The sequence below is a fragment of the Pseudoalteromonas sp. SIMBA_162 genome (genome assembly GCF_046535955.1).
GTDB lineage: Bacteria > Pseudomonadota > Gammaproteobacteria > Enterobacterales > Alteromonadaceae > Pseudoalteromonas > Pseudoalteromonas marina.
Genome location: NZ_JAWJBQ010000002.1, coordinates 115343 through 173013 on the forward strand (window position 1 = coordinate 115343; position 57671 = coordinate 173013).

The window sequence follows — 57671 nt, forward strand, 5'->3', positions numbered from 1 at the left end:
TTACCGAGCAAGGGTTAACTACTTATAATTATTCAGGTATTAGCTGGAAATTAAAAAGTGAGGAAGCAATTACTGCAGGCACTCGCGTATACGTTATGAAAAAAGATGTTGGTGTAATGTGGGTCAAACCGGTTTCACAGTAATTTGTAAGCTAATTATAAAATAACGGGTGGCTCGAGTTGCCCGTTTTTTATCCCGCTAATTTTAAGTGTCGTCCCTTGTATATTTTGTAAGTCCTTATTAGAGTCGCATAATGCTGAAGTCACAAATAGCAGCTCACCTTGTTTGCCGCCAAATGCTGTACATGTAGGATTGAGGTTATTTACTTTTATTGTATGAATTACTTCTGCATCAGGCGATAAACACATAATACAGCCCATTCCCCATACCGCTAACCACAAGTTACCAATACTGTCGATTACGCAACCATCGGGATCTACATCGGTGTTATTAAATTGATAGAATACCTTCGCTGTGCCAGCAACTTCACCTGTATTAACATCAAGGTCAAGAACGTAAAGACAGCTTGTAAAAGAGTCACAATAGTATCCACGAGAGCGAGCTTTATCAAAACACAAACCATTAGGAATGGTTAAATCAGTCACAATGCAATCTAGCTTTTTATTGTAATAGCGGTATATCTTGCCCTGCCCTTTTTCGGCAGTCTTATCCATTGTACTTAACCAAAAACCACCCCAGGGATCGGCACGCCCATCGTTTGAGCGCCTATTCGAGTCACCACTTTCAAGTTCCTTAATTAACTGAGGTATTTTACGCTTTATATGATAACGGTAAATTCCAGATTCAGTTCCTAAAATTAAATGCTCTTTATCTTGCCAAGCTATAGCTGTCACTATAAAAGGCATTTCAACCGAGTAAGCATTTGCTGGTTCATCGAGTGAGCAACAAAATAACAGTTTTTCATTGATATCAACCCAAAAGAGTGTTGCCAACATTGGGTGCCATAGCGGACTTTCGCCAAGCTGATTTTGCGTATTATTAAATAAGGTGATTTTAAAATCGCTCATTTTAGAGTTTATTTACCTTGTAGGAGCAAACTATGACCTTAGTACAATTAATCGCAGCACAAGGTTCTTAAATAACGGGCTCGATAGCGACAACGGCTAAATCATACTGACTTACATTCGCGATATAATAACTATAAACTTGTCAATTTATGCAAAAATATTGACGCGTATTATCCATCTTAATGTTGCAGTATCAGTAACCCGTTTAAGGTTTATTATTAACATAAGCTTAAAGCCTAACATTAACAAAAAATATAACTCAGTGCGATGTAATTACAGCCATAAAATTTCTAAAAATAGTATGCCGATTAATTAATATATTAACTACCAACATATTTATTAAATTAAATGTCTGATTTATTGCTTTTTTAATATTGAATTAACTTTTAATAGGAATGCAACTTATTGATAGTATGTGTTTTATAAGTCGCCCTCACTCGCCATAGTTGGTAACATAAAGTCAGATTAAAAGGAGTTACAATTATGGCTAAAAATATAAAACATGCACTTGTAGTCGAAGGTGGCGCAATGCGCGGTATATTTGCTGCAGGTGTCCTTGATGAATTTTTATCACAAAATCATCAGCCCTTTGATTGTTACTTTGGCGTTTCTGCAGGAGCAACAAATGTAGCTGCATTCTTATGTAAGCAACCCATGCGAAACTACAAAGTGATAACAGATTATTCATGTAGGCCGGAGTTTATTAATCTGGCTCGGTTTTTAAAAGGTGGTCACTTATTTGACCTTGATTGGTTATGGGAAGAAACTATTCGTGAAATTCGTCTACAAACCGAAATATTTGAGCAAAACCCACAACCGTTTTATATTGTTACTACCGCTATAGATTCAGGTAAAGCCTATTATTTAGAAGCAACAAACGACAATATGGTTGAGCAATTAAAAGCATCCTGCGCAATTCCTATTGCATATCGTGATTACCCGATTATAAATAACACACCTATGACGGATGGTGGAGTTGCAGACTCTATTCCTGTTATCAAGGCGTATGAAATGGGGGCGCGCGAAATAACGGTTATCTTGTCACGTTCACGAGGGTACAAAAAAAAAGCGACAAAAACGTCTTGGCTCACTAAACAAATTTATAAGGGCTATCCTGCACTCATAAATGCAGCATTAAATAGAGCTGACGTTTATAATAAAAGTATCGATTTTATAGAAAACCCACCCAGCGATTGTATAGTTAATATTATTGCACCACCAAAGCACTTTAAAGTGGGCAGAACCACTAAATCGTTTAATATTTTAAATAAAGGATACCAAATGGGCATAACTGAAGCGCGTGCTCACTTGCAAGCACCCTAAAATAAACAATTAAAGAAAATACTTTAACCGCCGATATTAATTTAGTCAGGAGAAAAATATGAGTGAAAAAATAAATGACGATGCACTTCATGCTCTTAAAATAGCGTTTACATATATGCCAAAAGCTATTGAAGTGACTAAATATGAATATGGTGAGCGTTATCAAACGGTCCTTGATCATATAGAAGCCGTAAGAGAAACACTGCTGATAAACGATGTTGATCCAGAAGAAGTTGATGGAGATATCAACCCAGAGTACACACCTAACTCAACATACTAGATTAAATAACGTGCACACAGATACGCTAAATCTATATTTTAATCAAATCGTGTTTTTATGTATTTAGTTGCCGAGATAGTAATAGCTTTTTATCACTTTTTAACGTTATTCTAAGCTTGCTAAATAAAGTTTTAAAAAATTAATACCATAGGGTTTTTCTATTGAATTTTCTTAGGCAATTTCACGACATAGTCTCTGATCAAAGTTTATCATTTGACAACAAAACGCAAAAGCTATTAACGTTTGGGCTTAACGTTTTTAATCTTGATTTAGCTATTATCAGTAAGGTTGAAGACCAGTGTTACACTGTTTTATATGCGGTTACCCCTAACAACGATCTTGCTATAGGTACACAATTTGACCTAGAAGGTACTTACTGCACACACACCCTCAAAGCAGGCTCAGCCCTCGCATTTCACAATGTATCTCAGAGCGAAATTGCAGACCACCCTTGCTTTGCTAATTTCCAACTGGAATCCTACATTGGTGCTCCTATTAAAATAGGTAATGAAGTGTTTGGAACCGTTAACTTTTCTTCTGCTGATTCATCGCCTGTTTTTACAGACCAAGCCTATGATTATATAGAATTATTTGCACAATGGTTAGGTGCGGAATTTGCCAGAAACCAAACAAAAGATCGCCTAATAAAAAATAGTAATAGCCTTGTTAAGCTTGAAAGCGTTGCGAATATAGGAACTTGGGAAGTTGATATTGCCCACAATAAAATTTATTGGAGCAAACAAACTAAGCTTATTCATGAAGTTGATGAAAACTATCAACCTCTTATGGAAACAGCAATTAACTTCTATAAAGAGGGATCTAGCAGAGAAAATATTACCAAAGCAGTAGAGTTAGCCGTTAGCAAAGGCGAAAAGTGGAATTTAGACCTTGAAATTGTTACTGCAAAAAATAACAACATTTGGGTATCGACCTTTGGAGAAGCTGAATTTGAAGGCGACACCTGCGTAAGGTTATTTGGCACGTTTCAAGATGTAACAGAGTCGATGACTCTTCGTGAAGAACTTAAAAGCAAAAAAGCAGAGGCTGAACGCTTACTTTTTGATAGAAGCATGCTTTTTGCAAAAATTAGCCATGAACTCAGAACGCCACTCAATGGTATTACAGGCATGCTCACCAACTTGATAGATGAGCATGATGAACAAAAAAGAACAGAAAAAATTAAAGTTGCGCTACGCAGCTCAGACATATTATTGAATATTATTAATGAGGTTCTTGATTTCTCAAAAATTAATCATGGCGAGCTTAAGCTTGAACCAAACAATGTTTTATTAAAAACTGTTTTCACTGACCTTGTTTCACTTTATACCCCTTTATTTACTGAAAAGCGTGTCGCACTTGAAGTGAAAAATGAAATTAATGACGATTGCTGGGCCTTTTTCGACAACACGCGCCTAAGCCAAATTACCTCCAATTTACTCAGTAATGCATTAAAGTTTACAGAAAAAGGTAGTGTAAAGCTGGACACGTTTTTAACCAATATTGACGACGCTTTGTCACTCACTATTACCGTGACTGACTCAGGCAGAGGGATGACTCCTGAATTTCTTAAATCGCTATTTTCACCATTTACGCAAGAAGTCGATGCTAAAAATACAAAAGGCGGTACAGGTCTAGGCTTAGCAATTGTAAAAGAACTTGTTCAGTACATGGGCGGTAAAATTGAAGTCAGTAGCGAAATTAATAAAGGCTCTACATTTTCAGTTTATATCCCTATAACCCGAGGTGAAGAGCAAGCACTTGAAAATAAACCGCTCGCTAACATTGATTTAAACACAAGCGAGTTATCTGTGCTTGTTGTTGATGACAACGACATCAATAGATTAGTGCTTAACGCATCCCTAAATAAGCTTAATATACACCCCGACTTTGCGGTTGATGGTCAAGACGCTGTTTTAAAATGTAAGCAAAAGCCGTATGACCTTATTTTCATGGACTGTATTATGCCTATTTTAGACGGTTTTGAAGCAACTAAGCAGTTAAGAGAACAAAAAATTTGCCCTACTAATAAAACGTATATTGTTGCATTAACTGCTAATACATCGTCTCAAGACAAACTTGCCTGTAAACAAGCTGGCATGGATATGTTTATATCAAAACCTTTTAAAATGTACTCACTTGAGCTCGCTATCGCATCAGCAATAAAAACCGTTAAGCCAAAATTACATTAAATGTACCTGACAGTAAGTAAAAGGAAATAACAATGAAATTAATAGCTCGGACCATTTTGATTACTATTTTAGCTTTGTCACTTTATGTCGGTTATTCGTCACAGGATTGGCAGTCAATCATGGTAATTTTAATTATTAGTGGCTTTTTACTACTACTTACCTTTGTCACTACAAACTCAAAACAAGGTGCAACCACATATAATACTAGTACAAGTTACTCTGATAATAATTGCAGCGGTTCAGATTCTGGCTGTGGTGGCGGTGGCGGTGGCGATTAACCTATTTATATATGATTAATTACGCCATAAAAAAGCCGCCTTTGGAGAGGGCGGCTTGGGTTAACAAACAGCGATGGGTGTACCTTGCTGTTATATCAAGAGAAGTTTTGCACGTTAAGCAGCTGTTTTGTCTTGCTCGCTTTCTTCGCTGTTGCGAATTAAGTAATCAAAAGCACCTAAACTTGCTGTTGCACCACTGCCCATGGCAATAATAATTTGCTTAAATGGGGTATTTGTTGCATCACCTGCGCCATAAACACCCGGTAATGAAGTAGCACCTTTTGCATCAATTAATATTTCACCAAATTTACTTAGCGCTAAGTCACTAATTTTTAACCACTCAGTGTTAGGAATTAAGCCTATTTGTACAAAAATACCCGCTAGAGTAAGTGCCTTGCTATCACCTGATACTCGGTCTGTGTACGTGAGTCCTGTTACCTTTTTACCATCGCCAAGTACTTCTGTAGTTTGGGCGTTTTTGATAATAGTAATATTATTTAAGCTTTTCGCTTTGCGAATAAGTACTTCATCGGCGCGAAGTGTATCTGCAAACTCAAGTACCGTTACGTGCTCAACAATGTTTGCTAAATCGATTGCCGCTTCAATACCTGAGTTACCACCACCAATCACTGCTACAGGCTTACCTTTAAACAAAGGGCCATCACAATGCGGGCAGTATGCTACACCATGTCCGCGGTACTCTTGCTCACCGGGTACGTTCATTTCACGCCAGCGTGCACCGGTTGCTAAAACAAGTGATTTAGCTTTTAAAGTAGCCCCGTTCTCAAGCGTAATTTCGTATTTGTTATTAACGCGTTCAAGTCCTGCAGCACGTTGGTTATGCATTACATCAACATCGTACTCTTTAACATGCTCTTCAAGCTGTGCAACAAGTTTTGGCCCTTCAGTGGCTTTAACAGATATAAAGTTTTCAATAGCTAATGTGTCAGCAACTTGCCCACCAAAACGTTCAGCTACAACACCTGTATTTAAGCCTTTACGTGCAGAGTAAATAGCAGCTGAGGCACCCGCAGGCCCACCACCAACTACTAGTACGTCAAATTCATCTTTTTCACTCAGTGCCGCTGCTTGGCGTGCTGCACCTTTACTATCTACCTTGTTTAAAATGTCAGTTAGGCTTAATGCACCTTGGCTAAATGGTTCGCCATTTAAATAAACAGCCGGTACGGCTAAAATGTTGCGCTCTTCTACTTCCTCTTGAAATAGTGCGCCATCAATCATTGTTGCTTTAATTTTGCTATTAGTCGCGGCCATTGTATTTAGCGCCTGTACTACTTGAGGGCACGTTTGGCAGCTCAAGCTAATGTAAATTTCAAAATTAAGTTCTTGATCAAGTGATTGTATCTGTTCAATGTCTTCGCTTTTTGCTTTACTTGCATGCCCGCCAGTATGTAAAAGCGCCAACACTAAACTTGTAAATTCGTGTCCCATCGGTACGCCTGCAAACGTAATATGGGTATTTTTAACTGGTGAATGTACAACCATAGACGGGCGGCGTGCGCTGGTATCTGGGTTGTTAACTACCGTAAACTTATCGCTTAATGATGCTAAATCATTTGCTAAGCTTTCTACTTCTGTTGATTTTTTGCTGTCATCCAAGGCAATAAGCAGCTCAACAGGTTGAGTAAGCGATTCGAAATGGCTTTTTAATTGATTTTTAATGTTGTTATCTAACATGGCTTAACCCTTTTTAGGAAAATTTAAACAGCAAGCCTCTCATGCCAATAAATGCATGTGCTTAATTACAATATTGAGATAGGAGGCACCAATAAACGAATATTTATTGGTTTAAGGGCAGTTACCTGCCCTTACAGTTGAGGTAATCTATACTTAGATTTTACCAACTAGGTCTAGTGAAGGAGCAAGTGTGTCCTCACCTGGCTGCCAAGATGCTGGACAAACTTCACCGTCGTGAGTTGCAATGTATTGTGCAGCTTGTACTTTACGCACTAGCTCTTTAGCGCTACGGCCAATGCCTAAATCGTGAGTTTCAATTACTTTAATTTCACCTTCAGGGTTCATTACAAACGTACCACGAAGTGCTAGGCCATCATCTTCAATCATAACGCCAAAGCTGCGAGTAATACGGCCTGTTGGGTCGCCAATCATCGGGAATTTAATTTTACCGATTGTGTCTGACGTATCGTGCCATGCTTTATGAGTAAAATGAGTATCAGTTGATACTGAGTAAACTTCTACACCCATTTCTTGTAGTTGCTCGTAGTAATCAGCAACATCGCCAAGTTCAGTAGGACATACAAATGTGAAATCTGCTGGGTAAAAGAAGAAGATTGACCACTTACCAAGTACATCTTTTTCAGATACTTCTACAAAATCACCATTGTGGTATGCAGTTGCGTTAAAAGGTTGAATTTTTGTGTTGATTAATGAAGTGCTCATAGTATTCCTCATTTATATTTAATTTATTAATTTAAGTTACCAAGCAAAGCGAGATTTGTTGGCTAACCTTGCTGGCTTGATTAATACAATAAGCCCATCGATAAATTAAATAAAATTGATTGTTTAGATTAAAACAATCGATTTTTAGGATGAAACTAAATAATAACTAGATTCGTAGTTAATTTATTGCAATTTATCGGTTTGCGCGCGTAAGGCTGATACAATTGCCTCGCTTACTATTAAAAATACTCAGGGCACACTGTTATGAACAAGTTTATCAATCACATCCAATTAGGCTATCTTGGCCTAATACCATTTCTAGCCTGTTTAGCGTGGCCGCTGATGCTCGGTAGTAACAGTGTTAACTTAGAGTTTTTTACGTTTTATAGCATTGCTATTCTTGCTTTTATGGCAGGTAATCTTTGGCATGCCGGCCAGCAAAGCTATGCTGATGCAATAAAAGCGGTACTACCTGTTATTCCGGTACCATTTTTAGCATTTTTACCTGTTGAATGGGTTTTAGGGTGGTTATCGCTGAGTTTTTGGCTTGTTCTACTTTTTGAAAAATCAACATCACAGTGGCAAACCTACGACAAAGACTATCAAAAAATGCGCTTTGTGCTGACGTCGGTCGTGTTTGTATGCCACATATTTATTATTGGTATGAGTATTTACCCAAAATAGTAGCTATTACCTTAAATATTGCGCGGTAATAATGTACCATCCGCGCACAGCTATTTGAGGACTCACCATGATTGACCAATTACGCCAGCAGCTTGACGAGCTTGGCGAAAACTATGTAGAAAAAAACGCCGCTTTCAAAATCAAGGTCATTCCATTTTTTTGCGCTATTAGCATTAAAAAAGATCACAAAAATGAAAACCGCCTCAACTTTTATTCAAATCAACTTATTGAGATATTTCTAGTTGTTTTGCTCATATTATTTGGCGTAACGTTATATAAAGCGGACGGTGGGTTTACAGATGGCCCACTGCATTTTGCATTTGCAATTGTAATCACTTTTAACTTAATTATTAAGCAAATAGCCATCGAAGGCCTAAAAACAAGGCTTGCTTTTGAGCGTTTAAATACGGCGAATAAGCAACTTCAAAACGTTAATAAGCAAAACACATAGCAAAGTATGTACTTAAATCCTAATTGGCGAATACTTACTGTTGGCGATGGCGACTTATCGTTTTCTCATGCGATTTTTGAGCACGTAAAACCAAATAAGTTAGTCGCCTCAACTTACGATAGCGCACAAACCATAGAACAAAAATACCCTGATAACGCTTTAAAAAAATTGCGTGAATGCAGTGTTAACGTTCTTAATAATTTTGATGTGACGAGCAAAGCGTGTTGGCAAACATTAAAAAGTAACAACCAATACTTTGATGTAGTCATTTTTCAGTTCCCACTTATTCCTGCATTTGTAGGTAAAGAGGCGTTTGAAGCTAGCACTCGTCAATCAAGTATGAACGTTTTAAACAGAGCCCTATTACATCAATTTATTAAATATGCCACTGAGTTTGCGTTAAACCCAAATGGCCCAATGCTTTGCTTTATAACCTCTAAAGATGTAAAACCTTATCTTGAATGGAACATAGAAGGCAGTTTAAACGAACGCTTAAGCAGCAAATATTGTGGCCAAATGCCATTTGATATAACACGTTTTTCGGGATATAAAATTCGTAATGTTGACCGTGACAAACACGTCAAAGACACCAGCGGGATCACGTATGTATTTAGCCCAAAAAGTAGCACCTTAGAACCCCAACTAGCCAAACAATTAACCAAACCCAGCTACTTAACATCAAACCATTGCGCGCTTTGCCGAGTTGGACCGTTCATCGCAGAAGAAGACCAAGCAAAACATCTTAAAGCTAAAAAGCACTTGCAAATGTTACGCCTAGAATCTGATTGGCAACACTGGCTAAACACCTTTTATAGCTAACTATTGGCTGCCTTAATTAAGTCAGCCGCTTTTTCTGCAATCGCTATAACAGGGGCATTAGTGTTACCTGTGACAATTGTGGGCATTATCGACGCGTCAACAACACGTAAATTATTAACGCCATGCACTTTTAACTTGCTGTCAACAACCGACATCTCGTCCTTACCCATTTTACATGTCCCAACGGGATGATATTCAGTGTCAGCTGTTTCACGAATAAACTCTATTAACTGCTGATCATTATTTATATCGAGTGGATAAACCATATCTGCACGTATTTCATCAAAGGCTGGGCTATTCATTATTGCGAGTGTTTTTTTCAAACCCAACAACATTATGTTTAAGTCATCTTGATGGCTTAAATAATTAGGATCAATCAGCGGTGCTGTATGGGGGTCATTGTTTGCAAGCTTGATAGTCCCTCTACTTTTAGGTCGCATAATACTGCTATGAATACTGTACCCATGCCCATAATGCAACTTGCGACTATGATCGTCTACTAGCCCAATTACAAATTCGAGTTGAACATCAGGTGCCGGCGAATCTTTAAATAATTTAATAAACGCATGAGACTCCGCAAAGTTACTTGTTAAACATCCGTTTCGTTTACTAAACCAATCTGCAACCCCTTTGGTAACTTGAAGCGCACCTTTTGGGCTTATACCAAACGTACCGGCACTATTATTGGCTTTAAAAAGTGGAACCACTGTAAGGTGGTCTTGTAAATTTTCACCAACTCCTTCTAACACAACCTTCACATCAATATTATGTAATTTTAATTGCTCTTTTGGTCCAATCCCCGACAACATTAAAATTTGCGGCGAATTAATAGCCCCCGCACTCAAAATCACCTCTTTATTAGCCGTTAACTCTATTTGCTGTTTGTTACGTGTTATTTGCACTCCTTGCGCAGTTTTATTTTTTATATTTATTTTTTTAACGTGGCAATGTGTGAATACGGTTAGGTTATCCCTATTTAAATTAGGTGTTAAATACGCTTTCGCTGCACTACAACGTTCTCCTTTATGCTGTGTAACCTGCGACAAACGTGCACCACTTTGTTCTTTACCGTTAATATCATCATTTAGCGGTACCCCTTGTTCAGCGCAAGCATTTAAAAAATACTGATTAACAGAACTTGGCGTATTTAGCTCTTGTACATAAAGCGGTCCATCGACTCCATGCAAAGAGTTATTTATAAATGCACTGTTGTTTTCAGCTTTTATAAAATAGGGCAACATGCTTTTATAATCCCAGCCCATGTTCCCCTGCTTTTCCCACTCATCATAATCGTGTTTATTACCTCGAATATAAACCATTGCATTGACTGAGCTTGAACCACCGAGCACTTTACCCCTTGGCATAAAACCGCACCGATTGTTAAGTGCTTTTTGGGGTACTGTATTATAGTGCCAACTGTTAATACCATAAGGCACGCTGGCAGCAACTGCAGCTGGCATTTGAACAAGAGCGCTTTTATCGCCCCCGCCGGCTTCAATTAAACATACACTCACATTTTTATCTTCAGATAAACGCGAAGCAATAACACACCCAGCACTACCTGCCCCTATAACAATGTAATCAAATGTTGTGCTCTGCATGTGAGCCCTTATGAAAAATTAATACCTTATTAATACTGCATAGAAAAACACATCAAAACTTGATATTTTTAGACACCAAGTTGCTGGAGTAATGCATGAAAAATTTTATTAAGGCCACATCACTACAAGGGATAGACTCGCTTGTTAAGAGCTTAGGCGCTGACATATCACAAATAATGACACAGCTTGGCCTTAACATTTGCTTTAATAACTTAGAGCAACAATACTTGCCCTATAGTACTTACGCCGAACTCCTTGAGCATTGTGCACATACGCTCAACTGCCCAAGCTTTGGGCTGCAACTAGCCAATAAGCAGAGCTTTGATATACTTGGCCCTATTGCTATAGCAGCAAAAAGTAGCACTAATTTAGGTGACGCCCTCAACTGGGTTATTAAATATTTGCACCTACACACTCCCGCTTTAAGCTTAACTATTCATCCGTTAGAGGCTGATAAAACACTCTTTTTATCATTTCAAATAAACTTAACCCCATTACCTAAAACAACCCAGGTTTTAGAACTAACTATCGGCCTCGCCATGGGAGTAATAAAAAAATTAAGTAATAACACCTGTAAACCACAATCGGTATTCTTACCTCAAAAGCAACTTGCTAATACCCGCGCATATAACACTTACTTTGGCTGCAAAGTCACGCACAATAGAAATAGTGCCGGTATTGTTATTTTAAAAACAGATTTAGCATTATCAATTGCACAACCCCAGTACGATAAAGTACCTGCCGCGCTGCAGTTTTTAGCTCAAAGCGAACAGCAAAATCAATCCCTGCCAACTCAAGTAAGCGCGTTAATTAGGCCCATGTTGCCAATATATCAATGCACAAACGAAACCATAGCAGCAGCGCTGGGTATGCACCCAAGAACATTGCACAGAGAGTTAAATAAACACAACACAAGCTTTGTAAAACTAAAAGACTCAACCCGGCGCTCATTAGCTGCGCACTATTTGGCGCAAAACCATTACAGTATTTCAACCATCTCAGAGCTATTAGGTTATCAAGAACAAGCAACTCTTAGCGCCAGTGTAAAACGTTGGTTTGGTTATTCTCCGCGAGCATACAGAGCTAAAAAAATGATAAACTTAAATAAACATAATTCTAAGGAATGAGTATGAACTTTGTAATTGTAGGTACTAATTTTATCAGCGACACATTACTTGACGCTGCTAATACCCTCGCTGATTTTAATTTATACGGGGTTTGCTCTCGCGCGCTTTCAAGCGGCGAAGCATTTTTAGCAAAGCACCCGCAAAATACACATGCAAAAATGTTTACCAGTATTGAACAAGTTTGCCAAGACGAATGCGTTGACGCAGTTTATATAGCCGCGCCCAACAGCTTGCACAAACAGTATGCGGTTAGGTGTTTAAACGCAGGTAAACATGTACTCGGTGAAAAGCCGTCCGCAGCCAATAGCCAAGAACTAAAAGAAATCATAGCCACCGCTAAGCAAAACCAGTGCTTATACATGGAAGCAATGATGACCACCCATTTACCTAACTTCACATTGTTAAAGCAAGCACTTAGCAGAATAGGCACTCCTCGAAAGTACATAGGTCAATACAGTCAATATTCATCTCGTTACGATAAGTACAAAAATGGGGAGCGCCCTAACACCTTTTTACCTGAATTTGCCAACGGTGCTTTGGTCGATTTAGGTATATACCCTCTTTACTTGTTAATTGCACTTTGGGGCGCGCCGCAAAGTGTAAATGCAAGTGGCGTATTACTAGATACCGGTGTTGATGGCGCAGGCGATGTACTGCTTAATTATTCAAATAAGCAAGCTGTGATTAGCTACTCAAAAATATCGCAAGGCGACAACATAACAGAAATACAAGGTGAACTAGGCAGAATGCGTATTGAAGCCGTATCGCAACTCAAAAAAGTAGAGTTTATTGCTAACAATGGCGAATCAGAAATTATATCTGAACAATTTGATGAGCATTTTATGAAGTTTGAAGTTGCTCACTTTATGCAACTCATAGAAAAAAAACAGTGGGAATCTGATGTAAACACCTTCGCGTTGTCATTAGATGTTATGAATGCACTTGACGAAGCTCGTAAACAATTAGGTGTGATTTATCCAAACGATAAAACACATTAATTTAGCCCTTGACTGGGGTAAGTTGTATATGGGCGTTAAACAACGACAGTTAACGCCCATGGGGAAATGCAAATCACTATACCAACTACACACTTTTACTTACGGACATTACAACAACGATCCCCATCCGTGGGCAATCAATTTGATATAACGACCTAAAGTATTTACCAATTACTGACTGACAATAGAGCTATTACTCAATCTTAATCAGAAAACAGCCATTACTCATTTTATCGGTGTAAATCCAAACTAACACACAAAAACATAACCAATCAAGCTAGCCAATTATTTAATTTTAAACTAAATTGGTATTACACAAACCAAAGCAACTAACAATATTGTTTTATAACCAAATCATAACACTAGAATTTTGACATATTAGTGGGGTTTGGGGTAACCTTGTCGGTTAATAAATGATATAAATTTTTAGACCTAAATGGTCAATATTCCTTAGGGTATGAAGGTACAATATGGGTAATCGTCGCTTATTTTGGCGCATTGTTGATAAAATAGAGTCCTTAATAAATCAAGGTGAGTTTACTGCTGGGAGTCGTTTACCTCCTGAGCGTGAACTTGCAGAAATGTTTGACGTAAGTCGCCCAACAATTCGAGAAGCAATTATTGCATTAGAAGTACGTGGACGGGTTGAAGTTAAAACCGGTTCGGGTGTTTATGTTGTTGAACAAAAAAATGCCTCTATAAAATCAAAAGAGATCAGCGCATTTGAATTAACTCAGGCCCGCGCACTCATCGAAGGCGAAATTGCAGCACTTGCCGCTCAAAGCATTACAGAAGAAGAACTTGAGCAGCTAAATCAAACGCTAATAGTAATGGAAAAAGGGCTTTATGTAGAGCAAGCAGACCGAGAATTCCATGAAATAATTGCCAGAGCAACACGCAATAAAGCGCTTGAATTTGCTGTTTCTAACTTGTGGGATTTACGATTAAAAAACCCACAAATTGTTGCTGATTACAGTAGTGTTTGTACTAATAACAACGAATGTGTGATGGATGAGCACACCGCCATTTACACGGCACTAAAAGCACATGACGCTAGTGCAGCCCGTACGGCCATGCATAAACACTTCAACCGGTTGATAAATGCATTGTTTGACGCTGTAGAAGCGCGTGCTCTTGAAGAAATAAAACGTAAAAATGACGAAAAACGCGGTCTTTACTCTTTGGACGGTCTTGTTAATAAAAGCGCTCACTAAGTTTAAACATACTAGCAAACACCTGTTTGCTAGTTTGTTGCCCTTCATTAGAGCTTCCTCTAAACAGCCACACCTGTTTTTTAATCGCAAACACTTACCAATCGTACTAAAAGCAGATATTATCCCGCCACAAAATATAGCCATTGCATCTTAAATAGTGGAAATTTATTAACACCTATTAGCAGTGCTTTAAATTAGGGACAACAATGCAATCAAGTACCAAAGATTTCATATTAGCAACTGTTTGCTTATTAATTGCCATGATGACCATTCAATCGGGTGCGTCGTTTGCAAAGCAACTATTCCCTATTGTTGGCCCCGAAGGGACGACCGCGCTTAGGCTTGGTTTTTCTGCACTTATATTATGTTTAGTATTTAAACCATGGAAACATATACCTGCCAGAGGAAACCGCTTAGCTATTGTGGTTTATGGTTTAAGCTTAGGTGGAATGAACATTCTGTTTTACTACGCTATTGAGCGCATACCCTTGGGTATTGGTGTCGCACTGGAGTTTACTGGCCCCCTTGCCGTTGCTTTATTTAGCTCTCGCCGTAAACGCGATTTATTTTGGGTTGCCTGCGCCATTGCCGGTATATTACTTTTATTGCCCGATATGAGCGGTGAAGAGAGCTTAGATCCTGTTGGTGTTATTTTAGCTTTAGCAGCAGGTGCATGTTGGGCTGGCTATATATTGTTTGGTAAAAAAACCGGAATGCAAAGCTCAGGTGGTGCAACGGTTGCCCTAGGTATGACCGTTGCGGCCATTGTGCTTGTGCCCTACGGAGGCATTATGCAAGCAAGCGCATTCACATGGGAAGTTATTCCTCTGGGGATTGGTATTGCAGTTTTATCAAGTGCGTTACCTTATACGCTTGAAATGGTGGCACTGCGTAATATGCCTTCTCAAGGCTTTAGCATAATGATGAGCCTTGAACCTGCCATTGCATCACTTGCTGCCTTTGTTATTTTAGGCGAGCTACTCACACTCTGGCAGTGGTTAGCCATCTTATTAGTAATTATAGCCTCGGCAGGAAGCTCCTTCTCTGGCGAATCAAAAAAGTAGCCTAAACCAAAAGCCATCAACCACGATGGCTTTTTTGTTAAGCTGTATGTGCTTTTTGTTTTTCTTTTTTAGCAGAATAAACAAACCCTATTAACGCAATAAGCGGCATTGCAGCCGCAACTAAAGCTATACTTTCCCACCCCCCAAACTCATATAATGAACTAGCAATTAATGACCCAACAGCACCGCCCAAAAATATACTGGTCATGTAAATGGCGTTAAGCCGAGCACGACTTTGTGGCTCTAGCGAATAGATTACTCGCTGACCAAGTACCATATTGGCTTGCACTGCAAAATCAATTAAAACACCAGTTAGCGCCAATATGATAATGCCGTTTGGTAAATCAAATAAGCTGGGTAAAAAACACAATAATGCAATCACTTTGGCTAATAACGACATTTCGTAGGTATAGCCTTTGTCAGCTAAACGCCCAACAATTGGCGCTGCAACAGCACCGGCTGCGCCCACTAAAGCAAACAATGCTATTTGAGTTTGCGAAAAACCATATTCTCTGGCAAGCACAACAGGCACTGTAGTCCAAAACAAGCTAAATGACGCAAACATTAGCCCCTGGTAAAAAGCACGTTGACGAAGCACAGGTTGACCTATTACCAGCGACTTTAACGATCGTAATAAAGCAAAGTAACGTGTTTTATGCGTTGGCAACCTTGTGGGTATAGCAAAGTGAATAACTAAAGCAATAAATACCATGCATCCCGCGGCAAAAAAGAACACGGCACGCCAGCCAAAATGATCAGCAATTATGCTGGCTACAGGTCTTGCTAACAAAATACCCAACAACAGCCCCGCCATAATATTACCTAAAACTTGCCCCCGCTTTTCGTCTGACGATAAATGCGCCGCCAACGGAATAAGTACCTGCACCGATACCGAGCTTGCCCCCACTAGCAAACACAAAAACAGCATTGTATTTGGAGTTTGAACAACCCCCAGTCCAATTAAGCTAAAAAATGTAATACACAGAGTAATTAACATTAACCGTTTATTTTCAACTAAGTCGGCTAACGGCACTAAAAAAAATAAACCAATGGCATAGCCAATTTGAGTTAAAGACACAATAAAGCTGGCACTGTGTGCACTTAAGCCCACATCTGGGGCTAACAATTCTATAATAGGTTGCGCATAGTAAATGTTGGCAACAATTAAGCCGCAACATAGTGCAATAACGCTTACAAGAGTACGGCTGATCTGCACAGGGTCTGCGCTTAAATTAGACATGGCATTCTCAAAATTAATTAAATAAAACCTCAAAAAAATGAGGTTTTTTATTAGGTCACTTTATGGGCGAAGGCTTTCCGTGCGGGCTTGAACGTAAATATTGCTTAGGTGCGTTAACTGTTGCACCCAATTCAGCTGCTGCATGCCATGGCCAATGTGGGTTATATAAAATACCTCTAGCTAAAGCCACTGCATCCGCTTTGTGCTCGCTTAAAATATTTTCTGCTTGTTGCGCTTCGGTAATTAAACCTACCGCAATAACCGGCATATTAACGGCCTGTTTTATTGCAGTAGCAAAAGGCACCTGAAAGCAAGGCTCAACAGGTATTTGCTGTAAAGGGCTTAAACCCGCTGTACTTACATGAATAAAATCACAGCCAAGCTCATCAAGCGCTTTAGCAAGCACTATTGATTGCTCTAAATCCCAACCACCTTCAACCCAGTCAGTCGCTGAGATTCGAATACCAACTGGTTTATTAACATTAAACTCAGCGCGCACCGCTTTAAAAACCTCCATTACAATGCGCATACGGTTTTGTAAACTGCCTCCATATTCATCATCGCGCTTATTACTCAAAGGTGATAAAAACTGATGCAACAAATATCCATGAGCACCATGTAATTCGATCAGATCAAGGCCTAGCTCGTCGGCGCGTTTAGCAGCGCTTGCAAAGTCCGCAATTAATTGCGCTATATCTGCTTTACTCATTGCAACAGGTTCAAACGAATGCTCATCGTAAGCCTGTGCTGATGGCGCAATAGTTTGCCAACCATTTTTATCGCTAGGTGAAATAGCACCTACGTCGTCCCACGGTTTACCGGTTGACGCTTTACGCCCTGCATGCGCTAGCTGAATACCTATAGGCATGTCACTATATTGCCTAACCGCGTTTAAAGTTTTACCTAATGCTTGTTGGGTTTCATTATTCCACAGACCTAAATCACCATAGCTTATTCGCCCCTCAGGGCTTACCGCCGTCGCTTCCATAATAAGTAAACCTGCTCCACTTAAACTCAGTTGACCTAAATGAATAGTATGCCAATCAGTTGCCTCACCATTAATAGCTGAATATTGGCACATAGGTGCAATAATAATGCGGTTAGGTAAACTGAGCTTACCCAAAGATAACGGCGAAAAAAGCTGGCTCATAACAGATCCTTGATGCATACGAATAAAAAATTAAATTGAATGTACGAACCAGTAAACACATTCGCCCATTTAGTAATATAAAAACCTTTATTTAAAAGTAGGTTATGGGGAGGTAAAACTTTTTTTAAACCGCTACAACTTACTAAAAAATAAATGGCTCCCTGTCCAGACAAATAAAATTACAAAAAATTAACACCACTAAAATCCAAGCATACAAAAAAGGATGAATAGTCATTCAAATATTCACAAAAATTAAAACCGTACATTAATTGTACCTTACACGGGTAAAGCTAATAATAGATGGGTGATAAATTTAACAAACCCAACAAACCACACCCACCCAACCCTTTTTTATTCTAAAAAAGTGAATTTTAATTCAATTTACACATTCCCTGATTCGATTGTGACTGATATCATATTCACTGTACTTTACTTATGTTAAATCTTTGAACTAGGGATCATTTTTATGTTTAAACCAAGCTTGTTAACCTTGGCTATGTCGGGCGCCCTATCTAGCGCTTTTTTACTTCCAAATACTGCGTTTGCCCAAGAGCAAGAAGCCGCAAAAGACAAATCACTTGAAGTTATTGAAGTAACAGCAACACGACGTAGCGGCTCAGTGCAAAACGCACCGCTTAACATTACAGCGCTTGATGCCGACATAATGAAAGACCAGAACATCAGCGAGCTCGCCGATGTAGCACGTTGGGTACCTGGTTTAACAATTACCGATCAAGGTGGTCGTTCTGGTTCACCTATTATTGTACGTGGTTTAAACACAAACTCTTCAGGTCCATCATCAGACGGTGGCACCGTTGCAACTTACATTAACGAGATCCCAGTCGCCATTGATATGCGCCTAGTCGACGTAGAGCGCGTAGAGGTTCTTATTGGGCCACAAGGTACGCTGTACGGTGCAGGTACATTAGGTGGTGCTATTCGTTACATGCTTAAAGAGCCTGAGCTTGATTTCACATCACTTGAAGTATTCGGCAATGTATCGCAAACACAAGAAAGCGACTCTATTGGCGGTGAAGGTGGATTCATATTTAACTTACCATTAATTGAAGACACACTTGCCGTTCGTGCTAGTTTAAACATTTACGAAGACCCAGGTTTTATTGATTATGGTTACGTAGTGCGTGAGCCGGGCGTATCGTTACCTGATCCAGATTGGACCGACAGCGCAGCAGTTAACAACAACCTTAAAAAGGTAGAAGACGCCAACGGTGAATCAACCACTACAGGGCGTATTTCTGTTCGCTTTAAACCGAGCGAAACATTTGAAGGTACACTTAACTACTTTTACCAAAATCAAGACAGCGAAGGTCGTTCAATTGTTCATTACAATACATTGAGCGCCGATAACGGTCTTAGTGATTTAATTGGTGAATACGAGTCAGGTTACCGCTACGAAGAACCGCGTGAAAAAGAAAACCAACTACTAAGCTTAGAGTTAAAAGCAGACCTAGGTTTTGCTGAATTAGTATCGGCAACAGGTATTTCGAATTTTGATGCCGACGGCCAACGTGACCAAACCGATTTACTTATTCGCCTTGATTACGGCTACGAAGAATTTCCTGCGTTTTCATCGTTCACACGTGAAATTGAAGAGCAAGATACGTTCACACAAGAAATTCGTTTAGTATCACAAAACGACAGTGACATTAACTGGATTGTGGGTGGCTTTTACAACAAAACAGAAACCGAAGCATCAAGTAGAGAGTTTACGCCTGGGTTTGACCAATTCGCTATCGATAACTTTGGTGGCGCTCAGCTAAGACCTGACTCATTAGAATACTTAGAGCTTACAAAAAGTAAAGTCACTGAGTCTGCGCTATTCGGCGAAGTTGGCTACCAAGTTACCGAAAAATTAGATATTACCATTGGTGCACGTTTTTACGAATACGATGTAGAGGCGCAAGCAGCATTTGACTTCCCGCTTGCAAATACACTTTATGGCGATGCAGACCCTGATGCAATCACCGTTGCTTACGAAAAAGACGAAGCAGGCGATAACGGTAACTTATTCAAATTTAATGCTAAATACCAGTTTACTAATTCAGTAATGGGTTATGTAACAGTAAGTGAAGGCTTTAGAATTGGCGGTTCCAACCTTCTAGCTGTTTGCCCTGATCCTATCCCTGAAAACCAGCAAACAGGATGTGGTAACGCTGACGAAAGGCTTTTTGATGCAGATACAACAACTAACTACGAGCTTGGGTTTAAAAGCACATGGTTAAGAAGCCGTTTACACTTTAACGCTGCATTATTTAATATAGATTGGGACGACGCACAAGTTGCCGGTGCAACTGAGGTAGGCCAACTACCGTACTTGTCTAATGCCGGTTCAGCCAATGCGAAAGGTATTGAAATATCGTCGCGTGCAATTTTATCTGACTCATTCTCTGTGTATTCTACATATGCATACACAAAAGCAGAGTTAACATCAGACGCACCATTCTTATTTAATTCAGATGGAACAGATGGTGCAGAAGATGGCGACCGTTTACCAGGCTCGTCTGAGCACCAGTTTTCAATGGGTGTAAACTATCAAACCGATGTGTTTAACGACAAAACGCTTGATATTAACTACGGTATTACCGCACAAAGCGATGTAATTTCTCGTGTTGGTTTACGCGATAACGGTGAAACATTGCCAGGTTATAGCTTAAGCAATATTTCGGCTAAACTAACCGCCGATGAGTGGTCTGCGACCGTTTACGTAGACAACGTATTTAATAAATACGCCGTTACGTCTGTTCGCCGTTCAGATGCCGATATTACCTCAGCAAATAGAACTGATATACAACGTAACTATGGTTACTTTATCAACCGTCCATTAACGGTAGGCATTAAATTTAATTATAAGTTTGAAATATAATTAACCGTTAAGTTTAAGTACAATCAAAAGGCTCAAATTTATTTGAGCCTTTTTTCTTTATTAACGCGTAACCAAACAATACAAATTAAAAAATGCAGCCAAATTTAAAGCAACTCCATCAAAGCGCCATTAAATATTTAAACGAAGGCAAAGTACAACTTGCCCACAAAAACTTAGTTGAACTGGTTTCGCATAAACCTGACTTTGCCGACGGCTATTTTTTACTGGCAATGGTTAACTTGCAAGTAGGGCAAATTTTTAAAGCCATCAAGCTAATCGAAAAAGCCTTAACGCTTGGCTCTAGCATTGAATATACTGCACAACTGGCAAAATGTTATGCGCTTACCGGTGACTTAAAAAAAGCAAAGAATGTAGCGCTGTCGGTGCCTATTGCACAAATAAAAAAAGCGCTCGACGCCGATACCCTAGGCGTTGCACTTACACAAGCGGGACTACACGAACACGCTTTACATTATTTTGAATGTGCACTCACATTAGCCAATGCCAAACAACAACCTCAACCCCAGTTTTATTACAACTTTGCAGTAAGCGCCAAGTTTTTGGGCCTATTTGACAAAGCACACACCGCGTTTGATCATGCCATTGCACTTAACCCGCTTCATCATCAAAGCCACTTTGCACTCAGTGATTTAACTAAAGTAACAAAGCAAAAAAATAATATTACACGGTTAAAGCAAGTGTTTGAGCAGGTTTCACACCCTGATGCCAAATTACACATAGGCCACGCACTAGCAAAAGAATACCAAGATATTGGCGCATTTTCTGACGCTTTTACCGCGTTACAACAAGGTAAAGCAGCAAAGTATGCGCTTACACCGTTTGATAACGCATCGTCGAATGCATTGTTTGAACATATAAAACAACTCAGTGCCGAACACAAAAACCAACAAGTAAACGGTAACCCCACTGCTGAGCCTATTTTTGTATTAGGTATGCCCCGCTCTGGCACCACATTAGTTGAGAGAATATTATCGAGCCATAGCGACGTGCAATCGGCTGGTGAACTACAAGACTTCGGCCTAAGTGTAAAAAGGTTAAGCAACACACCCACACCAAACGTGCTCGACATACAAACACTCACTAAAGCGTATGAGCTTGATTTTAATCAGCTTGGCTCAACATATTTAAACGCCACCCGCGTCACTACCGGTAGCCATAAACATTTTATAGATAAACTCCCGTTTAACTTTTTTTATATCGACTTAATCACTAAAGCACTGCCAAACGCTAAAATTATTTGTATGCTGCGCGACCCAATGGACACCTGTATTGGTAACTACCGCCAGCTATTTACTATTAACAACCCTTACTACGCGTATTCGCTAGACCTACTCGACACTGCTAAATTTTATAGCCGCTTTTACTCACTCATGCAGCACTTCAGCACCGTGCACAGCAATATAAAAATTGTGAAATACGAAGAATTAGTCGCACAGCCCGAGCAGCAAATAAAAGAGTTAGTCAGCTTTTGTGATTTAGAGTGGCAAGCACAATGTATAGACTTTCACTTAAACACCGCACCGGTATCTACTGCCAGTAAAGTGCAAGTACGCCAACCGCTAAACAACAAAGCCATTGGGCGTTGGAAGGCATTTAAACCCCATACTGACGAGGCTCGAAATTACCTGTTAGAGCAAGGAATTACGTTGCAATAGCCATTAATTATGCATTGCTTTAGTAAAAGTGAATTTATAAGCCAAAGTTAAAGCTTAGGTTTATAAATTCATAACACAATAAACTTCCCAGCTTTAACTAGAGAGTTTTTATATATTGCAATAGAAAGCATTTAACTTGGCTTTTTAGATTGAACTTTTCTTATTTGAGAAATAGCTTCCATTAAAAAAGCCGTATTAAGCCCTACAATTATTAACCCATTAACAGCCGTTAAACTGCCAAGCAGCCGCCATTGAGTGCCCAACACAACATCGCCATAACCAAGTGTTGTAAAGGTAACAACCGAAAAATAAAGTGCGGGCTCTAATTCGCTAAAAACATCAAAAATTAAAAATATAGCAGCCCATAACCACGCACTCGCCGTTAAGCCTCCTACCAACCAAATTACCATTGCGGTGACGACTAAAATCATCTTTAGAGTTCTTGAGCCATTTAGTAACCAATCGTTAATATTAGCCAGCGCTTTAGACAAAACACCAATAAACATTGCTTGTATTAGCACCGTGCCACAAATAACAAATGTTCCAATAATAAGCTGTATTAGCATTTTGATCCCACTGCTTAAATCCTTATATTTTAAGTAACATTATACATAAAATTCACAACAGGGTAGGAACCTGCAATCACTATAATAAAGTATTTTTACTACCGTTATTTAACCGTTTATTACTGCTATTACCGTGCTAAAACTCAGCCAAAACCTAAGTAAGACAATATTTAGGTAAATAAAAACAGAAATAAACACTTAAAACCAAAAGGAAATGCAGTAACCGTAAACATCACTAAACCGCTAAGTAATCACCGGGAAAGCAATAACAAAAATGTTTGGCGTAAATCATCAATTTAATAAAACTATAGATAGTTATACCTATACTTGCCTTAACTCACCTGACTCATATTTCGTTAAATTTTCATTTAACTCGATAGATTAGGTTTAATCTGCAAAGTGCCATGAGCAGACATCGAAGGCTTTAATGTCTGAAGTCAAAATTTGACCCCGCTTACTTCCTAAAATGACTAGAAGCATAAGTAAGACTCTAAACAGGAGAGTAAACTTTCTGTTACTCATGGCACATAACGCAAAACTAAGCGGCTGGCGATAGCCTGTCCTTACTTGAGCATATTGTATGGATAATACACCCATCTTAATTACTATTTAAACCCCATTTCGGGTAATGTGAGACCCAGGCTTAAGCAGCAACTTAAGCTTTCCTTGTCGTAGTTCGATTGAGCAAAGGCTCCTCTGTTGAGAGACCGATAACAAGAACGAACGCGACAAAGGACTCCAAGCACCACACTCGAATAGTCTACTGGGTCTCGAACCCGCATTATGCAAGTAAGAGTTAGCTTATTATGAATACAAAAACAAAGCAAAACATAAACGTAGGTGTTGATACCGGAAAGTACCAACTCGATATTTATATCCGTCCATTGGACATTTACTTCACTGTTCCAAATGATGATAAAGGCATTAAAGAAGCCGTCAAAACGATTAAGAAATACAAGCCTGAGCGCATCGTAATTGAAGCCACTGGTAGGCTTGAAATGCCCTTTATTTTGGCTTGCGCTAATGCCAATTTACCTTTCACAATCGCTAACCCTATTCATGTTAAACGGTTTGCGGGAGCAATAGGCCAACGAGCCAAAACCGATAAGCTTGATGCGCAATTAATTGCGCATTATAGTGAAGCGATTAAACCTAAATTATCACAGCTTAAGCCAGATACCATGCAGGCAATGAGTGATTTAGTGACTCGACGTAACCAGTTGCTTACGATGCAAACAATGGAGAAAAATCGCTTACAAATAGTGCCCAAAGCACTGGCGATGACAATCAAACCAGTACTAACTTTATTTAATAATCAGATAAAAAAGATTGAAGAAAAAATCGTTAAACTCATTGAAAGCTGCCCTGAATACCAAGCTAAAAATACGATATTACAGAGTATGACTGGTATTGGAAAAATAGCTGCTGCATCAATCATCAGTAACCTACCTGAGCTGGGTTACATCAACAGCAAACAAGCAAGTAGCCTGATTGGTGTTGCCCCAATGAACCGAGAAAGTGGTCGATATAAAGGCCATCGAAAAATTCAGGGTGGTCGACCTCAAGTGAGAACGGTTTTATACATGGCGATGATGTCAGCGATGCAATCAAACCCAGTTTTCAAAGTAACATATCAACGTTTATTGGCAGCAGGGAAACCAAAAAAAGTAGCCATCATCGCCTGTATTAGAAAGATGATTGTGATATTAAATTCGATGCTAAGAGACGGTGTAATGTGGGAAGCGCCAAAAGTTAATAATTAACTATTGACGCCATAGTCTCTTGTTATGACCGTAATTATCACTCACGTAATCACTTTTAAAACTACCATCAATAGTTAAAGATTTGCTAAAAGTACTTTTCGCAGCCTCGCTATCTCCTTTCGATAAATAGGCGAATGCCAAACTGTCGTAGGCCTGCGGTGCATTGGGAAACAATGAAACTAAATATTCGAACATATCAAATGCTTCGGTCCATGATTTTGTACTAAGTAGTTCCATTCCTACTTCATTAATTGTTCTGCCGATGAATCGACTGTAACCATTGTCTTTATAAACCTGTTTGAAGTGTTTATAGAATTGTTGTTTTCCTTTTGATTGATAGTACTTAAAGGCAAAGTTTTTTTCCAATTGTCTAATTGGTTGATACTCACCATTTTTGATGTAAGAGTGTATTCGACCAGAAATGCGTTCGGCAACTAAGTGATCAGTGTTTGCCAGAACAACTATTTCATAGCTAGTGTCCAAATCTACTTCCGCGGCTGCACTGACGCCCTGACCACCTCCATATGCGCCCCAATGGGAGCCGTCCATTGCAAATAAATGGCGATTAATCGCGTCTGAGTTTTTTAATAACTTGTTGCTATAGAATAAGGCTCGATAAAATCGTTGCACATCCACAACAGTCGATTCAATGCCGCCATCGGGACTAGGGTGTTCATTAATTCCGACCTTTCTCAAATTGCCATTGTACTGGAATGTATATCGGACTGACTGATATTCATGAGAATTAACCGGCCTGAAGGTCGTTGAAGACATCTCAACCCGATTGAAGATATTGTTTTTGAGTAGTTCTTCGAAAGGCTTTCCAGTTACTTTCTCAAGAATCACTCCTAATACCACATACCCATAATTTGAATATTTTCGATCAGTTCCAGGTGTATATAAAAGGGGGTTATTTATCAATAACTTTATTTTCTTGTTTAGAGTGTCAAATGCAAGTTGATTCTGACGATATTCGGCCACAAAGATATCAGCAAAGCCTGCACTATGATTTAGTAGGTGCTCAATCGTGATTTTATCAGCATCAGGTTGTTTGAACCCCAACTCGAAGCTAACTAGTTTATCACTTAATTTTAATTTGCCAGCCTCAACCTGTTGCAAGATCAAGACCTTGGTAAAGTCTTTCATGATTGAGCCAAGATTAAAGCGACTTTGAATGCTGTTCTTTATTTTTTCTTCGACATTCTGAAAGCCATAAGATGACGCAAACTCCACCTCATTATCTTTAGTTATCAGTAATACGCCGGAAAACCAGCCCATCTGCTGGTATTGCATGGCGATGCTGTCTGCAATCGTTGCGAGACTAACAGATTTATCTTGCTTTATATCCTCACTGTCCAAAGCCAGTGAATAACTGGCAAAGAATAAAAGAAAGATTAAAACTAAATTTTGAACCATTTGGCGGAATCCTTTCTGTCGTAACGCCCAAATAACAGGCTAAAAATAGTGGGCTAAAATGGAGCGAAGCGAACAGCCCGCTGTTTTTAGTCCTTGTTGATTTGCTTGTTAGGGCTTAATGCTCGAATAGATTTTAAGAACTCTTTACTAAAATCGAGGTTAGCCCAAATTAATTGAGTACCACCACAATAACCCGTTATCCAATTAGAGTCGTCTGTAAAAGCAACATACTCTTTCCCCAATGAAAAAGACATTCCGTGACATGCATTAACGTCCATTACGGAATATATGACTTTTGTGTAATTGCCCTTAAGCATACTTTTATTGTCTAAAGTGATTTTTTGATAAGGTCTATTCTCTTTATCAAATAAAATCTCCAACTTCATAATACGCCCATTTAGCACATTACTAGCGTTACCGAAATGCACAGAAGGTGGTTGTTCTGCACAACTGCAAGCAAGGGTGTTAGCACTAAACAGTATAAAAGAAATAAAAAACGCTAAACGATACACCAAATTCTCCCTTGAGCCCTAACGCCCCATTAAGGGGAAATTTATAGTTGGCTAAAATTACGAGCGAAGCGAGAAAAGCCAACTGTAAATTTTGATCTTCACCCGATAAAGTGGACACCGTCCACCTTTCAATTAACTGCCAATTCAAACTCGGCAGGTGATTTATATCCTAAACTCGAATGCAATCTCTGTCTATTGTAAAAATAATTTAGGTAAACCTTTAATTTTGATAATAGTTTACCGCTACTCTCAAATTTATTTCCTCGAATTAAGTCTGCTTTAAGCGAATGAAAGAACGACTCGACTTCTGCGTTGTCAGTACAACACCCAGGCCTATTCATACTGGCTTTGATGTTTTTGCTAGCCAAATATTTTTGTACAACGTGTGCACGGTATTCTGCGCCTCGGTCTGTGTGAAATAATACACTTTCTGTTGGCTGTCGTTTTTTTATCGCAAGCCTTAGCGCCTTTAACGTAAGCTCTGTTGTTTTGTTTTTACCAAACGCCCAGCCGATTACTCGTCGTGAATATAAGTCGATAACCACTGCAAGGTAATGCCAACGAGCCCCGACTTTTAAATACGTAATATCGCCAGACCACTGTTGGTTGATTGCTGTGGCCTTTTCACTATCTTTGCGTTTATTTTCTATCTCTTTATAAAAGAACTTAACCTTCGCCGGTTTACTGTAAGTCTTAAGCGCCCTAGCTCTTAAACCGTTTTCTCGCATTAAGCGGGCAACACGTTTTTGGCTTGTGTTTACACCTTCTTTTTTTAGCGCATGAAATACGCGTGGGCTACCATAGGTTTGATGATTGACATTGAAGACGTGTTTTATCTTAAGCAACAAATTAGCATCTGACAGCGCTCTAGCTGACACTGTACGCTTACGCCAAGCATAGAACCCACTACGCGACACATTAAGCCAAGAACACAAGTATTTGACGCCTAAGGCTTGTCCGAACTTTTGGATGAATCCAAATCGTTCTGATGTACTTCCGCCAGATACCGTTGCCACTTTTTTAGCAGGTCATTCTCCTGCTTGAGACGCTCATTTTCTTTCTTAAGCTTTTGAATGTTATCCAGCTCTTTTTTTGTTAGGAGTTTACTCATTGTTTTGTTGTTGCTTTGATAGCGCGGCGTGTTTTTAAACTTACCTTCTCTATACTCTTTTCGCCAACGACTAAGCATTAACGGATGAATATCCAGCGCCTCGGCAACGTCCTTTGACATGACATCGTCTCGTAAGCTTAGTTCGACTGCTTTGATTTTGAAATTAACGGGGTAAAACCATGTCTTTCTAGGTTGGGTATATCTAGGCATGTTAGCCTCCTCAAAGTGATGAGGAGGTGTCCACTAAAACGGGTGAGGAGCATTTTCCCGCTTGAATGGCTTGTTATGTGGATTCACTCAATTCTATGAGTATTTCACTTATATCTTGCCTTAATGATAAATCTGATAATTTATTAGCCGATTCTTGTGCCAAATTAGCATATTCCCATGCTTTATCAAAGTTGCGCAATTCTTTATATTGCTCCGAAATTGCTAGGTTAATTGAAGCAATATAATCGTTGAAACCTTTAAGAACGGCTAAGTTGAGCGCTTTAAAATAAATGGGGAGAGCTTTTTCTGGATCACGTGTGTAATCACCTAACGTTTCCCATTGGAAAGGATGATCTAAATCTGAATTTTCATGAGTTTGGCAAATTAAATTTAGTTGATTATACGCTTGCCACTCTACAGTTTTATCTTCTGCATTTACGATCTCTAATGCTAAATCTAAAACTTTTTCATAATGCGGTGGTTGATTCATCCTGTATCCACATAACAACTTTATCAGAGGACACTTTCCTCTTTTTATGAGCAATGTATGTCCTCTTATTTATTTTTAATATTAATAACAAATCCTGTAACACATTGCGAGTATTAAACTTTAAGTCGGGCTGTTAATTAACAACAGGCAGAAAAGGGGAAAGTGTCCTCACTTTCTGACTTAGGAGGAAAAACGCCATCGCTTTAGCAAATGCAGTAATTAAAAATTTAAAATGAAAACCAAAAGCTTTTTTAAACCATTTTACCACCTCTAAAAAATAGCAACGATAATATAAGTAACTACTTTAAATACAATTGTTTGTGTAAGGCTATTAAAAAGGTAGATTTTTTACCGGTGGTAGCTGTAAAAAGAAGGTGATGGAAAGTCGAGGGTCGAAAGTCGAGGGTCAAATCTTGACTTCAGACATTAAGATTTTTGACTAACTATTTCTCGCTCATCACTGCCCTTAATAACCATTCAAACATGATCAAAGTTTAAAGCTTTGCTTTAAACTAGGCACGTAACCTATCGCTCATTCAAAACACTTAATTTAGTTAGCTTGGGCGCCCCACCACAACGCTTATTTACTTTTGTGTCGGTTCAACTGCCAATAATGTCGATTCAGATAAACATTAATGAAGCAGGTTATAAAACTCGCTAAATTTCTTATCAACAAAACGCCAAATACCTAATTTTTGATAAGGAATACAGTCATGAACATTATTACAAAAACAGTTATAGCACTGAGTTTAGCAAGCCACTTTAGTGCTCACGCCATTGACCTGCGAGTCGACAACATTCGTTTATACCAAAGTAGTTCGCAAAGCTTTTCTGCACCAAGTTCGCTATATATTGATGAGGGAAAAATTGTAAGCATTACTAAAGCGACTGACCCACTACAAAACGCAGATAAAACAATTAACGCCAACAACCAGTATGCAATACCCGGTTTAATTGATTTACATGTACATTTAGGCTCATCGGGCAGTAACTTTACTGAGTTTCAGTATTTGCCGGTTAAAGCGCACTTTAATTCTAATTTGTATTTAGGCGTAACTAACATTGTTGATTTGTTTTCGTTCGAACAAACCCTAAACGAAGCTGCGCAATTAAAAGCAGCCCAACTAACCCCTAACCTTTTTTATGCAGGTACATTGTTTACTAACCCTGGCGGGCATGGCACGCAGTTTGGTGGCCAAGCATACGAAATTGCAAAAGATGAAGACATAGCAGCGCTGTGGCAAAAACATATAAGCACTAATCCACATGTAACTAAAGCGGTTATTGAAACCTTTGGCGGTGTAGGTAAATCGATAACTGATAGCCAACTGGCTGAGCTAGGTAAGCGCTCTAAAGCCGCTAATTTACCGTATTTTGTGCATGTTTCTACACTAAATGATGGTAAACGTGCTATTAAGGCCGGTGCAACGGCTTTAGCGCACGGTATTAATAGCGAAGCGATTGACGATGAATTTATTACGCTAATGAAACAGCATAATGTAACCTACATTCCTACCCTTGCGGTGTACCACAATCATAGCGATGAAAAGTATAACCATACTATTAGCTCACAAAGCGAGTTACTAAAAACCATTCCTGAAAAGCTTCAAGGGTGTTTGTTTGAAAAGGTGCCTGCACCTTCAAAGTGGAAAGAGCACGCATGGGATGAGCGTAAAACCGCTTATGCAAATATACAAAAGCTTCATAAAGCTAATATTACTATTGGCACAGGCTCTGATGCCGGAAACCCTTACACGCTGCACGGTACAGGGTTACACAACGAGTTAGATGCGCTTAAAAAAGCAGGCCTAACTAATGGTGAAATAATTAACGCAGCAACGGTTAACGGCGCAAAAGCGATTAATAAAGCCGGGAGCATTGGCAAACTTACTAAAGGTTTTGAGGCAAGTTTTGTACTGCTTAAACAAAACCCACTTAGTGATATAAATCATATTCACACTATCTCAGAGGTGTATAAAACAGGTTTAAAAGTAGACCGCTCAGCGCTTATTGCTCAAAACAAGGCCATTACACCACAGGGCCCTACCTGCAATGAAGAAGTTAAAAGCAGCCAAGCACAGCATACTATTGATGATTTTACCGGTGATACACCATGGCAAGCTATGAGCGATTCGGTAATGGGTGGGCAGTCTGTTGCAACGCTTACCACGCATAAAAATAGCTTAACTATTGATACAACCATTACAAAGCCTACCAGCTTTGGTGCATGGGCGGGCGCTGAAATTAAGTTTTCGTCACCGGCTGATGCCTCAACATTTAAAGGTATTCGCTTAACCTATAAAGGCTCAACTACACCTTTTGCTATGTCTGTTTATCATAGTGATGTAAAAGATTGGGATCACTTTAGTGTACTTTTAAAACCACGCGATGAGTGGACCACGCTTGATATACCTTTCACTACATTTAAACAGTTTGGGTTTGGTAGCCCCGTTACGTGGTCGGCAACAGAATTAACAGGGGTTAATTTAATGTGGCGTAAAATGCCAGGCGCAAGCAACGAGCCGTTAAAAAACACATTACAAATCAAAGAGCTAACTTACTTTTAAATAAGTAACAGTCAAAACACAAACTCTTTGGGTTTTGACTGTTTTTTGTTATGGTTTAATCACTTACAAAAAGAAGCACCTATTATGCTCAAACATCCTTTTTACAAATACAGCTTTTTTATTCTACTAATTGTTGATATTGCTTACGCCCTTGGACTCATAATTGCTAACTCTGCGCCCTTAACAGGCGGCAGTGCACTCGCCGCAACCGTATGGTTTATTACTTTTTATTGGGTTCCGGTATGGAGTGCGGCAGCGGTTATTTTTTACCTGCGCAATAAGCACATTAATAAAACAGCACTTGAATGGTTAATTGCCGTTGTATTTATGGCCCTCGGTAATGTGCTTACCGATGTATTACTGACACTGCTTTTTGATGGGCATAAATCAATGGGGATATTTGTTGTATTTAACGGCTTACTTTGGGGCTCGTGTATTTACCTTACCAGTATTTTTATTGAAAGCAAAAAACGCGTAACTGCCGAAAAACATGCGCTTAAACAAGCCCAACTTGCTACATTGCGATACCAGCTAAACCCTCATTTTATGTTTAATAGCTTAAATACAATTTCCGCTTACATACACACAAAACCCGATTTAGCAGATGAAGTACTGCATGAACTCGCTGATATTTTAAGGTACTCGCTTGATACCGCAGAGCAACAGCAAATACCTTTACAGCAAGAGCTTACCATAATAGAAAAGTACCTAAATATTGAAAAAGCACGCTTTGGCGATAAGCTTAAGGTTAATTACCACATTCCTAATACCCTTAAAAACAAAACGCTACCACCTCTACTTATTCAACCTATTATTGAAAATGCAATTAAGCACAATGCTAAACAAACCTCACTTACACTTAATATTACCCTGAGTGAAATGTCTAACGGGGTTAAAATTGTGATAAGCGACAACGGAAAAGGCTTTACTGACGATGTATTAAAATGTGGCTACGGAAAAGGTATAGGGATGAAAAACATTATGCTACGCGTTAATCAACTTGGACAAAGTAAAGTATTGCTCAGTAATGATAATGGTGCTGTTGTTACGCTGGAGCTAGCGTTATGAACAATATAAACCTGCCAAATAAAACGACTAAAATGCGCATAATGTTTGCCGATGACGAGCTTCCTGCTCGCGAAAAATTAAGCCATCAATTAAGCTTAATGGAGCATGTTGACGTGGTAGGCATAGCCACAAATGGCAAAAAGGCCATTGCATTAATTAATGAGCTGACTCCTGATGTGGTATTGCTTGATATTCAAATGCCTGAAATTAATGGCCTTGAACTTATTGATTTACTTAACTACCAACCCATTATTATTTACACCACCGCGTACGACCAATTTGCGATTGAAGCATTTGAGCACGCCTCAACTGACTATTTACTCAAACCTTTTCCAATTGCACGATTAAAAAAAGCGTTAGCCAAAGCGCAGCAGCAATTAGAGCAACAACGAGCGCATACTCATGTAACTAGCTGCGCAGGTGAACCCGCTTTTACACTCACCGAAAGTTCATTAAACAAGCTAGTTAGTAAAAGTGGCGAGCGCATATTTTTGCTTTCCCCAAGCGACATTAAATTTATTAAATCAGAGCAAGGAAATAGCTTAGCGTGGAATGGAGAAACGTTTAATCATTTGAGCGACACGCTCGATCAGCTTGAACACGCCCTAGCCACGCACAATTTTGTGCGTATTCATCGCAGTTATTTGGTTAATATTGACCATATAAAAGAAATACAGCGCTGGTTTAACGGCAAGCTAATGGTGATTGTAAATGATGATGTAAAATCGGAGCTTAGCACCAGCAGAGCCGGTGCCGATAAGCTAAAACAATTACTGCATATTTAGGCTTATTTTAAAGTTAGCTACTGATCATTACTTGAGTAAACACTTAAAATAGGAAATTTATATTCAGCAAACGAGACAGTTACCGACTGCGTTTCGTTACCCTTAAAACTTAATTTAAAAGGTTGAGGAGGTAGTCGCGTTCCATCAGCGAACAAAGCCAGTAAATGGTCTTCGTTAAGCTCACGATTACCCGTCGATAAATTAGTGAGTGTTATTACTGCCCAACGCTCACCCTCGTTATTGCTCATCAATATGTAATTTAACACCTCAAATTCGCCTTTTTTGGGTGTGATATTAGCATCGTTTGGAAATGCTAAATGCAAGCTACTAGGTATAGCTCTGTCTACGTTTATTACGTTCTCAGTATTTGCCAATACCGAAGACGACAGTATAACCAACATTAAAATCCATGCTTTAATCATATCAATAACCTCCTTCAAGCGTACTTAATGACGTTTGTATAGTCTACATAGTTAAGCATACTCTCAGCATTTACCTATTATGTAAACATACACAACAAATTCAATAATGCTCACTAAGCGCTCATTCAGTGTTGCTTGTGTAACCTCAGCTTTAATTTCACCTAATAAACATGGCGATTAAACGGAGAAAATTACATGGCAACCACATTTAACAGTTCAGGCGCGATTGAAAATTCGCAATTGGCTTTATTAAACACTGAGCACAGCATTCAAGTAAGAGGCGCACGTGTTCATAACTTAAAAAATGTGGATGTAAACCTGCCCCGTAATTCGCTTGTGGTGTTTACTGGTATATCGGGCTCGGGTAAATCATCGCTCGCCTTTGGAACATTATTTGCTGAATCGCAGCATCGTTACCTTGATTCGGTATCGCCTTATGCACGCAGGTTAATCGATCAGGTTGACGAACCCGACGTAGACTCAATTGAAGGACTGCCACCAGCAGTAGCAATGCAACAACAGCGCGGTGCGCCTTCTGTTCGCTCATCGGTTGGCAGCGTAACTACTATTTCTAACGCGCTGCGAATGCTTTACTCACGCGCTGGCGAATACCCTAAAGGGCAGAGCATTTTGTATGCCGATGCGTTTTCTCCAAATACCCCCGAAGGTGCATGCCCACAATGTTCGGGCATTGGCCGCACTTTTGAGGTAACCGAACAACTACTTGTGCCCGACAATACAAAAACGATACGCGAAGGCGCAATAGAAGCTTGGCCACCAGCATGGCAAGGTAAAAACTTAAGTCGCATACTGGTATCACTTGGTTACGATATCGACATACCATGGTATGAGTTGCCGCAAAAAGCACGCGATTGGATTTTATTTTCAGACGATACCCCCACTGTGCCTGTTTATCCAGACTACACTATTTTAGAGGTTAAAAACGCCATTAAAAATGGCGAAAAACCTCGCTATAAAGGCACTTTTACCAGTGCTAAGCGCTTTGTTCTTAAATCTTTTGCTACAACACAAAGTCCTCGTATTAAAAAACGAGTGTCGCAGTTTATGCAAATATCCCCATGCCCAAGCTGTAAAGGTAAAAAGCTTAAAAAAGAGTCGTTATCGGTTAAAGTCGCAGGCCTTGATATAGGCGAAATTTCGCAGTTAACATTGAACGAACTTGCAGATAAATTAAGCATTGCCGCTAATCCACCTGCTAAAAGTAACGCTACAAACCCAGAAAAAGCCATCGTCGCTAAGCGTATTACAAGCGATATTATTAAACGTATAGAGTCACTGACTAAACTTGGCCTAGGGTATTTATCGCTTGAGCGCACCACCCCATCGTTATCACCAGGGGAGTTACAACGTTTGCGGCTAGCAACGCAACTTCGCTCAAAATTATTTGGTGTTGTGTATGTGTTAGATGAACCTTCGGCAGGTTTACACCCTGCCGATACACAAGCACTTTTAAGCGCATTAGATGAACTAATAGCCGCTGGTAACTCTGTATTTGTGGTTGAGCACGACGTAAGTGTTATTCGACATGCCGATTGGGTAGTCGATGTTGGACCAAATGCGGGCTCCCATGGCGGTAATATAGTTTATAGCGGCCCTGTTGAAGGCTTAAAGCAAATTAGTAGCTCACACACTAGTCAGTATTTATTTAAAAATAACCAAACCCAGCAGGCACCCATACAAAACAAGCAACGCCAACCTAAAGCGTGGCTAGCGCTTAAAAATGTTGAACGTAATAACTTACAAAAGCTTAATGTAGAATTTCCGCTTGGGGTTATTACAAGTGTTACGGGAGTATCTGGTTCTGGTAAATCGAGCTTAGTAAGCCAAGCACTTGTTGACTTGGTATACGATGCACTTGGGCAAAAATCGCAACCACAAATGCCAACCGACGAAGCAGAGTTACTCGAGCAAGAGCTCAACGTAGCAACCGGCGGGCAAATAACTCTGGGCATTGAGCACATAAAGCGCCTAATTACGGTTGATCAAAAAGCCATTGGCCGTACGCCTCGCTCAAACCTTGCAACGTACACGGGCTTATTCGATCAAGTACGTAAACTGTTTGCCAATACCAAAGAGGCAAAAAAGCGAAAATACGATGCCGGTCGCTTTTCGTTTAATGTTAAAAAAGGCCGCTGCGAAAACTGCGATGGCGTAGGCTTTGTAAGCGTAGAGCTGTTATTTTTACCCAGCGTGTATTCGCCTTGCCCTGTGTGTAATGGAAAGCGCTATAACCAAAAAACACTCGACATTACCTATAAAGAGAAAACCATTGCCGATGTTCTCAACTTAACCGTTGAGTCAGCGCATACATTTTTTTCCGATGAACCCGCTATTTTGCGCACGCTCAATGCGCTTTTACAAGTAGGCCTTGGCTATTTACGTTTAGGGCAACCTGCTACTGAACTTTCGGGCGGCGAGGCACAACGTATTAAACTTGCCACTGAACTACAACGTACACAGCGTGGCGATACGCTTTATATTTTAGATGAGCCAACCACAGGCCTGCACCCAAAAGATGTAGCCATGCTAATGGCGCAGTTAAATGGCTTAGTTGATGCTGGCAACACCGTCATTATGGTTGAGCACGATATGCAAGTAGCCAGTAACAGTGATTGGGTTATTGATATTGGCCCAGGAGCTGGCGACGAAGGCGGGGTAATAGTTGCACAAGGAAAACCTGAAATGGTCGCTGAATCACAAAAAAGTAAAACGGCGCCATTTTTACAAGCACAGGTAAATCACGCAGGTTCTAATTAAAAATTAATAGTCGTTATGCGCAAAATAATAAAGAGCCACGTGCTCTTTATTATTAATCTAAGGCTAACCAAACACCTACAAGCATCATTAAACTGCCTGCAATTCGGTTCATCCATTTAATATTATCGCCTCGGGCTAAAAACAGGCGCAGGCTTTTACCACCTGTTGCATACGCTAACATACTTACAAATTCGGTTATCATAATTACGCTAAGTAAAATAAATAACTGTGGCGCAACAGCCTGATCAACACTAATAAACGGCGGCAATAGTGAGATCATAAACGCCCACCCTTTTGGGTTAGCAACAGCGGTAATAAACCCTTGCGTAAAAAGCGACTGCCTACTTACATCACTTGGGCTATGTGTATTAACCGACATTTTACCTTTGGCGCGCCACATATTTATACCTATGTAAATTAAGTAGGCACCACCGACCCACTTTAAAATAGCGAACGCATCAGGGTAATTTAGCATGACACTTGCAACCCCAAGTACCGCCGCAATAGCTACACTCGCAACTCCCAATAACTCACCTATCATCATCCACAAGGTGCGGCGCACACCGATACTCATACCTAATGTCATGGCAAGCGTCATGCACATACCCGGTGTGATAGATACAAAAAAGAACGTAGGAATAAAAACTGCCAGTGCTGCTACATCAATCATTAATTTACTCTCGTATTCATAACAAAAACGCGGCTATAAGTAGCCGCGCTGTTGCTTACCTATGTGTATTGTTATTGCTGGGTATTAACAGCAGGCTCGCTAACGACCTCTACTGGCTGTGGTGTATCATTTAACAAATACTTATCTAGCCACTGCTCTTGCTCCCACAATACATGTAATAAGCTTTTACGTGCGCGGTAGCCATGAGCTTCGTAAGGCAGCATAACTAAACGGGCATCTTTTCCTAAGCCTTTAAGCGCGGCATACATGCGCTCACTTTGCATTGGAAAAGTGCCTGAATTAGGATCCTCTTTACCGTGTATCATGAGCATTGGCTCATTGATTTTTTCGGCGTGAAAAAACGGCGACATATTAGCGTATACACTTTGCGCCTGCCAAAAATCACGTTCTTCTCCCTGAAAACCAAACGGTGTTAATGTGCGGTTATATGCGCCACTTCGAGCAATACCTGTTTTAAATAAATCACTATGCGCCAATAAGTTAGCAACCATAAATGCACCGTATGAGTGCCCTGCTATGGCTATTTTGTCTTTATCAGCAATCCCCTTTTCAACCAGTACATCTACTGCTGCTTTGGCGCTAGAAACCAGCTGTTTTCTGAAGTGATCATTTGGCTCACTACCATCAACACCTACAATCGGCATTTTAGGATCGTCAAACACGGCAATACCTTTGGCAAGGTACGGCATTGGGCCCCAGTAACCAATATACGTAAACTCGTAAGGCGACTCGCGAACTTGCGACGCTACTGCTTTGTCTTTGTATTCAAGCGGGTAAGCCCACATAAGCACAGGCAAAGTGCCTTGTGTTTTGTCGTACCCTGGTGGTAAATATAACGTGCCAGAAAGCTCAACACCGTCGTCGCGCGTGTAACGCACTTGTTCTTTTGTTACCCCTTTAAAAGCAGGGTATGGGTGTTCAAATTGCGTTAGTTGGGTTAACGAATCGTCATCTAAATCACGAATAAAAAAGTTAGGCTGCTCAGTTTTAGACTCACGAACAGTAATAAAGCGTTCGCCTTCGTCATCAAGCAGCGCCCTTACACGCTCGTAATAAGGCGCTTTAGATTCCCATAAACGCTTGCTACTATTTGTTTTTACATCGTACCTGTCTAAAAACGGGATGTTACCTTGTTCTGACGCGCCATTGCCGCGCAGGTAAATATAACGCCCACCAACCACTTTAATTACATTAGCACCTAAATCGTTACGCTCGTAAATAGCATTACCTGGGTCTTTATAAGCATCGTTATAACTACGCTCTGAAAACAGCACACGGTTACTATCTGCATTACGCGGCTGTATTACATACGTGCGTAATTGACGGTCGCTGAAGCGCCAATCGCTAAGCATAGCAATGTCGTTATTAGCCCACTCCATACCCGCATAACGACGTTCTACTTTTGCAAATAACTTTGGCTCGCGTTTAAACGGCGCACGTAAGCTATAAATGTAATCATGGTGTGGCACGTCAGTTTTCATGTCGCCGCCATCTTGCTCTTCTGCCCAAATAACTTCAGCACCCTGATCTGCTCGCCATTCAAAATTACGTCTTCCTGTACGCACACTGTCGTAACCTTGTGGAATATTATCGGCCAAAGGTTGCTTAGCAAGCTCGGCTAATGCAAAACCGCGCATACCCCATATTTGCCACGTTGTCGCAAAGCGGCTGTAAGGTACTTGATACGAAAACGGCTCGTTAATTCCCGCCACCAAAATATTAGTCGAGTCGGGCGACACCGAAAACGATTTAAAAAGTGCAGGACTGCCAATAGCTTGAGCTTTTCCATCAAGAGTAATGTAAGCCAACTGGCCTTGACCAAAAAACTTAAATTGAGCTTCATCAAATGGGCTCGTTAATAAATTTTGATACGTGCGTGCAGGGGCTTTTTCGCCAGTGCTTTGCTGAATAACTGGCACAACATTTTGACTGTTGTTTTCTAGCCGTGGTTTACCAACATTTACAGCAAGGTTTGCAATAATGGCTGTGCTGTCTGGTAACCATTGGTATGGCGATGCCGTTAAAACTGAATTTACCGCAGCACTCGATAGCATTTTTGCTTGTTTACTTTCAACACTATAAAGCCATAAATTTGCTTCGTTTGTTTGTTCAACAATAAACGCTAAGTATTTGCTATTAGAAGACCACTTAGGCGAGCGAATAATACCATTTGGTAAGTTATTAATATTAATAACAGTACCACTTTGCACATGTTTAAGTTCTACAGCACTAAAATTTGCGCGCACCCGTGTGCGTGAAAAATTAGCCGGGTTTAGTTTAATCCCCGCAAGCTTTAACTCTTCAATTGCAAGCTCATCAAGCGATACAACACGCCTGCGTTCAAATAGCGCAAGCCACTGACCATCACTTGATAAGTAACTTGTGGGCGCCAATTTAGCATCTACCACTGCCGCTAAATCAGGCGAAGGAGTTTGGTAGCCCTGCTCTGCATGACTAAATGGTAGTAATACAACACAACAAATAAAGGCAACTAACAGCCTAAAAGCGTTCATGTTTTTATCCTTTTGTTATTTTTTACACAATTAAGTGTATATAAACACGTTTTGCTTTGTTCATAAAGCATTAAGGTGGCTCAACACATGGCAAAAGATGACTTAACAGCCCAGTTTAAGCTACACTAACGCGTTTTTAATTTATCACTGCGACAAACACAACTATGCATAACAAAGCTAAATCTGTCACAATTTTTGATGTTGCCGACCTTGCAGGTGTGTCTAAGTCAACGGTGTCTTTGGTGCTTACTCAAAGTAAAAAAGTCAGTGATAAAAGCAAACAAAAAGTATTAAAAGCAATTGATGAGTTAGGCTACGTTTATAATCGCGATGCCGCAGCTATGCGCTCAAAGCGCTCTAATTTAATCGCTGTGGTTATAAATGATTTAACTGACCCTGTTATGGCACAGTTGGCCACCGAGCTTGAGCTAACATTAAACAATGAAGGTTTTCAGGCCGTTATTGTTAGCAGTAACAATAACGTTGAGCAGCAAACACAGGCAATTAATAAACTAAAAGAATACAACTCCGCCGGATTTATAATTTGCCCTGTGACTAATACATGCACCCAATGGTTAGACACATTAAGTTCTCAGCATAGCGTTGTTACCTTAATGCAAGAGCTTGCATTTAGTAATGCACCTTGTGTGTTACCCGACTACAAAAAAGCAAGCCATATAGTTAGCATGCATTTACTTTCTCAAGGGGTTACAAACATTGCGTTTATAGGCAGCAATTTACAATTAAGCAGCTGCTTAACACTTCAACACGGCTTTAATACCGCATGTGCACAACACAGTATATCGCCACTAAACGCAATCGAATGTGGTGAAAATTCCGCTCTTAGTGCCAAAAATGCTTTTGCACAGGCTTATAAAAGCACCCCTGCTATTAACGCCATTGTGTGTGCGAATGACATTATCGCCCACGGCGTGCTAGCAAGCATTAACACATTAAACTTAGCAGCTAATCAACGCATTAAAGTAGTAAGCTGTCAGCAAGTTAAAAATAGCGCCTTACTTGACGATACATTAACGAGTGTTGCAATCAGCACGCATGAAATCGCGAAACGTTGCCTTTTAGTACTACAAGAACTATTACAAAATACAGCCCCACCGGTTAAAACACTGGTAAATGTTAACTTACAAATTAAAGAGTCTAGCCAATGAAAAAAGTGCTGGTAATTGGCTACGTATGGCCAGAGCCCAACTCATCCGCTGCGGGTACGCACATGATGTCATTATTGAACGCATTTACAGCACAAAACTGGCAAGTGGAGTTTGCTACTCCCGCTCAACGCACAGAGCACATGGTAAACCTTGACGACTTTGGTATAACAAGCCAAAGCATTGCCCTTAATTGCGAAAGCTTTGACGAATACGTTAAAGCCTATAACCCCGACATTGTAATGTTTGACCGGTTTATGATGGAAGAACAATTTGGTTGGCGCGTTGATAAGCATTGCCCCAATGCCATTAAGATTCTCGATACCGAAGATTTACAGTGCCTGCGAAACGCACGCCATGAAGCGCACAAAGGCGAGCATGAATTTACAACCAGCGATTTACATTCAGACATAGCTAAACGCGAAATAGCGGCTATTTTGCGTTGCGACCTAAGCCTAATTATTTCAAGCTACGAAATGGAATTACTCAATAGCGTATTTAAGGTCGAACCAAGCTTATTACACCATTTACCGTTTATGGTCGATTTAATCTCGCTGCCCGAAACCACAAAAAGCTTTGATGAACGTCAGCACTTTATGACGATAGGTAATTTTAGGCATGCGCCAAACTGGGATGCAGTACTTTACTTACAAAAAATATGGCCGCTTATTCGCAAGCAATTACCAAAAGCAGAACTACATATTTATGGCTCTTACCCGCCACCTAAAGCCACTGCGCTTAACAACCCAAAAACCGGGTTTTTAATAAAAGGCTGGGCCGATAACGCCTATGATGTAATGCAAAGTGCGCGCGTATGTTTAGCCCCTCTTAGGTTTGGCGCCGGTATTAAAGGTAAATTACTTGAAGCCATGATTATGCAAACACCCAGCGTTACCACTAGTATTGGTGTAGAGGGCATGCACAACGATTTACCTTGGTCTGGTAAAGTGGCTAATAATACCGAAGACTTTGCAAATGCAGCCGTTGAGCTTTATACCAATGAAACCGATTTTAAACATGCCCAGCAAGCTGGCAATACGCTACTTAACACCGTATACGACAAAGTAAAATTGAGCGCGGCACTCATTAATAAAATAGATGCAATAAGCAGCGATTTAAGCACGCATCGTGAAAAAAACTTTACCGGACAAATGCTCAAACATCATACAATGCGAAGCACACAATACATGGCGCAATGGATAGCGGAAAAAAATAAAAAATTAGATTAAAAATGACTAGACACACACCAATTAGTCTTTAAAATCGCGCCCATTACATATGGGCGTTTTAGCCTATACTTTTAGCTAATTTATTTACACACTGGCCTAAATAAGATTTGAAAACTGCAACCTTTACAGAAAAACGCAAATTTATCGTTAAGTTGGGTAAAATGCTTCATAAATACGGTACGCCTGCCTACCGCCTAGAAGCACACTTAATGGAAGTCGCCACATACTTAGGCCTCAAATCGTCGTTTGTTATGTCGCCCACCTCGGTCACCTTTGTTATTTGGACCGACGGCCATGAAGATGAGTATACGCATGTGGCACGAGTTGACCCAGGCGATCATGATTTAGGATCACTTGCCGATACCGACGACCTTGTAAATAAAATGCTTAATGAAGAATTGTCTCTTCAAGAAGTAGACCAACAGCTAGATATAATTTTTGATGCCCCTAACCCTTACAATAAATTAACGACAGGTATTGCATTTGCAACCTCGGGCGGCGCATTTGCAATGCTTATGGGCACCAGTTGGACCGATGTAATTTGGTCTGCGTTACTCACCCTTGTGGTGTATATGTTTGTATTGTGGTCTATGCGCTCTAAACGTGTAGCGCATATGCTTGAACCACTTGTTGCTATTGTTTCAGCAATTATGGCCTGTGCTGTAAGCGTTTATATAACACCCGAAGTAAACATACGCTTAGTGGTGCTTTCTGCCATTATTGTATTTATACCGGGCCTTGCGCTTGCACTTGGATTGGCAGAGCTTGCAGCTCGCCACTTAGTCTCGGGTACAGCAAGAGTAATGGACTCATTTATGCTGCTGTTTAAACTCTATTTTGGTGGCTTTATAGGTATAGGCATTGGCTTTGCACTTTTTGGCCAAGCAGACTTTGTTCAACCGGAGCCTTTACCCAGCTGGACACCTTGGCTTGCTATATTTTTACTGTGTAGCAGCCTAATAGTTATATTTAGAACCAAACTAAAACATGCGGGTTGGTCTATTGCATCAGGCTTTATAGCCTATGGCACAAGTATTGGGTCAGCAATGTATTTAGATTACACATTGGGTACTTTTGTTGGCGCGTTATCGGTGGGTATTTTTAGTAATTTATTTAACCGTGTTGCTAATGCGCCGGCTTCAATTGTGGCAATGCAGGGCTTGATTGTATTAGTCCCAGGTAGCAAAACCTACATTGGCTTAAATTCACTTATTGAAGGCCAAGACTTCATATATGCAGAGCATATAGGCCAGCAAACATTTTTAATATTTATGTCGCTTGTAGCCGGGCTTATATTTGCAAACGTTGCCTTACCGCCTAAAAAAAGTTTATAAAAAGCAGCGCGGTACATTCCGCGCTATTCATTATTTATTTTATCACCTTCATTTAACGCCCTCTTTTGAGCATTAATCGCATTTTTTAGTTTATTAACCTTAGCTTGTTATACTAATCTGGATTTTAAAAATAAAGGATATAACAATGCTTAAGACAAGCTTAGCGCTAGCAATCGGGCTTTCAAGCAGCCTTGCATTTGCGCAATCAGCAATCACAGTTGAAGACATTCCAAAAGTAAAATCGGTAATACAAACAAGTATTAGCCCAGATGGTGAAAGCGTTGCATTTACACGCTCGTTACCACGCAAACTTTACGTTGACGAAAATGGCAGCAATTACAGCGAACTTTACGTTGTAGACGATGAAGGTGTTGAACGCCCATTTATTACCGGCTCGGTTAATATTAAAAGCCTACAATGGTCAAACGACAGCAAAACAATTTACTTTTTAGCAAAGCTTAAAGACGATAAATTTACTTCGCTTTACCAAATTCCTGTTGATGGCGGACAAGCACAAGCAGTTATGTCGTTAAAAGGGACTTCTATTTCAAGTTATCAACTAAGCCCAGACAATAAACAGCTTGCGTTATTAGCGATGCCCGCTGCCGACAAATCAGATAAAGAATTAAAAAAACTTGGTTTTAAAGCAGAAGTATACGAACTAGGTTTAAAAAACAAACAACTCTTTGTTGTTGATTTGGCAAAAGCAGATAAACCATTATCGCCAACAGCCATAAACATTGATAGCTATGTAAGCGATGTTAACTGGTCAGCCGACAATGACAAGCTACTCGTTAAAACTCAACCTACAGCACTTATTGACGATCGCTATACTAAATCAATGTGGCACCTTTACGATATTGCTAACGAAAAAGTAACCTTATCGTTTAAAACACAGGGTAAACTGGGCGATGCAGAGCTGTCGCATGATGGTAAATACGTCGCTATTTTAGGCGCAGAAGATCAGCACGACCCAGCAACTGGCCGCTTATTTATTGCTGACACTGAAACCGCAAAAATCACTGAGTGGCTACCTAACTTTATGGGCCACGTAGTTGATTTTGAATGGTCGCATAAGCGTAACACGCTTAACTTTATTGCCAATGTAGGTACGCAAAGCTTTGTTGCCAGTATCAAAGCAGGCTCTAATAAATACAAAAAGCTAGTTGATGAAGGCCAATTTATTGCAACGCAGTTAAGTGTTTCTGACTCAGATAAAACATTGGCACTTCGTGGTAACAGTGCTAAGCACCCTAACGAAGTATTTATTGTGCGTAGTAAAAAAGCAAAGCGTTTAACAGACTCAAACAGCTGGCTGAACGATAAACGCTTTGCTAAACAAGAAACGATTAAACTTAAAGCGCGTGATGGCGTTGAACTAGACGGCGTACTTGTATACCCGCTCGATTACAAAAAAGGCACACGCTACCCACTTATTATGTCAGTACATGGCGGCCCAGAAAGTCACGACAAAGATGGGTGGATCACCAATTACTCTCGCCCTGGCCAAATGGGTGCTGCACGTGGGTACGCGGTATTTTATCCAAACTATCGTGGTTCTACAGGTAAAGGCGTTGATTACTCAAAACTAGGGCAAAACGATTACGCTGGTAAAGAGTTTGACGACCTAGTGGACTTTAAAAACCATTTAGTCGACATGGGTCTAGTTGACAGCAAACGCGTTGGTATCACAGGTGGTTCTTACGGCGGTTACGCCTCTGCTTGGGGTGCAACAAAACTAACTGAACATTTTGCAGCAAGTGTTATGTTTGTGGGTGTCACTAACCAACTTTCTAAGTTTGGTACCACTGATATTTCAAACGAAATGCACCTAGTGCATGCCCGTTCATACCCGTGGGATAAATGGCAATGGTATTTAGAGCGCAGCCCAATTTACTGGGCTGGTCAGTCAGAAACACCGTTGCTTATTATGCACGGTAAAGACGATCCACGCGTGCACCCTGCGCAATCTATGGAGCTTTACCGCTACATGAAAGTACAAGGTAAAGATGTACGCCTTGTTTATTACCCGGGTGAAGGCCACGGCAACCGTAAAGTGGCAGCACAATACGACTACAGCTTACGTTTAATGCGTTGGATGGATAACTATTTAATAGAGGGTAAAAAAGACATGCCTGATTACAAAATAGACCACGCAGCAAAACTTAAAGCAGTAAAAGATGCCAATAAATAATTTGTGGTAAGTTAAAATAGTGAGGCCGGCATTGTTGCTGGCCTTTTTTTATTATTTTAGAACCAATACCCCCTAGCAAGCTCATGCTGTGATAAAATCTAAATTAATTCTTCGCCTCAATTTCATAATTCGACCGCTATGTCTAACAGCCCTTGTTTTACCCCATTTGCTCAACCTGTTTCCACTATTCCTTTACCGGAACAGTTTACTTACCCCTTTTTTTACGAGCCACACCCGTTAACTATTGCAGCAAGCGAACAATTGCAACAGCAGCTCGAAACACTGCCACATTTAAAAGCTGAAAACGCGGGTAAAATGTTTGGCGTGTTAGTGGTTAAAAATGAGCAAAACGAACTGGGCTTTTTAGCTGCCTACTCAGGGCAAGTTGACGCAAACAAAGTCAGTATTAACTTTGTGCCCCCTATTTCAAGCATGCAATTAAACGATGAAAATTACTTAGCTAAAAGCAAAATAATAAATGACTTGAACGCACAAATAGACGAACTTGAAAACAGTGAGCAGCTAAAGAGCATTAGCCAATTATTAGCTACCGCCAACGAAGGCTTTGAAAAAGAGCTGCAAGCGCAGCATGCTTTAATGCAAAAAAGCAGAAAAAAGCGTAAAAAACAACGCAGCGACGCTGAAAAAAAATCGAGTAAAACCAAAATTCAACAACTCAAAAAAAAGCTAGCAACACAAAGCATTGAAGAAAAAAAGCAGCTTCAGGCATTAAAGCAAAAATGGCAAACACAGCTAGTCACACTTGAACAAGCGCATAGCAAAATAAACGATGAACTTGAACATTTAAAAAAACGCCGTAAAACGCTCTCCAAAAGCTTACAAAAAATACTATTTGCTCAATATCAATTTCTTAATATTAATGGCGAAATAGAAGACCTCAATGCTATTTTTGCCAAATTACCTGAGCATACGCCGGCATCGGGGGCAGGTGACTGTGCAGCCCCTAAATTGCTTCAATATGCGTTTAAACATAACTTAACACCTATAGCCATGGGTGAGTTTTGGTGGGGAGCCCCGCCTAAATCTGCGGTTAGGCAGCATAAAAACTACTACCCATCTTGCTTTAGTAAATGTCAGCCTATCTTAGGCCACATGCTAAAAGGCTTAAATGTAGAACCTAGCCCACTGTTGAATAACCCTGCACAAGGTAAAGAGCTTACTGTTGTTTACCAAGATGACGATTTGGTCATAGTGAATAAACCGGCAGAGTTTTTATCGGTCCCGGGCATTACCATAGACGACTCTGTATTCTTGCGTATGAAAACACAATTTCCAGAAGCTACAGGCCCACTTATTGTGCACCGATTGGATATGTCAACCTCAGGACTATTAATTATTGCCCTAAATAAACGGGCACATAAAGCCATTCAAAAACAATTTATTGAGCGCACAATAGAAAAGCGCTACGTTGCTTTAGTCGATGGGAATATAGAACAAGAAAGCGGTACTATAGAGTTACCCCTAACACCAGATTTTGATGATAAGCCGCGTCAAAAAGTGTGTTACCAAAAAGGAAAGCCTGCACTTACAACATGGCAAGTACTTGAGCGAAAAAACAACACAACTCGCTTGCAGCTCTACCCTAAAACAGGGCGCACACATCAACTGCGTGTGCACTGCGCACATGTATTAGGTTTAAACACCCCTATTATTGGTGATACACATTATGGTAAAAAAGCAGACCGGTTACACCTGCATGCTGAGTATCTAGCATTCACGCACCCGATTAATCACGAGCGTTTAGAGTTTAAAATTGATGCTGATTTTTAACAGATAAATACTAAAACCACCATAAATAAGGCTGCTATCACGCTTATACTAGGATTATAGGCGTAGATATTTTTATAAAATAACTTTTATGGTAATGTAATTGGATAATTAATGGTTAACCAATACTTAATAGAGATTGAAAATGCTAGATATAAACGTCTCTCAAGGCTACAACCTGCTTGAGTTTTTGATTACTAAAAGTATATGGATGAGGTTTAGCCAAAATTTAACTAACCCTACGTTTTTCAAAAAAGCTACACGTATCAAGTTAGTAAGGGCTTAATATGACTAATAACATGCAATTTAAAGCAAGTTACCTATCGGTGTTGGTTAAACAGCTTGTTGTTGTGTGTTTTTTACTCGCCGCCTTTCAAAGTATTGCTTATTCAAACAACTTTTCTACCCCTGAGCTCAGTCAGCAAGACGTACGCACGCTGATTAAAAGTGTAAGAACAGATAAACTTGATTACCTGCAAAACAAAAAACAAATCACTCAAGCTTACGAGCAAAGTAAATTAAAACAGAATGGCGCTTTGCATTTAGAAGCTGCAGCCATTTATGCCGAACTGCTTTTTAGGGAAGAAAAGTACGAAAAATTAGATAAACACCTCACTGTTTACTTATCAAATCAGCAATTATCTAAACAACCTGACGTATTACTGCTATTTTTGGAGTCACAATTAAAACTGCTTAGCCTACAAAAAGAACTCCAAAAGGCAAACGATGTTGTTAATCAACTAAAAACACGATTTTCTCAATCTACACCGGCTGAAAAAATCATTATTTTAAGAGCCTTTGCATACTTTTATACCGAAACAGATGAACTGAAAAAAACCTTGAGCGTGGCACTTGACGGATTAGAACTGGCGATGCAAAACAACGATATTGCATCGCAAGGCTATTTTTACAGGAAGATAGCCGATGCGTATAATTATTTAGAAAACAAAGAAAAAGCAATAACATACGCTAAAAAAGCGCTGATCGCATATCAGCAAACTCAAGATGGCTTATATACAGCTAAAGCTTACTGGAGCTTGGGCAATGTATTACTTGAAATAAATAAACCAAACGAATCCCTCATTTATCTAGACAAAGCACTCTCTTACTTTGAATCTGTTAACATGCAAAAAGGACTGTCTTTTGCTCAGTATTCAATTGCTAATATTTTATACAAACAAGAAAACTACGAAGATGCGCTCGCCTTAGCCACAAAAAATATTGAGGTTGCCCACCTAGCCGGAATAGGTGATATGAAACTCGCATCGATGATATTGATGCTAGATATTTATAAAAAACAAGGTTTACTTAAAAAAGCCGATAAAATGAACGATGAAGTATTTTCGATGATCGATGATTTTAGCCGCAGCATTTATAAAGCCGATTACCTTCAAAAGCGATACCAGTTAAAACGAAGCCTCAACAAAACAGACGATGCATTTGACGCAATGGAGCAAATGCTTACATTTATAAAAAAGCATTACGAAGCCACCAGCGAAACAAACATTAAAACACTGCAAATAAAATTTGAAGTAAAAGAAAAAGAAGAAAAAATACTCCAACTAGAATACGACAAAAACATTAACGAATTACTCGCTAAAGAAGAGTATCAACAAAAAATAATTTGGCGGTTAAGCGCAACAATTGCGTTTATTTTAGTTATTGTGTCGTTATTACTTATTTATAGACAAGTACTACAACGTAAAAAATATTATAACATTGCGCTGACTGACTACTTAACTAGCAGTTTAAATCGACGCGGTATTATGCAAAAAGCGGCTCAAAAACTTAAGCAAAGCAATGCTACAATTGCCATTGTCGATCTAGATTTGTTTAAGCACATTAACGACACTTACGGCCACGATGTGGGTGACTCCGTTCTTAAAGCTTTTGCTCGTGCAGCACAAAATACACTTGCTGGTGACGACCAATTTGGCCGCTATGGTGGTGAGGAATGGTTATTTATTTTAAACACCGTTGATAAACAAAGCGTTAAAACAACGTTCGATTCTATTGCCAATACACTGATAGATATTTGTAGCGAAATAGAAGGCTTAAATAATACTGAAACCATTACGTTTAGCGCAGGTGCAGCAATTAGCTCCTCCTCTAACCGCTCACTTGAAAAACTGATCATACATGCTGATGAGCTTCTTTATAAAGCCAAACAAAGTGGCCGTAATCAGGTTAATGTTGAGCAGCCCTAGGCGTATTAAAGCTTAACAAACACATACCCCCAAATATGTTTTTAACAAGCTAATTGTAAATAGCTGCACGTGAAGTATTAGCTCGTATTAAAAGTAAGAAATTATTTCACCCTCTCGTCTGTAAAAAATACACAAACAATCCAAAAACATAGCCTAAAACCTATAAAAGCATTAATTTCAACAACTTAAAATCTGGCACTGCGTTTGCTTATTAGTTATTAAGCAATGTAATTGATTAGGATGATTTATGAATATTTTTGAAGCACTACGTAATGACCATGACAAACAACGCAAACTAGTTGACGCGCTTATTCAAACCAAGGGCGACACAAAAAAACGTCATAGCTTAATGGATGAGCTAAAAACAGAGCTAGAAGAACATGCAAAATTTGAAGAGCGCTACTTTTATAATCCATTAATTTGTGAAGATTTAACGCAAGAAAAAGCACGCCACAGTGTTGCAGAGCATCATGAAATTGATGAACTAATTGAACAACTTGAAGACACCGAAATGAGCTCATCAACATGGTTAGTAGAAGCTAAAAAACTACACCATTTAGTGCATCATCACTTAGATGAAGAAGAACATGAAGTATTTCAACTAGCCGGTAAAGCGCTGTCTGAAGGGCAAAAAGAGCGCTTAGGTGACAAATACAACGACGCAATGCATTAATCGTACAAGTAAGAATTCATACACCTCCCTGTGTACTTTTGGTTATAAGCTAATTAGCTTATAACCACTTTTTTGTTTGGCTGTTTTATTTAACAGTATATTTTACGTCTTGATCCCGTAATAAATAAAGTGCAAAACACGCTGCCCACATTGGCCACGCTGCAAAAAATAATAAATTATTAAAGCCATCAATGTACTGATTGTAAGATGAAAGTGTTGATAGGCCGTGAATTATAAAAATAATACCGTAAGTAATACGTTTTTTAATACCCGCTAAAAACGCTAAAACAAGTACTAGCTGCACCGCGCCAATAATGTAAGCCACCATATCTGTAGAGCCACTAATCCCATAAAAATGCTCAAAAATACGTGCGCTATGTCCAGGGTTTACAAACTTATCGAACGTCCACATAACCATTACAATAAACACACCTACACGCAAAGATAAAAGTGACCACTGCAAACGATTTTGAACATCACTACTTAAAGAATCCGTCATAAAATTTCCTTTAAAAATATATAAATAAACCAAGAACAGAACAAGACCGTATAAGGTATGATTAATTTCAAACTATTTAGATTTAATCCAAGTAGGTATTCAACAACATTTAAAGCTTAAGACTATAATAAGAATAATTTGCACGCATCCATTCTAAAAATTAAAAAAGTTTTACTTTAATTGAAAGATATTTTTATTCCTTTCGGTCTTTATCGCCAATAACTAATTACACTAGAGAGACACCCCTTGAAACACGCATACTTAGCACTATCGTTAGCCACCATATTAAACACTCCCCTTGTTGCTTTTGCAGCTGAAAAAACGCAAGCAAAAGATTCGATTGAACACATAGAAGTGGCTGGTCAAGTTATAAAGTCTCAAGGACTTTCTGTTAAAAATGAAACAATTGACGGTCCTTTTGGTGATAACTTAGCACTTCAAGACATAGCACGCTCAGTTACGCCTATTTCAAGCGAACTTATAGAACAGCTTAACATTACTACTTTACAAGATGTATTAGCAGTAAGCCCAAACACATACTCTGCAAGTGGCTTTGGCGCGCCAAGTTTACCTACTATTCGCGGTCAATTGGGTGAGCTTTTTCAAGATGGTACACGTCGTCAAGCAGGTAACAATGGGTTTGGCGTGCCGTTATCGTTCAATTCTGTCGAACAAATAGATGTAGTAAAAGGCGCACCGCCGGTTTTGTTTGGTTCAAGCCAACGCAACGGTGGATTTGTTAACTTACAGTCAAAAGTAGCGTCAACGGACGAAAGTAAAGGCAAAGCGAGTTTATCGGCCGGTCGTTGGGACCAATACAGTGCGCAAATAGATTACACTGCGCCAATTATTAAAGACAAAGTCGGGTTTAGAGTAAGCTATGAACATCTTGACCATGGCAGCTATTACGATTATTCAGGTACTAAAAGCGACAGTTTATTTGCAGCACTAAGCATTTTGCCAGACGATAAAAGCACTTGGGATATTAACTTTGAGCTATACCAAGTCGAATTTACCGACAACGCCGGTATTAACCGCCCTACCCAAGCTTTAATTGATGATGGCCTTTATATTACTGGCCAAGGCGTGCAAGCAAATGGCAGTACAGTACCGGCGGCGGGTTCGATTGTGTCGCCTACTGGGCAAGTAAACATTGATCGCAGCACTGTACTTACTGACCCTGATAACCAAAACGAAGCTACAACTTATTTAATTCACAGTATTTATAAACGTGAGCTAAGTGCAAATGCCTCACTTAAAAACATCACCTACTTTCAACATTTACAGCGTGAAGAGATTGCCCAAAATAGCTTTGTTGAAATTATTGACGGCGCCGACACGGCGCAAAATCGAACAGAACTAACGTATAGTTGGAACGACGAACAACAAACTATTTTTGCTTTTGACGTACGCTATAACAAAGTGCTTGGTTACAGCCAGTTCACCACAGAGGCCGACTTACCTATTGATTTAACTGGCCCATTATCAAATCGCCGCATTCCTTTAACAGACGCACAAAAGGCACGTTTGGTTGAGCTTCGCCCGGGTGTGTTCGTATCACCTGGTGCACAGTACGATATAGATAACGATGGTAGCGGCGACTTTAACCTGTCAGACACCACTGACTCACGTTCATGGCAAACAGGTTTTGCTATTCAGCAAGACTCAGATTGGACAGATAAACTTCATACAAGCGTAGGTTACCGAGTAGATTATTATGATGTAGAAGCACGTGATCCTATTGCACCACAAGGCCAAACTGCAGCAAGTGATAGCATTAACGACACACTTCAGTCAGGTCAGGTAAGCTTTAATTACAAACTAAACGCTGATTTCACAGGCTACGGTGCTGCAAGTTATAACGAGGCCACATCAAACAGTATGGCTGGCGGTAATGTGCTGGGTGGCGGCAACGTGATTAGTGCACAAAACTTTGCAACAGAAAACACACTCGTAGAATTTGGTTTAAAATACGCCCCAATCGACAGTGATTGGTATGCCGATGGCGCTGTATTTAGTCAACGCCGCAGCTTGCGTAATCGCGATGGCAGCAATACGGGTATTCGTACCACGGGCTTTGAAAGCCAAGTATTTTACGATGCTTACCCTTATTGGCTAAGTGCGGGCTACAGCTACATAGATGCCCGCTACGATAACTCTGCAAGCAGCCAAGATTCCGCTCAAGTCGCTGATGCGTTTGATAACTCACGCCCAGACATTATTGCTGGTACGGGCGTTGGCGCGCCAAGCTTTACACCATTTGCACCGTCAAACAGTCAAGTACAAGGTATTCCAGAGCAATCGTTTAGTTTTAATGGTAATTATTCAATTACCTCGAAATGGCAAACTGGTTTTTCAGGTCTATATACAAAGAGTTACCCATTAGACTTTTTACAAACAGTTAAAATTCGTGATCAGTACACGCTAAACGTAAATACTAGCTATGCATTTACGCCTAGTACTAAGTTACGTTTAGATGTAAATAACATCACAAACCAAAAAAATTGGCGTCCTGTTTTTGAAGGCGGCTACTTTGGCGCAACCTTGGCATTCCCTGAATTGCCAATAAATGCCAAGCTGACTCTGACCCATAAGTTTTAAAATTTATGAATATTTAGCTTTAAAGGTTAAATGTACATAAATTTGCTTCTTATAAAACGAGGTAAAGCCTATGTGGTGTGGTCATCACTCATAGGCGTTTTAAAGTAAAATTACTGCTAAACAGGCGCAGCCCAAAGGATTTACCTAGTGCAATCCAAAAAGGGTAATAGGCCCTAATTAAGAGAGAGAACATGATAAAAAAATTATTATTAATAGTGATTGCCGCCGCTGCTATTGGCGCGTTCTTTCATTTTAATTTACACCAGTTACTAACACTTGATGGCTTAAAAGGGTCAATGGATCAATTTGATCAGTACAAAGCACAGTCGCCGCTGCTTGTTATTGGCGGCTTCTTTTTACTTTATGTGGTAGTAACGGCTCTCTCTTTACCGGGTGCGGCTATATTGACACTGGCCGCAGGTGCCTTATTTGGCTTAGTTGAAGGCTTATTGGTTGCCTCGTTTGCCTCTACGGTAGGTGCTACGCTTGCCTTTTTAGTATCGCGTTACTTACTGCGCGATACAATTAAACAACGTTTTCCTGAGCGCTTAGACGCTATTGACGCAGGCGTTGAAAAAGAAGGTGGGTTTTACTTATTTACCCTTCGTTTAGTACCCGTATTCCCGTTCTTTTTAATTAACTTACTAATGGGTGTTACTGCAATTAAATCGTGGACCTTCTACTGGGTAAGTCAGGTAGGTATGCTCGCGGGTACTTTTGTATTTGTAAACGCGGGTACGCAACTTGCGCAAATTGAGAGCTTATCTGGCATTTTATCGCTCGATCTTATTTTATCGTTCGCTTTATTGGGTGTGTTCCCTTTTATTGCTAAAGGAATCCTAAACGTGTTTAAAAAACGTCGCGTATACAAAAATTATACTAAACCTAAAAAGTTTGACCGTAACATGATTGTTATTGGCGCAGGTGCTGGCGGTTTAGTGACAAGCTATATTGCAGCAGCGGTTAAAGCCAAAGTAACGCTAATTGAAGCCGGCGAAATGGGCGGCGATTGTTTAAACTACGGGTGTGTGCCAAGTAAAGCCGTTATTAAAAGTGCTAAAATTGCCGAGCAAATTCGCCACGGTGAACACTACGGCTTAGAAAACGCCACACCGCAGTTTTCGTTTAAAAAAGTAATGGCACGTGTACACAAAGTAATTGCCGACATAGCACCACATGATAGCGTTGAACGATACACAAACCTTGGTGTAGATGTGGTTAAAGGCTACGGTAAATTATTAGACCCGTGGACTGTAGAAATTAAGCTTAACGATGGCGGCACACAAACATTAACAGCCCGTACTATTGTTATTGCCACTGGCGCACGCCCATTTGTACCGCCATTACCGGGTATTGAAGAAACAGGCTATGTAACAAGCGATACGTTATGGACTAAGTTTGCTGAGCTTGAAGAAGCCCCTAAAAAGCTTGTTGTACTTGGCGGTGGTCCAATTGGGTGCGAACTTGCACAAAGTTTTGCTCGTTTAGGATCAAGCGTTACGCAAATTGAGATGAGCGAACGCATCATGATCAAAGAAGACCTAGAGGTGTCTAAATTTGCTCACGAAGCGCTAACAGAAAGCGGCGTAAACATTTTAACCTCGCATCAAGCACTGCGCTGTGAAGCGCGCGACGGTAAAAAATTCATTGTGGTAAAACATAACGATACCGAAATCGATATTGAATACGATGAGCTACTATGTGCTGTGGGCCGAAGCGCTCGCCTTAAAGGTTACGGCCTTGAAGAACTCGGTATTGAAACTAATCGTACTGTAGTCACTAACGAATACCTTGAAACGCTTTACCCTAACATTTTTGCCGCTGGCGATATTGTAGGTCCGTATCAGTTTACGCACGTAGCCGCTCATCAGGGCTGGTACGCCGCAGTAAATGGCTTATTTGGTAATCTTAAAAAGTTTAAAGTAGATTACCGTGTTATTCCGTGGACTACGTTTATTGACCCAGAAGTAGCACGTGTTGGCTTAAACGAGCAAGACGCTATTGATAAAGGCATAGACTATGAAATCACTCGCTTTGAATTTGAAGAGCTAGACCGCGCCATTACCGACAGCGCCACCAAAGGCTTTATTAAAGTAATTACACCAAAGGGCAAAGACAAAATACTCGGTGTTACAGTGGTATCTGAGCACGCTGGCGATTTAATAGCTGAGTTTGTACTAGCAATGAAACACGGTTTAGGCCTTAACAAAATACTAGGCACTATTCACAGCTACCCCACGTGGGCTGAAGGTAACAAGTACGCAGCAGGCGAGTGGAAACGCGCTCACGCACCTGAAAAAGTACTTAACATGCTTGAAAAATACCACACATGGCGCAGAGGCTAATATGTTTAAAACACCTTTAAAAGCGCTATTGTTAGGGTCTGCTTTGCTTGCAACATCGTTTGCAAGCAAAGCTCAAAATATGCACGAGGGCTGGAATACATTATTAAACAACCATGTTGTGGCTATAAACCATGGCCACAGCACTGAGGTTGATTACGCAGCAATAAAAGCTAAGCACAGCGAGCTTAAAACCTATTTAGATTCGCTATCGGCTGTTACGCAAAATGAGTTTGATAAATGGGAAAAACCTAAGCAGCTGGCGTTTTTAATTAACGCATATAACGCCTTTACTGTTGAGCTTATATTAACAAAATACCCAGATCTTAAGTCAATTAAAGATTTAGGCAGCTTTTTTAGCTCACCATGGAGCAAAGAGTTTGTACCATTACTTGGTAAAACTCGCAGCCTTGATGATATAGAACATGGTTTAATACGTGGCAGTGGTAAATACAACGACCCACGTATTCACTTTGCTGTAAATTGCGCAAGTATTGGCTGCCCAGCACTACGTGAAGAAGCCTACACAGCCACTGATTTAGAAAGCCAATTGCAAGCGCAAACGGTACGTTTTTTATCAGACATGACCCGCAATATAGCGCAAGATAACACGCTAAGTGTGTCTTCAATATTTAAGTGGTACGGCGATGATTTTGAACAAGGCTTTAAAGGTGCGAATACGCTGCAACAGTTTTTTATGCAATACCCTAAAGCACTAAAACTGATACCCGCTCAGCAAAAAGCGCTTAAAAATAACGACATGAAAGTTAAATTTTTAGACTACAACTGGGATTTAAATGCTCGCCAATAAATTTTGGCAAACATTATCGCGATACAGCTTTTGCTGTGTCGCGTTTTGCATTTGCCTTGTTATTAGCTTTAAAAGCCTAGCAAGTACACAATTACAAAGCCGTTGGCAGCAAGTTGAAAGCTTAGGCAAAGACCAAAGCGTATATTTTTATGCATGGGGTGGAGATGCGCAAATAAATGCGTATATTCAATGGGCCGCACAGCAAGTAAAAACCAAATACAACATTAACTTAGTACACGTTAAACTAAGTGATACCAGCGAAGCGGTAAGCCGCGTACTTGCCGAAAAAGCAGCAAACAATAACGATAAAGGCAGCGTAGATTTAATTTGGATAAACGGTGCTAACTTTGCCACCATGAGCGAGCACTCATTATTACTTAAACAATGGGCTAATAAGCTGCCTAATTTTAGCTACACCGACCCTGACAATAACCCCGCTGTTAATTTTGATTTTGGAATACCCACCAACGGGATGGAAGCACCTTGGGGCCAAGCTTCACTCACCTTTTACTACGACAGTTTAGCAATTGACGGCACTGCAAATAACACACTACCAACAACTCTTAACCAATTACTTAGCTGGAGCGCACAAAACCCAGGGCGATTTAGCTACCCCAAACCGCCTGACTTTTTAGGCATGAGCTTTTTAAAATACGCGCTTGTTATGCTACATCAACAAAGTGATGATACACTTAAAGCGCAGTTAAATCAGCCTGCTACTGCACAAAACACAGCCCAAGTATTAAACCCATTATGGGACTTTTTAAATAAACTGCACCCAACACTTTGGCGCGATGGCAGCCATTTTATGCAAAGTGGTGCACAAATGCGCCGTTTAGTAGGCGACACCGAGCTAAGCATAGCGTTTACGTTTTCAGCACCAGAAGTGCCCGCCGCCGTTAAACGTTATGATTTACCTAAAAGTATTCGCAGTTATGCAATGCAAGATGGCAGTTTAAGTAACACCCACTTTGTAGCCATACCTTATAATGCAAGCCACCAGCAAAGTGCGCAGTTAGTGGCTAATTTTTTATTAAGCCCAGAGGCGCAAGCTCAAAAACAAAAAGCGCCTATATGGGGCGATAAAAGTGTACTTATTCAGTCAACGCTAACACCACAGCAACAAGCCTTATTTAAAACAACTCAGCCGCATCCAAGCGCGCTGCCTTTGAATAGTATTAAACGCACGCTAAGTGAGCCACACCCAAGCTGGGTAAACGCTATTATGCAAGGTTGGCAAACACGTTTTGGAATAAGCCAATGAGTGTTGTTTCAAATAAGTTAGCAGCAAGCCCAACGCTTAAACCACATAAAAGCGCCGATATGTTCAGTAAATTAGTTAAATTAAGTCCACGCTTTTTACTGGCATTACTAATTTTGCCGGTAATAGGCGGCCTAATTAGCGTGCTACTCCCCGCTTTTGGCTATGCGCCAGTACTTGAGCAAACAACACTAGGCCTACATGGCTTTACTATGCTTATGCAAACACCCGGCCTAACACACATGGT

General features: G+C 40.0%; 46 protein-coding genes (2 of these 46 running past the window's edge). 31 read left to right on the top strand and 15 right to left on the bottom strand.

From position 1 onward, the window contains the following. Positions 1-143, top strand: the 3' portion of a protein-coding gene (locus tag R0J88_RS02185) for an NfeD family protein (protein WP_305472227.1). 316 nt of this gene lie to the left of the window's left edge; the window shows 143 of its 459 coding nt (coding positions 317-459); its start codon lies off the left edge, out of view; it ends in the stop codon at positions 141-143. Between the two features lie 12 nt (positions 144-155). Here the strand turns inward: R0J88_RS02185 and R0J88_RS02190 are convergent, their stop codons facing one another. Further along, complete coding sequence (locus tag R0J88_RS02190) at positions 156-1028, bottom strand: SMP-30/gluconolactonase/LRE family protein (protein WP_410898925.1); 873 nt, start codon at positions 1026-1028, stop codon at positions 156-158. Between the two features lie 483 nt (positions 1029-1511). Between R0J88_RS02190 and R0J88_RS02195 the strand changes: the two genes are divergently transcribed. The 4 genes from R0J88_RS02195 (at position 1512) to R0J88_RS02210 (ending at position 5098) form a co-directional block, all read left to right on the top strand. Next, on the top strand, positions 1512-2351 hold the full coding sequence (locus tag R0J88_RS02195; RefSeq protein ID WP_008129729.1) for a patatin family protein: 840 nt from the start codon (positions 1512-1514) through the stop codon (positions 2349-2351). Between the two features lie 58 nt (positions 2352-2409). Beyond that, positions 2410-2631, top strand: a complete 222-nt coding sequence (locus R0J88_RS02200; protein WP_006791618.1) for a hypothetical protein — start codon at positions 2410-2412, stop codon at positions 2629-2631. Between the two features lie 161 nt (positions 2632-2792). Continuing rightward, the gene (locus R0J88_RS02205) at positions 2793-4820 is read left to right on the top strand and encodes an ATP-binding protein (protein ID WP_410898926.1); all 2028 of its coding nucleotides are present in this window, start codon (positions 2793-2795) and stop codon (positions 4818-4820) included. A gap of 32 nt (positions 4821-4852) precedes the next feature. After that, positions 4853-5098: a hypothetical protein gene (locus R0J88_RS02210; RefSeq protein WP_410898927.1), complete on the top strand. Its 246-nt coding sequence runs from the start codon at positions 4853-4855 to the stop codon at positions 5096-5098. 114 nt (positions 5099-5212) lie between these two features. Here R0J88_RS02210 and ahpF read toward each other — a convergent pair whose 3' ends face one another. Continuing rightward, complete coding sequence (gene ahpF, locus R0J88_RS02215; protein ID WP_243533924.1) at positions 5213-6796, bottom strand: alkyl hydroperoxide reductase subunit F; 1584 nt, start codon at positions 6794-6796, stop codon at positions 5213-5215. A gap of 153 nt (positions 6797-6949) precedes the next feature. After that, positions 6950-7519 (bottom strand): alkyl hydroperoxide reductase subunit C, encoded by a 570-nt coding sequence (ahpC, locus tag R0J88_RS02220; RefSeq protein WP_004587118.1) that lies wholly within the window; start codon positions 7517-7519, stop codon positions 6950-6952. A gap of 264 nt (positions 7520-7783) precedes the next feature. On the opposite strand from ahpC, the gene R0J88_RS02225 reads away from it, so the two are divergent. The 3 genes from R0J88_RS02225 to R0J88_RS02235 all read left to right on the top strand — a co-directional run bounded on the left by R0J88_RS02225 (position 7784) and on the right by R0J88_RS02235 (position 9473). Beyond that, on the top strand, positions 7784-8203 hold the full coding sequence (locus R0J88_RS02225; RefSeq protein ID WP_058429860.1) for a DUF3429 domain-containing protein: 420 nt from the start codon (positions 7784-7786) through the stop codon (positions 8201-8203). 67 nt (positions 8204-8270) lie between these two features. Further along, on the top strand, positions 8271-8654 hold the full coding sequence (locus tag R0J88_RS02230; protein WP_006791613.1) for a hypothetical protein: 384 nt from the start codon (positions 8271-8273) through the stop codon (positions 8652-8654). A 6-nt stretch (positions 8655-8660) separates the two neighbouring features. Then, positions 8661-9473, top strand: a complete 813-nt coding sequence (locus R0J88_RS02235; protein WP_410898928.1) for a class I SAM-dependent methyltransferase — start codon at positions 8661-8663, stop codon at positions 9471-9473. Here the strand turns inward: R0J88_RS02235 and R0J88_RS02240 are convergent. Then, positions 9470-11074, bottom strand: coding sequence for a GMC family oxidoreductase (locus R0J88_RS02240; protein WP_410898929.1), 1605 nt, complete (start codon positions 11072-11074; stop codon positions 9470-9472). The two genes, R0J88_RS02235 and R0J88_RS02240, sit on opposite strands and share 4 nt — an antisense overlap. Before the next feature lie 95 nt (positions 11075-11169). Between R0J88_RS02240 and R0J88_RS02245 the strand changes: the two genes are divergently transcribed. From R0J88_RS02245 to R0J88_RS02260, 4 genes are all read left to right on the top strand, one after another. Beyond that, positions 11170-12201, top strand: coding sequence for an AraC family transcriptional regulator (locus R0J88_RS02245; RefSeq protein ID WP_058429863.1), 1032 nt, complete (start codon positions 11170-11172; stop codon positions 12199-12201). Between the two features lie 2 nt (positions 12202-12203). Beyond that, complete coding sequence (locus R0J88_RS02250; RefSeq protein ID WP_410898930.1) at positions 12204-13199, top strand: Gfo/Idh/MocA family protein; 996 nt, start codon at positions 12204-12206, stop codon at positions 13197-13199. Positions 13200-13669: 470 nt separating this feature from the next. Continuing rightward, on the top strand, positions 13670-14413 hold the full coding sequence (locus R0J88_RS02255; protein WP_410898931.1) for a FadR/GntR family transcriptional regulator: 744 nt from the start codon (positions 13670-13672) through the stop codon (positions 14411-14413). 206 nt (positions 14414-14619) lie between these two features. Further along, entirely contained in the window at positions 14620-15477 is an 858-nt protein-coding gene (locus R0J88_RS02260; RefSeq protein ID WP_138739589.1) for an EamA family transporter, read from the top strand. A gap of 37 nt (positions 15478-15514) precedes the next feature. Here the strand turns inward: R0J88_RS02260 and R0J88_RS02265 are convergent, their stop codons facing one another. Together R0J88_RS02265 and R0J88_RS02270 are read right to left on the bottom strand one after the other, a co-directional pair. Further along, the gene (locus R0J88_RS02265; RefSeq protein WP_410898932.1) at positions 15515-16717 is read right to left on the bottom strand and encodes an MFS transporter; all 1203 of its coding nucleotides are present in this window, start codon (positions 16715-16717) and stop codon (positions 15515-15517) included. 55 nt (positions 16718-16772) lie between these two features. Further along, positions 16773-17867: an NADH:flavin oxidoreductase/NADH oxidase gene (locus tag R0J88_RS02270; RefSeq protein WP_410898933.1), complete on the bottom strand. Its 1095-nt coding sequence runs from the start codon at positions 17865-17867 to the stop codon at positions 16773-16775. A 466-nt stretch (positions 17868-18333) separates the two neighbouring features. Here R0J88_RS02270 and R0J88_RS02275 point away from each other — a divergent pair, with 466 nt between their 5' ends. Both R0J88_RS02275 and R0J88_RS02280 read left to right on the top strand, forming a co-directional pair. Next, the gene (locus R0J88_RS02275; protein WP_410898934.1) at positions 18334-20751 is read left to right on the top strand and encodes a TonB-dependent receptor; all 2418 of its coding nucleotides are present in this window, start codon (positions 18334-18336) and stop codon (positions 20749-20751) included. Positions 20752-20843: 92 nt separating this feature from the next. After that, on the top strand, positions 20844-22427 hold the full coding sequence (locus R0J88_RS02280; RefSeq protein WP_410898935.1) for a tetratricopeptide repeat-containing sulfotransferase family protein: 1584 nt from the start codon (positions 20844-20846) through the stop codon (positions 22425-22427). A gap of 131 nt (positions 22428-22558) precedes the next feature. On the opposite strand, the gene R0J88_RS02285 is transcribed toward R0J88_RS02280, so the two are convergent. Beyond that, positions 22559-22993, bottom strand: coding sequence for an ion channel (locus tag R0J88_RS02285; protein WP_410898936.1), 435 nt, complete (start codon positions 22991-22993; stop codon positions 22559-22561). 806 nt (positions 22994-23799) lie between these two features. On the opposite strand from R0J88_RS02285, the gene R0J88_RS02290 reads away from it, so the two are divergent. Further along, on the top strand, positions 23800-24756 hold the full coding sequence (locus R0J88_RS02290) for an IS110 family transposase (protein ID WP_410898937.1): 957 nt from the start codon (positions 23800-23802) through the stop codon (positions 24754-24756). Here the strand turns inward: R0J88_RS02290 and R0J88_RS02295 are convergent, their stop codons facing one another. From R0J88_RS02295 to R0J88_RS02310, 4 genes are all read right to left on the bottom strand, one after another. After that, complete coding sequence (locus tag R0J88_RS02295) at positions 24757-26172, bottom strand: serine hydrolase (protein ID WP_410898938.1); 1416 nt, start codon at positions 26170-26172, stop codon at positions 24757-24759. A gap of 86 nt (positions 26173-26258) precedes the next feature. Beyond that, positions 26259-26684, bottom strand: a complete 426-nt coding sequence (locus tag R0J88_RS02300) for a hypothetical protein (RefSeq protein WP_410898939.1) — start codon at positions 26682-26684, stop codon at positions 26259-26261. A 128-nt stretch (positions 26685-26812) separates the two neighbouring features. Continuing rightward, positions 26813-28005 (bottom strand): IS3 family transposase gene (locus tag R0J88_RS02305; RefSeq protein ID WP_410898940.1). Its coding sequence is split into 2 segments (ribosomal slippage): positions 26813-27697 and positions 27700-28005, totalling 1191 coding nucleotides; the frame shifts between segments, so codons are not numbered across the junction. A 73-nt stretch (positions 28006-28078) separates the two neighbouring features. Beyond that, a complete protein-coding gene (locus R0J88_RS02310; protein ID WP_410898941.1) occupies positions 28079-28495 on the bottom strand; it encodes a tetratricopeptide repeat protein in 417 nt (138 codons plus the stop codon). Between the two features lie 713 nt (positions 28496-29208). On the opposite strand from R0J88_RS02310, the gene R0J88_RS02315 reads away from it, so the two are divergent. Genes R0J88_RS02315 through R0J88_RS02325 form a run of 3 tightly spaced genes read left to right on the top strand, consistent with a single transcriptional unit; the run spans position 29209 to position 32915 of the window. Continuing rightward, complete coding sequence (locus tag R0J88_RS02315) at positions 29209-31062, top strand: CIA30 family protein (protein ID WP_410898942.1); 1854 nt, start codon at positions 29209-29211, stop codon at positions 31060-31062. Positions 31063-31089: 27 nt separating this feature from the next. Next, positions 31090-32130 (top strand): sensor histidine kinase, encoded by a 1041-nt coding sequence (locus R0J88_RS02320; protein WP_010556810.1) that lies wholly within the window; start codon positions 31090-31092, stop codon positions 32128-32130. Beyond that, positions 32127-32915, top strand: coding sequence for a LytR/AlgR family response regulator transcription factor (locus R0J88_RS02325; protein ID WP_410898943.1), 789 nt, complete (start codon positions 32127-32129; stop codon positions 32913-32915). Before R0J88_RS02320 ends, R0J88_RS02325 begins: the two co-directional genes overlap by 4 nt. Before the next feature lie 17 nt (positions 32916-32932). Here the strand turns inward: R0J88_RS02325 and R0J88_RS02330 are convergent, their stop codons facing one another. After that, on the bottom strand, positions 32933-33337 hold the full coding sequence (locus R0J88_RS02330; protein ID WP_410898944.1) for a hypothetical protein: 405 nt from the start codon (positions 33335-33337) through the stop codon (positions 32933-32935). Between the two features lie 195 nt (positions 33338-33532). Here R0J88_RS02330 and uvrA point away from each other — a divergent pair, with 195 nt between their 5' ends. Further along, positions 33533-36115, top strand: coding sequence for an excinuclease ABC subunit UvrA (gene uvrA / locus R0J88_RS02335; RefSeq protein WP_410898945.1), 2583 nt, complete (start codon positions 33533-33535; stop codon positions 36113-36115). Between the two features lie 52 nt (positions 36116-36167). Here uvrA and R0J88_RS02340 read toward each other — a convergent pair whose 3' ends face one another. Both R0J88_RS02340 and R0J88_RS02345 read right to left on the bottom strand, forming a co-directional pair. After that, positions 36168-36785, bottom strand: a complete 618-nt coding sequence (locus R0J88_RS02340) for a LysE family translocator (RefSeq protein ID WP_006792663.1) — start codon at positions 36783-36785, stop codon at positions 36168-36170. A 71-nt stretch (positions 36786-36856) separates the two neighbouring features. After that, positions 36857-39319: a prolyl oligopeptidase family serine peptidase gene (locus R0J88_RS02345; protein WP_410898946.1), complete on the bottom strand. Its 2463-nt coding sequence runs from the start codon at positions 39317-39319 to the stop codon at positions 36857-36859. A gap of 164 nt (positions 39320-39483) precedes the next feature. Here R0J88_RS02345 and R0J88_RS02350 point away from each other — a divergent pair, with 164 nt between their 5' ends. From R0J88_RS02350 to R0J88_RS02380, 7 genes are all read left to right on the top strand, one after another. Then, a complete protein-coding gene (locus R0J88_RS02350) occupies positions 39484-40488 on the top strand; it encodes a LacI family DNA-binding transcriptional regulator (RefSeq protein WP_410898947.1) in 1005 nt (334 codons plus the stop codon). Next, on the top strand, positions 40485-41714 hold the full coding sequence (locus tag R0J88_RS02355; RefSeq protein ID WP_410898948.1) for a glycosyltransferase: 1230 nt from the start codon (positions 40485-40487) through the stop codon (positions 41712-41714). The genes R0J88_RS02350 and R0J88_RS02355 overlap by 4 nt, the downstream gene beginning before the upstream one ends. 107 nt (positions 41715-41821) lie before the next feature. Continuing rightward, the gene (locus R0J88_RS02360; protein WP_008129681.1) at positions 41822-43048 is read left to right on the top strand and encodes a threonine/serine exporter ThrE family protein; all 1227 of its coding nucleotides are present in this window, start codon (positions 41822-41824) and stop codon (positions 43046-43048) included. A gap of 145 nt (positions 43049-43193) precedes the next feature. Further along, positions 43194-45242 (top strand): S9 family peptidase, encoded by a 2049-nt coding sequence (locus tag R0J88_RS02365; RefSeq protein WP_410898949.1) that lies wholly within the window; start codon positions 43194-43196, stop codon positions 45240-45242. 138 nt (positions 45243-45380) lie between these two features. Beyond that, a complete protein-coding gene (locus R0J88_RS02370; RefSeq protein WP_410898950.1) occupies positions 45381-47033 on the top strand; it encodes a pseudouridine synthase in 1653 nt (550 codons plus the stop codon). Between the two features lie 284 nt (positions 47034-47317). After that, positions 47318-49237 (top strand): diguanylate cyclase, encoded by a 1920-nt coding sequence (locus R0J88_RS02375; protein ID WP_410898951.1) that lies wholly within the window; start codon positions 47318-47320, stop codon positions 49235-49237. A 247-nt stretch (positions 49238-49484) separates the two neighbouring features. Next, complete coding sequence (locus tag R0J88_RS02380; RefSeq protein ID WP_410898952.1) at positions 49485-49910, top strand: hemerythrin domain-containing protein; 426 nt, start codon at positions 49485-49487, stop codon at positions 49908-49910. 85 nt (positions 49911-49995) lie between these two features. On the opposite strand, the gene R0J88_RS02385 is transcribed toward R0J88_RS02380, so the two are convergent. Then, positions 49996-50409, bottom strand: a complete 414-nt coding sequence (locus tag R0J88_RS02385; RefSeq protein WP_410898953.1) for a hypothetical protein — start codon at positions 50407-50409, stop codon at positions 49996-49998. Between the two features lie 246 nt (positions 50410-50655). Between R0J88_RS02385 and R0J88_RS02390 the strand changes: the two genes are divergently transcribed. The 5 genes from R0J88_RS02390 to R0J88_RS02410 all read left to right on the top strand — a co-directional run. Beyond that, a complete protein-coding gene (locus R0J88_RS02390) occupies positions 50656-53010 on the top strand; it encodes a TonB-dependent receptor (protein ID WP_410898954.1) in 2355 nt (784 codons plus the stop codon). A gap of 191 nt (positions 53011-53201) precedes the next feature. Next, positions 53202-55355 (top strand): FAD-dependent oxidoreductase, encoded by a 2154-nt coding sequence (locus R0J88_RS02395; protein ID WP_410898955.1) that lies wholly within the window; start codon positions 53202-53204, stop codon positions 55353-55355. Between the two features lies 1 nt (position 55356). Beyond that, positions 55357-56163, top strand: a complete 807-nt coding sequence (locus tag R0J88_RS02400; RefSeq protein WP_410898956.1) for a DUF547 domain-containing protein — start codon at positions 55357-55359, stop codon at positions 56161-56163. Continuing rightward, on the top strand, positions 56150-57427 hold the full coding sequence (locus tag R0J88_RS02405) for an ABC transporter substrate-binding protein (RefSeq protein WP_410898957.1): 1278 nt from the start codon (positions 56150-56152) through the stop codon (positions 57425-57427). The genes R0J88_RS02400 and R0J88_RS02405 overlap by 14 nt, the downstream gene beginning before the upstream one ends. Continuing rightward, on the top strand, positions 57424-57671 hold the start of the coding sequence (locus R0J88_RS02410; RefSeq protein ID WP_410898958.1) for an ABC transporter permease. Its footprint extends 1507 nt past the window's final position; the window shows 248 of its 1755 coding nt (coding positions 1-248); its start codon is at positions 57424-57426; its stop codon lies off the right edge, out of view. Before R0J88_RS02405 ends, R0J88_RS02410 begins: the two co-directional genes overlap by 4 nt.

Coding starts and splice junctions, on each gene's coding strand:
- R0J88_RS02190 (WP_410898925.1), bottom strand. CDS start 1,028: ATGAGCGATTTTAAAATCACCTTATTTAATAATACGCAAAATCAGCTT.
- R0J88_RS02195 (WP_008129729.1), top strand. CDS start 1,512: ATGGCTAAAAATATAAAACATGCACTTGTAGTCGAAGGTGGCGCAATG.
- R0J88_RS02200 (WP_006791618.1), top strand. CDS start 2,410: ATGAGTGAAAAAATAAATGACGATGCACTTCATGCTCTTAAAATAGCG.
- R0J88_RS02210 (WP_410898927.1), top strand. CDS start 4,853: ATGAAATTAATAGCTCGGACCATTTTGATTACTATTTTAGCTTTGTCA.
- ahpF (WP_243533924.1), bottom strand. CDS start 6,796: ATGTTAGATAACAACATTAAAAATCAATTAAAAAGCCATTTCGAATCG.
- ahpC (WP_004587118.1), bottom strand. CDS start 7,519: ATGAGCACTTCATTAATCAACACAAAAATTCAACCTTTTAACGCAACT.
- R0J88_RS02225 (WP_058429860.1), top strand. CDS start 7,784: ATGAACAAGTTTATCAATCACATCCAATTAGGCTATCTTGGCCTAATA.
- R0J88_RS02230 (WP_006791613.1), top strand. CDS start 8,271: ATGATTGACCAATTACGCCAGCAGCTTGACGAGCTTGGCGAAAACTAT.
- R0J88_RS02235 (WP_410898928.1), top strand. CDS start 8,661: ATGTACTTAAATCCTAATTGGCGAATACTTACTGTTGGCGATGGCGAC.
- R0J88_RS02240 (WP_410898929.1), bottom strand. CDS start 11,074: ATGCAGAGCACAACATTTGATTACATTGTTATAGGGGCAGGTAGTGCT.
- R0J88_RS02245 (WP_058429863.1), top strand. CDS start 11,170: ATGAAAAATTTTATTAAGGCCACATCACTACAAGGGATAGACTCGCTT.
- R0J88_RS02250 (WP_410898930.1), top strand. CDS start 12,204: ATGAACTTTGTAATTGTAGGTACTAATTTTATCAGCGACACATTACTT.
- R0J88_RS02255 (WP_410898931.1), top strand. CDS start 13,670: ATGGGTAATCGTCGCTTATTTTGGCGCATTGTTGATAAAATAGAGTCC.
- R0J88_RS02260 (WP_138739589.1), top strand. CDS start 14,620: ATGCAATCAAGTACCAAAGATTTCATATTAGCAACTGTTTGCTTATTA.
- R0J88_RS02265 (WP_410898932.1), bottom strand. CDS start 16,717: ATGTCTAATTTAAGCGCAGACCCTGTGCAGATCAGCCGTACTCTTGTA.
- R0J88_RS02270 (WP_410898933.1), bottom strand. CDS start 17,867: ATGAGCCAGCTTTTTTCGCCGTTATCTTTGGGTAAGCTCAGTTTACCT.
- R0J88_RS02275 (WP_410898934.1), top strand. CDS start 18,334: ATGTTTAAACCAAGCTTGTTAACCTTGGCTATGTCGGGCGCCCTATCT.
- R0J88_RS02280 (WP_410898935.1), top strand. CDS start 20,844: ATGCAGCCAAATTTAAAGCAACTCCATCAAAGCGCCATTAAATATTTA.
- R0J88_RS02285 (WP_410898936.1), bottom strand. CDS start 22,993: ATGCTAATACAGCTTATTATTGGAACATTTGTTATTTGTGGCACGGTG.
- R0J88_RS02290 (WP_410898937.1), top strand. CDS start 23,800: ATGAATACAAAAACAAAGCAAAACATAAACGTAGGTGTTGATACCGGA.
- R0J88_RS02295 (WP_410898938.1), bottom strand. CDS start 26,172: ATGGTTCAAAATTTAGTTTTAATCTTTCTTTTATTCTTTGCCAGTTAT.
- R0J88_RS02310 (WP_410898941.1), bottom strand. CDS start 28,495: ATGAATCAACCACCGCATTATGAAAAAGTTTTAGATTTAGCATTAGAG.
- R0J88_RS02315 (WP_410898942.1), top strand. CDS start 29,209: ATGAACATTATTACAAAAACAGTTATAGCACTGAGTTTAGCAAGCCAC.
- R0J88_RS02325 (WP_410898943.1), top strand. CDS start 32,127: ATGAACAATATAAACCTGCCAAATAAAACGACTAAAATGCGCATAATG.
- R0J88_RS02330 (WP_410898944.1), bottom strand. CDS start 33,337: ATGATTAAAGCATGGATTTTAATGTTGGTTATACTGTCGTCTTCGGTA.
- uvrA (WP_410898945.1), top strand. CDS start 33,533: ATGGCAACCACATTTAACAGTTCAGGCGCGATTGAAAATTCGCAATTG.
- R0J88_RS02340 (WP_006792663.1), bottom strand. CDS start 36,785: ATGATTGATGTAGCAGCACTGGCAGTTTTTATTCCTACGTTCTTTTTT.
- R0J88_RS02345 (WP_410898946.1), bottom strand. CDS start 39,319: ATGAACGCTTTTAGGCTGTTAGTTGCCTTTATTTGTTGTGTTGTATTA.
- R0J88_RS02350 (WP_410898947.1), top strand. CDS start 39,484: ATGCATAACAAAGCTAAATCTGTCACAATTTTTGATGTTGCCGACCTT.
- R0J88_RS02355 (WP_410898948.1), top strand. CDS start 40,485: ATGAAAAAAGTGCTGGTAATTGGCTACGTATGGCCAGAGCCCAACTCA.
- R0J88_RS02365 (WP_410898949.1), top strand. CDS start 43,194: ATGCTTAAGACAAGCTTAGCGCTAGCAATCGGGCTTTCAAGCAGCCTT.
- R0J88_RS02370 (WP_410898950.1), top strand. CDS start 45,381: ATGTCTAACAGCCCTTGTTTTACCCCATTTGCTCAACCTGTTTCCACT.
- R0J88_RS02375 (WP_410898951.1), top strand. CDS start 47,318: ATGACTAATAACATGCAATTTAAAGCAAGTTACCTATCGGTGTTGGTT.
- R0J88_RS02380 (WP_410898952.1), top strand. CDS start 49,485: ATGAATATTTTTGAAGCACTACGTAATGACCATGACAAACAACGCAAA.
- R0J88_RS02385 (WP_410898953.1), bottom strand. CDS start 50,409: ATGACGGATTCTTTAAGTAGTGATGTTCAAAATCGTTTGCAGTGGTCA.
- R0J88_RS02395 (WP_410898955.1), top strand. CDS start 53,202: ATGATAAAAAAATTATTATTAATAGTGATTGCCGCCGCTGCTATTGGC.
- R0J88_RS02400 (WP_410898956.1), top strand. CDS start 55,357: ATGTTTAAAACACCTTTAAAAGCGCTATTGTTAGGGTCTGCTTTGCTT.
- R0J88_RS02405 (WP_410898957.1), top strand. CDS start 56,150: ATGCTCGCCAATAAATTTTGGCAAACATTATCGCGATACAGCTTTTGC.